The sequence below is a fragment of the Coleofasciculus sp. G2-EDA-02 genome, assembly GCF_040226375.1.
Classification (GTDB): Bacteria; Cyanobacteriota; Cyanobacteriia; order Cyanobacteriales; family Coleofasciculaceae; genus Coleofasciculus.
Map to the genome: position 1 here is coordinate 1 of NZ_JAVKEW010000097.1, position 57,671 is coordinate 57,671.

At 46.7% G+C, this 57,671-nt stretch carries 41 protein-coding genes and 1 pseudogene (1 of these 42 running past the window's edge); 17 read left to right on the plus strand and 25 right to left on the minus strand.

All coding sequences use genetic code 11. The features are described from left to right. Nucleotides 1-135: 135 nt before the first annotated feature. From RLO19_RS10610 to RLO19_RS10630, 5 genes and pseudogenes are all read right to left on the minus strand, one after another. A pseudogene (locus RLO19_RS10610) lies at nucleotides 136-327 on the minus strand (hypothetical protein); the annotation flags it as partial. A 550-nt stretch (nucleotides 328-877) separates the two neighbouring features. After that, the gene (locus RLO19_RS10615) at nucleotides 878-1,348 is read right to left on the minus strand and encodes a hypothetical protein (protein ID WP_446356196.1); all 471 of its coding nucleotides are present in this window, start codon (nucleotides 1,346-1,348) and stop codon (nucleotides 878-880) included. A gap of 432 nt (nucleotides 1,349-1,780) precedes the next feature. Beyond that, entirely contained in the window at nucleotides 1,781-2,665 is an 885-nt protein-coding gene (locus RLO19_RS10620; RefSeq protein WP_446356198.1) for an ABC transporter permease, read from the minus strand. After that, nucleotides 2,662-3,099 (minus strand): NUDIX hydrolase, encoded by a 438-nt coding sequence (locus RLO19_RS10625; RefSeq protein WP_446356199.1) that lies wholly within the window; start codon nucleotides 3,097-3,099, stop codon nucleotides 2,662-2,664. The genes RLO19_RS10620 and RLO19_RS10625 overlap by 4 nt, the downstream gene beginning before the upstream one ends. A gap of 133 nt (nucleotides 3,100-3,232) precedes the next feature. Continuing rightward, complete coding sequence (locus tag RLO19_RS10630; RefSeq protein WP_446356201.1) at nucleotides 3,233-3,628, minus strand: hypothetical protein; 396 nt, start codon at nucleotides 3,626-3,628, stop codon at nucleotides 3,233-3,235. 196 nt (nucleotides 3,629-3,824) lie between these two features. Here RLO19_RS10630 and folD point away from each other — a divergent pair, with 196 nt between their 5' ends. The 3 genes from folD to RLO19_RS10645 all read left to right on the plus strand — a co-directional run bounded on the left by folD (nucleotide 3,825) and on the right by RLO19_RS10645 (nucleotide 6,247). Further along, nucleotides 3,825-4,700 carry a bifunctional methylenetetrahydrofolate dehydrogenase/methenyltetrahydrofolate cyclohydrolase FolD gene (folD, locus tag RLO19_RS10635; RefSeq protein ID WP_446356203.1) on the plus strand — a complete coding sequence of 292 codons (876 nt, stop codon included), beginning with the start codon at nucleotides 3,825-3,827 and terminating at the stop codon, nucleotides 4,698-4,700. Nucleotides 4,701-4,758: 58 nt separating this feature from the next. Continuing rightward, nucleotides 4,759-5,688, plus strand: a complete 930-nt coding sequence (gene crtE / locus RLO19_RS10640) for a geranylgeranyl diphosphate synthase CrtE (protein WP_446356205.1) — start codon at nucleotides 4,759-4,761, stop codon at nucleotides 5,686-5,688. A gap of 97 nt (nucleotides 5,689-5,785) precedes the next feature. Further along, nucleotides 5,786-6,247 (plus strand): divergent PAP2 family protein, encoded by a 462-nt coding sequence (locus RLO19_RS10645; protein ID WP_446356206.1) that lies wholly within the window; start codon nucleotides 5,786-5,788, stop codon nucleotides 6,245-6,247. Nucleotides 6,248-6,273: 26 nt separating this feature from the next. Here the strand turns inward: RLO19_RS10645 and RLO19_RS10650 are convergent, their stop codons facing one another. Continuing rightward, on the minus strand, nucleotides 6,274-6,603 hold the full coding sequence (locus RLO19_RS10650; protein ID WP_446356208.1) for an MgPME-cyclase complex family protein: 330 nt from the start codon (nucleotides 6,601-6,603) through the stop codon (nucleotides 6,274-6,276). A 116-nt stretch (nucleotides 6,604-6,719) separates the two neighbouring features. Between RLO19_RS10650 and RLO19_RS10655 the strand changes: the two genes are divergently transcribed. Next, on the plus strand, nucleotides 6,720-7,019 hold the full coding sequence (locus RLO19_RS10655) for a hypothetical protein (protein ID WP_446356210.1): 300 nt from the start codon (nucleotides 6,720-6,722) through the stop codon (nucleotides 7,017-7,019). A 103-nt stretch (nucleotides 7,020-7,122) separates the two neighbouring features. On the opposite strand, the gene RLO19_RS10660 is transcribed toward RLO19_RS10655, so the two are convergent. After that, the gene (locus RLO19_RS10660; RefSeq protein WP_446356212.1) at nucleotides 7,123-7,845 is read right to left on the minus strand and encodes a pyridoxine 5'-phosphate synthase; all 723 of its coding nucleotides are present in this window, start codon (nucleotides 7,843-7,845) and stop codon (nucleotides 7,123-7,125) included. A 565-nt stretch (nucleotides 7,846-8,410) separates the two neighbouring features. Between RLO19_RS10660 and RLO19_RS10665 the strand changes: the two genes are divergently transcribed. From RLO19_RS10665 to RLO19_RS10680, 4 genes are all read left to right on the plus strand, one after another. Next, a complete protein-coding gene (locus RLO19_RS10665; protein WP_446356214.1) occupies nucleotides 8,411-10,864 on the plus strand; it encodes a terpene synthase family protein in 2,454 nt (817 codons plus the stop codon). 296 nt (nucleotides 10,865-11,160) lie between these two features. Then, complete coding sequence (locus RLO19_RS10670; RefSeq protein ID WP_446356216.1) at nucleotides 11,161-12,339, plus strand: RNA-guided endonuclease InsQ/TnpB family protein; 1,179 nt, start codon at nucleotides 11,161-11,163, stop codon at nucleotides 12,337-12,339. A 110-nt stretch (nucleotides 12,340-12,449) separates the two neighbouring features. Next, nucleotides 12,450-13,859, plus strand: a complete 1,410-nt coding sequence (locus tag RLO19_RS10675; protein WP_446356217.1) for a family 2B encapsulin nanocompartment shell protein — start codon at nucleotides 12,450-12,452, stop codon at nucleotides 13,857-13,859. A 268-nt stretch (nucleotides 13,860-14,127) separates the two neighbouring features. Then, on the plus strand, nucleotides 14,128-15,528 hold the full coding sequence (locus RLO19_RS10680) for a family 2B encapsulin nanocompartment shell protein (protein WP_446356219.1): 1,401 nt from the start codon (nucleotides 14,128-14,130) through the stop codon (nucleotides 15,526-15,528). Between the two features lie 189 nt (nucleotides 15,529-15,717). On the opposite strand, the gene RLO19_RS10685 is transcribed toward RLO19_RS10680, so the two are convergent. The 4 genes from RLO19_RS10685 to RLO19_RS10700 form a co-directional block, all read right to left on the minus strand. Next, on the minus strand, nucleotides 15,718-17,637 hold the full coding sequence (locus tag RLO19_RS10685) for a hypothetical protein (protein ID WP_446356221.1): 1,920 nt from the start codon (nucleotides 17,635-17,637) through the stop codon (nucleotides 15,718-15,720). A gap of 131 nt (nucleotides 17,638-17,768) precedes the next feature. Next, nucleotides 17,769-19,037: a SufS family cysteine desulfurase gene (locus RLO19_RS10690; protein ID WP_446356223.1), complete on the minus strand. Its 1,269-nt coding sequence runs from the start codon at nucleotides 19,035-19,037 to the stop codon at nucleotides 17,769-17,771. Between the two features lie 393 nt (nucleotides 19,038-19,430). Next, entirely contained in the window at nucleotides 19,431-22,208 is a 2,778-nt protein-coding gene (locus RLO19_RS10695) for a TIGR03960 family B12-binding radical SAM protein (protein WP_446356225.1), read from the minus strand. Nucleotides 22,209-22,463: 255 nt separating this feature from the next. Continuing rightward, entirely contained in the window at nucleotides 22,464-22,838 is a 375-nt protein-coding gene (locus RLO19_RS10700; RefSeq protein WP_446356227.1) for an STAS domain-containing protein, read from the minus strand. A 594-nt stretch (nucleotides 22,839-23,432) separates the two neighbouring features. Between RLO19_RS10700 and RLO19_RS10705 the strand changes: the two genes are divergently transcribed. Next, complete coding sequence (locus RLO19_RS10705) at nucleotides 23,433-23,627, plus strand: hypothetical protein (protein ID WP_006098826.1); 195 nt, start codon at nucleotides 23,433-23,435, stop codon at nucleotides 23,625-23,627. Between the two features lie 156 nt (nucleotides 23,628-23,783). Here RLO19_RS10705 and RLO19_RS10710 read toward each other — a convergent pair whose 3' ends face one another. Beyond that, complete coding sequence (locus RLO19_RS10710; protein ID WP_446356229.1) at nucleotides 23,784-24,200, minus strand: hypothetical protein; 417 nt, start codon at nucleotides 24,198-24,200, stop codon at nucleotides 23,784-23,786. Nucleotides 24,201-25,258: 1,058 nt separating this feature from the next. Between RLO19_RS10710 and RLO19_RS10715 the strand changes: the two genes are divergently transcribed. Beyond that, nucleotides 25,259-25,540, plus strand: coding sequence for a hypothetical protein (locus RLO19_RS10715; protein ID WP_446356231.1), 282 nt, complete (start codon nucleotides 25,259-25,261; stop codon nucleotides 25,538-25,540). Between the two features lie 362 nt (nucleotides 25,541-25,902). Further along, nucleotides 25,903-34,173, plus strand: a complete 8,271-nt coding sequence (locus tag RLO19_RS10720; RefSeq protein WP_446356233.1) for an RHS repeat domain-containing protein — start codon at nucleotides 25,903-25,905, stop codon at nucleotides 34,171-34,173. A gap of 256 nt (nucleotides 34,174-34,429) precedes the next feature. Here the strand turns inward: RLO19_RS10720 and RLO19_RS10725 are convergent, their stop codons facing one another. The 3 genes from RLO19_RS10725 to RLO19_RS10735 form a co-directional block, all read right to left on the minus strand. Continuing rightward, nucleotides 34,430-34,714: a hypothetical protein gene (locus RLO19_RS10725; protein ID WP_446356235.1), complete on the minus strand. Its 285-nt coding sequence runs from the start codon at nucleotides 34,712-34,714 to the stop codon at nucleotides 34,430-34,432. Nucleotides 34,715-34,779: 65 nt separating this feature from the next. Further along, the gene (locus tag RLO19_RS10730; protein ID WP_446356237.1) at nucleotides 34,780-35,346 is read right to left on the minus strand and encodes a single-stranded DNA-binding protein; all 567 of its coding nucleotides are present in this window, start codon (nucleotides 35,344-35,346) and stop codon (nucleotides 34,780-34,782) included. A gap of 346 nt (nucleotides 35,347-35,692) precedes the next feature. Then, nucleotides 35,693-38,221: a sugar phosphate nucleotidyltransferase gene (locus RLO19_RS10735; RefSeq protein WP_446356239.1), complete on the minus strand. Its 2,529-nt coding sequence runs from the start codon at nucleotides 38,219-38,221 to the stop codon at nucleotides 35,693-35,695. 396 nt (nucleotides 38,222-38,617) lie between these two features. Between RLO19_RS10735 and RLO19_RS10740 the strand changes: the two genes are divergently transcribed. The 3 genes from RLO19_RS10740 to RLO19_RS10750 all read left to right on the plus strand — a co-directional run bounded on the left by RLO19_RS10740 (nucleotide 38,618) and on the right by RLO19_RS10750 (nucleotide 40,897). Continuing rightward, nucleotides 38,618-38,812 carry a hypothetical protein gene (locus tag RLO19_RS10740; RefSeq protein ID WP_446356241.1) on the plus strand — a complete coding sequence of 65 codons (195 nt, stop codon included), beginning with the start codon at nucleotides 38,618-38,620 and terminating at the stop codon, nucleotides 38,810-38,812. Between the two features lie 3 nt (nucleotides 38,813-38,815). Then, nucleotides 38,816-39,748, plus strand: a complete 933-nt coding sequence (locus RLO19_RS10745; protein WP_446356243.1) for a precorrin-6A/cobalt-precorrin-6A reductase — start codon at nucleotides 38,816-38,818, stop codon at nucleotides 39,746-39,748. A gap of 414 nt (nucleotides 39,749-40,162) precedes the next feature. Further along, the gene (locus tag RLO19_RS10750) at nucleotides 40,163-40,897 is read left to right on the plus strand and encodes a sterol desaturase family protein (protein ID WP_446356245.1); all 735 of its coding nucleotides are present in this window, start codon (nucleotides 40,163-40,165) and stop codon (nucleotides 40,895-40,897) included. An 80-nt stretch (nucleotides 40,898-40,977) separates the two neighbouring features. Here RLO19_RS10750 and RLO19_RS10755 read toward each other — a convergent pair whose 3' ends face one another. The 4 genes from RLO19_RS10755 to RLO19_RS10770 form a co-directional block, all read right to left on the minus strand. Next, entirely contained in the window at nucleotides 40,978-43,032 is a 2,055-nt protein-coding gene (locus tag RLO19_RS10755; RefSeq protein ID WP_446356247.1) for a response regulator, read from the minus strand. Then, nucleotides 43,025-47,014 (minus strand): GAF domain-containing protein, encoded by a 3,990-nt coding sequence (locus RLO19_RS10760; RefSeq protein WP_446356249.1) that lies wholly within the window; start codon nucleotides 47,012-47,014, stop codon nucleotides 43,025-43,027. The genes RLO19_RS10755 and RLO19_RS10760 overlap by 8 nt, the downstream gene beginning before the upstream one ends. A gap of 349 nt (nucleotides 47,015-47,363) precedes the next feature. After that, nucleotides 47,364-48,125: a tetratricopeptide repeat protein gene (locus tag RLO19_RS10765; RefSeq protein WP_446356251.1), complete on the minus strand. Its 762-nt coding sequence runs from the start codon at nucleotides 48,123-48,125 to the stop codon at nucleotides 47,364-47,366. A gap of 213 nt (nucleotides 48,126-48,338) precedes the next feature. Further along, on the minus strand, nucleotides 48,339-49,307 hold the full coding sequence (locus RLO19_RS10770) for a homogentisate phytyltransferase (RefSeq protein WP_446356253.1): 969 nt from the start codon (nucleotides 49,305-49,307) through the stop codon (nucleotides 48,339-48,341). A 155-nt stretch (nucleotides 49,308-49,462) separates the two neighbouring features. Here RLO19_RS10770 and RLO19_RS10775 point away from each other — a divergent pair, with 155 nt between their 5' ends. Continuing rightward, nucleotides 49,463-50,140, plus strand: coding sequence for a lecithin retinol acyltransferase family protein (locus tag RLO19_RS10775; RefSeq protein WP_446356255.1), 678 nt, complete (start codon nucleotides 49,463-49,465; stop codon nucleotides 50,138-50,140). 292 nt (nucleotides 50,141-50,432) lie between these two features. On the opposite strand, the gene RLO19_RS10780 is transcribed toward RLO19_RS10775, so the two are convergent. From RLO19_RS10780 to RLO19_RS10795, 4 genes are all read right to left on the minus strand, one after another. Next, nucleotides 50,433-51,026 carry a hypothetical protein gene (locus RLO19_RS10780; RefSeq protein ID WP_446356257.1) on the minus strand — a complete coding sequence of 198 codons (594 nt, stop codon included), beginning with the start codon at nucleotides 51,024-51,026 and terminating at the stop codon, nucleotides 50,433-50,435. 482 nt (nucleotides 51,027-51,508) lie between these two features. Continuing rightward, nucleotides 51,509-52,216, minus strand: a complete 708-nt coding sequence (locus RLO19_RS10785; protein WP_446356258.1) for an ROK family protein — start codon at nucleotides 52,214-52,216, stop codon at nucleotides 51,509-51,511. Between the two features lie 316 nt (nucleotides 52,217-52,532). Continuing rightward, nucleotides 52,533-53,432: a S1 RNA-binding domain-containing protein gene (locus RLO19_RS10790; protein WP_446356260.1), complete on the minus strand. Its 900-nt coding sequence runs from the start codon at nucleotides 53,430-53,432 to the stop codon at nucleotides 52,533-52,535. A gap of 85 nt (nucleotides 53,433-53,517) precedes the next feature. Next, complete coding sequence (locus RLO19_RS10795) at nucleotides 53,518-54,258, minus strand: dienelactone hydrolase family protein (protein WP_446356261.1); 741 nt, start codon at nucleotides 54,256-54,258, stop codon at nucleotides 53,518-53,520. Between the two features lie 598 nt (nucleotides 54,259-54,856). Here RLO19_RS10795 and RLO19_RS10800 point away from each other — a divergent pair. Continuing rightward, complete coding sequence (locus RLO19_RS10800; RefSeq protein ID WP_446356262.1) at nucleotides 54,857-55,840, plus strand: GntR family transcriptional regulator; 984 nt, start codon at nucleotides 54,857-54,859, stop codon at nucleotides 55,838-55,840. Between the two features lie 307 nt (nucleotides 55,841-56,147). After that, nucleotides 56,148-56,771 carry a hypothetical protein gene (locus RLO19_RS10805; RefSeq protein ID WP_446356264.1) on the plus strand — a complete coding sequence of 208 codons (624 nt, stop codon included), beginning with the start codon at nucleotides 56,148-56,150 and terminating at the stop codon, nucleotides 56,769-56,771. 222 nt (nucleotides 56,772-56,993) lie between these two features. Here the strand turns inward: RLO19_RS10805 and RLO19_RS10810 are convergent, their stop codons facing one another. Continuing rightward, entirely contained in the window at nucleotides 56,994-57,341 is a 348-nt protein-coding gene (locus tag RLO19_RS10810) for a DUF4870 domain-containing protein (protein ID WP_446356266.1), read from the minus strand. A 321-nt stretch (nucleotides 57,342-57,662) separates the two neighbouring features. Beyond that, nucleotides 57,663-57,671: the final stretch of a sensor histidine kinase gene (locus RLO19_RS10815; protein WP_446356268.1), read on the minus strand. The gene runs 1,383 nt beyond the window's last position; 9 of the gene's 1,392 nt are visible here — the last part of the coding sequence; the start codon falls outside the window, past its right edge; its stop codon occupies nucleotides 57,663-57,665.

Genomic DNA, 57,671 nt, shown 5'->3' on the forward strand with positions numbered 1-57,671 from the left:
GACTTGTATTTACATTACCACAATAGTAGAACGTTATCCGAATTATTTGACTGGCGAATTTATTCGCTACCTAGACGGTTCGCTCGGTTTCATCTCCCAGCTAAAGAGCGTGGGAGCCTTCACCCATCGCTTGAACGGTAATTCTAATTCTTGCCAATTTTCCCAGCCGGTTCTTTGCTCAGGGGGTGTGTTCAGGTAGCTGTCTTCAAAGCCGTCTTGTTTGACGCTGTACCAAATTTTCCCCTGGGCATCGGTAGCTAAGATGACCACTTTGCCTTCGTGGGTAATGGTATTAATGTGTTGGAGTTTTTCTTGAGTTATATACATATATTATCTGCGATCGTTATTTGTAGTTATCTCATAAAGCCGTTTCAGTAAACATTCAAAAATTCCAAGTTTTCAATATATAAAAAATATAAATAGATTTAATGTAAACTCATGATGAAACTTATGGTATTTTAGACTGTTTGACCGAGCTACCTGTAGGGGCTCTTTCACTGCCGTGCCCCTACTATATGTGGCGTTTGTGCGTAAGTCCTGTGGATTATTCGACGTGAGTGGGGCGATTCTCGGTTCCTTGGGCTGGGAGGATGTCACCTTTGGTTGAGGAGCAAGCTTTAAAGGTGACGTTCCCAATCTCAGATTTGAGGTTTAAACGGTCACGTTTGACGTTTCAGACCTTGATCTTTGAGGTTTAAACCCTCAATTTTGATGTTCTATACCTCAGATTTGAGGTTTAAACGGTCAAGTTTGAGGTTTCCAACCTTGATCGTTGAGGTTTAAACCCTCACGTTTGAAGTTGCAGACCTCAGATTTGAGGTTTAAACCTCAACCAACACCTCCGAGCACCATTGTAGAGACGCGCCATGGCGCGTCTCTACAGGCCAGAAGGCTCAGAACTTTTGCGGCGAGAGCGACGAAACCGCTTACCCAGATCTTCTAGATAGGGTTCGAGCTCTCCATCCAGATCGCTTGCCTTGGCATAGCTGTAGACTAGACGAGCGGCGGCATAAGCCTCGTTTCCCGCTACGGCTGTCGTATCTGCCACCTGTTTTGTCAACTGCGTCAATGCCATCTGAATCGGATATAAGCTCTCAAACACATTCAAATCGTCTTCCATTTCCTGGCGATCGAACAATCCGGGCAAAATTTCTGGGTGTTGGCTTGCCAAATCCAGGGCTTTGGCGACAAAGGCACGACTTTTATCTCCTAACCGCAATAGGGTTTTACTTTCTTCCGGTGTCAGGGAGAGCAGAAAGGGTAGCTTTTGTTTCAGGGTAGCGATCGCAGCTTGAATAGCCTCCAAATCTTCTGGGGGAATCGTTGTATTCACGCGGTTCTCTGGCATAACCTGTACTCCTCATTTGCTATTGGGTTGACATTTGTTGCTCCTACTATAGTCTGTGTCGGTTGGATTGGCACAGGACACCTAATCCTCTTAAACGAGTTATAGCAGTAGACACATCGATTAGGACTTTCGTCACCATTGTAGAGACGCGCCATGCAACGTCTCTACATAAATGATCTGTCCTAACAGCTATGGCGGTTGCTATAAAGCATTAAATAAGAATCAATCAAGTTTAACGGGGTTAAATTTTATGAAGATTCCCCGTTCTTGTGCTTTCTAGGTGTTAGGTATTAGGTATTAGGTAGAGCCATTCTAAATAGGTTGTGGCAATTTAAAAAAATGAAATTATTGCTATACCTGGGTTTCATCCTTTTCACTTGTTACAACTCATTTAGAGTTTCTCTCTTAGGTTTTGGGTTGTCCTGGGAAGCCTCATCTCCCCTCTCGCCAACGGGGATTAATGATCTCGGTTAATCCTTCTCCCAATAACGATAAACCAATAACCATGGATGTCATCGCTAAACCGGGGAATAAAGCTGTCCACCAAATGCCTGTGGGTAACGCAGCCAGGGCTTGACGCAAATCATGACCCCATTCTGGGGTTTCTTCGGGTAGTCCTAGTCCCAAAAATCCTAGTCCACCTAAGATTAAAATAGCGTCGGCGGCGTTGAGGGTAAATAAAACCGGGACGCTTTGAATTACATTGAGAAAGAGGTAACGGGAGAGAACCCGCCTAGGGGAAGCCCCCATCGCTTGTGCGGCTTCGATAAATAGTTCTGTTTTGACGCTGGCGGTATGGTTACGGACAACGCGATAATATTGGGGAACGTAAGAAATGCTCAGTGCGATCGCGGCATTAAATACACCTCGCCCCACGACAAAGGCTAGGGTAATGGATAGCAGCAATCCGGGCAAGGTATAGATCGTATCCATCAAAAACAGTAACACCCGATCTAATCTGCCGCCGAGATATCCACTCACTAACCCCAAGGGAACACCAATGATTAAACTCAAGCTAGTTGCCAGAATCACCACTTTTAACGCCGCTTGAGTACCAAATACGGTGCGGGAGAAGACATCATAACCTTGGCGTGTCGTACCGAACCAATGTTCGCTACCAGGGGGTTCGTGGATGGGGTTGATCAGAGATGCAGTAGGATCTTGTAGCCATCCCCATCCTTGAAAAACAGGGGCAAAAATAGCGATGAGGATAAAAACAGAGGTAATCACCACTCCCACCGCCATGAGTTTCATTGACAGGCTGGCATATTGGCTAAAACGTAAAAGATGAGTCAATCGCGATCGCGTCAGCGTCATTGGTCAGGTTTCCTCGCCAAAAAATCTAATAAAATGGTCTGGTGAGGTTGCCCCAAAGGACGCACCTGACCCGCTATTTCCGAATAAGCCTGACCTGCCTTAATCTCTTCGGGTGTCAATAAACCCAGATCCCAGCCTTCTTGTAATACCAATTGATTCAATTCCACCGTTAAAGGGGCGTGGAATATATGACGAATAACCTGGGCATCATTATAGCAATCAAACTTTGCCAATTGGGGAGGAGTATAGGAAATTTCTTCGAGTAATTCTCGGCGCATCGCCACCTCTGGAGTTTCTCCTGGCTCCAAATGACCGCCAAAGAACCCCCAGCACCCCGGATAAAGGATGCCAGGGATGTCGTTCCTAAGCTGCATGAGAAACCGTCCCGAACGGTAGAGAATCGCGATCGCGACTTCAATAGATTGATTGTTCATTCTTCCCAACGTCATACGAATGATATCATGTCCGGTTGAATACCCATAATTACGGTGAGGGTGAGTAGGGGCTTGGTTACCAAGCCCGTACATTTTTATTAGGGGTGATGGGTCCGGACATCATATGACAAAATTATTCAGCCTTCCGCTCGAGCTGTTCTGTTTCCTGAAGGTAAACTTCACCCATTTCCTGTCCACCAATGGGAATACTTTTAAATTGTACCTGTCCTCTAATTAAAACCTGGTCACCCACCTTGGGAAGTTCTTGATTGCTCACGATCCAAATTTTGCCCGTGGTATCCTGAAGTTGATAAGCCCCGGAGTTCAAAAAGGGGGCTTGGGCGATGACTTGACCTTGAAGGTAAAGCACCGTATTGGCATTCTTTTCAGATGGGATCTCACCAATCGCGGTGAGATCTACGGAATGAGCGCTACCCATACCATTGGGAGTACCCTGCAGGGGGACATTGCTACAACTCACCAGTCCTCCCCCAAACAGTAAAGCACACATTGGCAGGAGATAAAACATAGTTAACCTTTGGCGGATTGGAATTGACGAGCAAAGACGTGAGCGATGGTCGTTTTGAGCAGACATTGCCGTAACTGTTTCCCACCTAAACGGTGTACATCCTGGTTATAGCTTAGATAGTTGAGAATTGAATACTGAGCAGTGGCACCACTACCCGTAAAATAATCAAAGTCCTTAGATGTCTCTCAACCTGCCCATGAAATCTGTTTACCCTCAGTTACTGGATGGCAAAGCCCTGGCTCAACGCATTCAAGATCAGCTCAAAGCCGAAGTAGAACGGCTCAAATCCACTTATGGACGCCCACCGGGATTAGCAGTGCTAATGGTTGGCGATAACCCAGCTAGCGCCACCTACGTGCGGAATAAGGAACGCGCCTGTGCCAAAGTGGGGATTGCTTCCTTTGGGCAACATTTTCCGGCTGATGTCTCTCAAGCCGAGGTTGAGCAAACCATTCATCGCCTGAATCACGATCCCAACGTCGATGGTATTCTCCTGCAACTTCCTGTCCCCCAACACCTCAATACCGTCTATTTACTCCATCAAATTGATTCTGATAAAGATGTTGATGGACTGCATCCCCTCAATCTAGGGCGTCTGCTGCGAGGTGAAACTGGACTGCGAAGCTGCACCCCAGCGGGAGTGATGCGCCTGTTGCGGGAGTATCAAATTGATGTGAAAGGGAAAAATGCTGTTGTTGTGGGGCGGAGTATTTTGGTCGGTAAACCCATCGCACTGATGTTACTCGAAGCCGATGCTACGGTAACCATTGCCCATTCGCGCACGCCAAATTTGGCTGAACTGACCCGTCAGGCGGATATCTTGATTGCTGCCGCAGGACGCCCTAATCTAATTACGGCGGATCAGGTTAAACCGAATGCCATTGTGATTGATGTGGGTATCAATCGCGTTACCGATGCTCAGGGAAAATCCCGGTTGGTGGGTGATGTGGATTTTGATGCCGTTCGAGACATGACCCAATTTATCACCCCGGTTCCCGGTGGCGTTGGACCGATGACGGTGACGATGTTATTGCAAAATACTGTTTTCAGCTATACCAGGACTAACTCATAACGCCCCTAGGCTCGTAAAATTGTTAAGAAAGTGAAAAGACGATTTAAGGAATAATGGCATGGTAGCAACAGATGGGCGACCTGCCCCCAATGGGGAACCCCCAACCTTTGATTTATCAACCTATCTCAAAGAGCGGCAAGCTCAAGTTGAGGTTGCTTTAGACCGTTCTTTACCCCTAGGTTATCCGGAAAAGATTTATGAGGCAATGCGCTATTCTCTCTTAGCTGGGGGGAAACGATTACGTCCGATTCTTTGTCTGGCAACCTGTGAACTGATGGGTGGCACGATTGATATGGCAATGCCAACCGCTTGCGCGTTGGAAATGCTCCACACGATGTCGTTAATCCATGATGACCTTCCCGCTATGGATAACGATGACTACCGTCGGGGTAAACTCACCAACCATAAGGTTTACGGTGAGGATATGGCGATTCTAGCGGGTGACGGTTTGCTGGCGTATGCGTTTGAATATGTTGCCACCCAAACTCAGGGAGTTCCCGCCGAGCGGGTGTTGCGAGTGATTGCTCGTCTAGGTTGGACGTTGAGCGCGGCTGGATTGGTTGGGGGTCAGGTGGTTGATTTGGAATCCGAGGGAAAATCGGATATTCAAGCGGAAACCCTTAATTACATTCATACCCATAAAACCGGAGCGTTGCTGGAAAGCTGCGTCGTCTGTGGCGGAATTTTGGCGGGTGCAACGGATGCGGATATAGAACGTCTGTCTCGCTATGCTCAAAATATTGGTTTAGCGTTTCAAATTATTGATGATATCCTGGACATCACCGCAACTCAGGAGGAATTAGGCAAAACGGCTGGGAAGGATTTGCAAGCGCAGAAAGCCACCTATCCTAGCCTCTGGGGACTAGAGGCTTCTAAAGCTAAAGCTCAAGAGTTGATTGAAGAGGCTATTGCCCAACTTGAACCGTTTGGTGAGCGCTCTCAACCTTTAATTGCTCTGGCTGATTTTATTACAGCGCGGACGTATTAGTCTTATGTTATTCGTCTTATGTCATTCGTCATTGTCATTCGTCATTGGTAAGTGCTTAAACATCCGTTGATCAACAACCCATTTTAACTGAAACACGATGCAGGATTTTGGCAATATCCTAAACAACCAGGTACTACTGGTTGCGCTGATTGCTTGTTTAGTGGCTCAACTCCTGAAGCTACTGGTCGAGTTAACAAAAGATCGGAAATTTAATCTCCGCACTCTGGTGACGACTGGGGGGATGCCTAGCGCTCATTCAGCTTTGGTTACCGCCTTGGCTGCGGGTGTGGGACAAACGATGGGATGGGCGTCTCCTGATTTTGCGATCGCGACGATTTTTGCAATCATTGTTATGTACGATGCCGCCGGGGTTCGACAAGCTGCAGGTAAGCAAGCTCGTATCCTTAATCAAATTATTGATGAGTTATTTCAGGAAGGCAAACAGTTTAATGAGGATCGCCTCAAGGAATTGCTGGGGCATACCCCGTTTCAAGTGATTGTGGGTTCAATCTTAGGGGTACTGATTTCTTGGTTAGCTGCCCCAGCTTATTGTTTTTAGGGGTGGGGTTTGACTATAAACCTCCTTTATGATACAGAGGCTAAGGACGCGATCGGGTCAGGAATTGTATCCGATGGAGCCGGAAATTCTCCAGTTTTGACGAATTCTAAGCGCAGCTTTAACCAGGTGATAAATTTAGGGTTGGTTGAAATAATAGCGACGGCGGGTTGAGGACATTCTTGTTTGACTTGCGCCATTTCTGGAGCTTCTAAAAAGGCGGGTTGTTTGACTAGCCAAAAGTCAATCTCTTTTCCTTTATCTTGGTAGTCTTTGGTTCGTTCTCTCAGAACTTCTTCAAAGGGTTCTTCTTCAAGTAAGAAGCGTTGACTGGCGACTAGATAGTAATAGGTTTGCATGGTTTTAATTGGGTGATTGGTGAACAGGTGATTGGGAACGTTTTGATTGTGTAGGGGCGGGTTTAACGGCTATCATCTCTTTTTGACCCAGATTTGACTAAACCCGCCCCGATCAATTGAGTTTTGTTGTTAATTTAACGTTAGTCAGGGCGGGTTTTGTTGTTAATTTAACGGTGGGCAGGGCGGGTTTTGTTGTTAATTTAACGTTAGGCAGGGCGGGTTTTGTTGTTAATTTAACGGTGGGCAGGGCGGGTTTTGTTGTTAATTTAACGGTGGGCAGGGCGGGTTTTGTTGTTAATTTAACGGTGGGTAGGGCGGGTTTTGTTGTTAATTTATCGGTGGGTAGGGCGGGTTTTGTTGTTAATTTATCGGTGGGTAGGGCGGGTTTTGTTGTTAATTTAACGGTGACTAGCTGAATTGATTCCCTAAACCCGCCCCTACAATTAGGGCTAAACCCGCCCCGACAATTGACAGACGTGCCAGGGTATGTATGAAACATGATTTTTGAATTAACTCCCCTCATTGTTTTCTCAGCATGGCTTGTTTCATTTCTCGAACGGCTCGTTCTAATCCAACGAGGGAGGCTCGCGCGATAATGCTATGACCAATATTAAGTTCTTCCATCCCCGGTAAACAAGCTACTGGGTAAACATTCCAATAGGTTAAACCATGACCGGCATTCACACGCAACCCAGCCGCGATCGCGTCTTGGCATCCTTTGGCTAACAAATCCAGTTGCGTTTGGCGACTGGCTTCGTCTTTGGCTTCTGCATAGGAACCGGTATGCAGTTCAATAAACTTGGCGTTAATGGCTGCCGAGGCTTCAATTTGGGCAGGATCAGCATCGATAAATAGACTAACGGGAATTCCTGCCTCTTGCAACTGCGCCACGACTTCACCTAGACGGGATTTTTGACCCGCAATATCTAATCCTCCCTCAGTGGTGACTTCCTCCCGCCGTTCTGGAACTAGGGTAATATAGTCTGGTTTAATATCGAGTGCGATCGCGATCATTTCCTCCGTTGGTGCCATTTCCATATTTAAGTGAGTTCGCACCGTCTGACGCAAGAGTCGGATATCCCGATCTTGGATATGGCGTCGATCTTCCCGCAGGTGGGCAGTAATCCCATCCGCACCCGCTAATTCGGCTAACACCGCCGCCGCCACGGGATCGGGTTCCACAGTGCGTCGTGCTTGTCGAATGGTGGCGATGTGATCAATGTTGACGCCAAGGGTTAGCACTTACGTTTTTTCTCCTGATACTGTTTTTTCTACAACCCTTGATTGTATCTGAAAGGGGGTTTGGTGACCAAACCCCTACCGGTTCCCCCTGGGTCTGTTAACTTAAGCACAAAAGGGCAATGGGCTTGGAGAAAATTAACCAAGTCTTAACGTCAAAACCCCACGGCTGAACCACGTTGCCCAAAATGTTAACTTTGATTACAAAAAAAATTAAACTCAATGATTTGAGATACTCTGGCTAATGAGATAAAAAGTAGGTGGTTTTTTATGGTCATTATCAGCCATTAAATGGGCTTTAGTAAGGTTGTACTGAGCGATGCCATAATCATTTATTTAAAGAATCAGTGTTACTTTAAAACTGCCTACTTGAGTCAAGCCAGCCTAACTAGCTGTGAACCAATTGAAACCGTGCGAATCGGCAGTTTCGGCAGGTTTGTTGTGAATTAGTGAAGACAAGGTATAAGACGACTATCTTATATCCGAGTTTATCATGGCTATCCAATTGATCGGACTTCCACCCAGACCTAAGACTAGACAATTTTCTGAAATTAAGTTTAAGCGAACAATGACATCAAGCCAGCCAACCTTTGAATTACCTGATTTTTATATGCCTTGGCCCGCGCGTGTGAACCCCAATGTACAGGGGGCACGCATACACTGCAAGGAATGGGCGTATCGGATGGGCATCCTGGGATCTGATGAGGATGCCGTATGGGATGAAAAAACCTTTGATGCGATGGATTTTGCTGGCTTTGCTGCCGCCACTCACCCGGATGCACCCGCATTGGAGTTGGACTTACTCAGCGATTGGTATGTTTGGGGGTGGTTTGCCGATGACTATTTCGCTAAAACATTTGAGGTGGGAAACCAGGATGTCAGACAGGCTAGGTCTTATATCGATCGAGTCATGTCTTTTATGGCTACGGATTTATCAACGCCCCTTCCAGAACCCAAAAACCCGACAGAACGCGCCCTGATTGATTTGTGGTTTCGGAGTGCACCGACGATGTCTCAGCAGTGGCGACAACGGTTTGTTGAACATTACCGGACACTATCCTATACCGCCCTGCGAGAACTTTTCAACCAGGACAAAAACCAAGAGCGGATCATAGATCCAGTAGAATACGTCATGTTGCGTCGTCAGGTCAGCGGGATGTTTTGGTCGGCGGATTTGGTCGAACACTCTCTAGCGGCTGAGATCCCAGCCGAAATTTACAACAAGCGACCTATCCGGGTGTTAAAAGACATCTTCTGTGACAGCGTAGCTCTACGCAACGACATCATTTCTTACCAGAAGGATATTGATGAAGGCAGGAGCAATAACTGTGTAATGGTGGCGGAACACTTCTTCAACACGGAGATCCAGGACGCTGTTAACTTCGTTAATGACTTAGTGACTTCACGACTATTCCAGTTTGAGCATACCATGACGGTGGAACTCCCCCCACTCTTGGATGAGTATGGGTTGGATAGTGAGGCACGTTACCGGGTATTTCGCTATGTGAAAGCCCTGCAAGACTGGATGGCTGGGGATCTGGAGTGGGAAACTCGCCCCGGAGGCAGATACATTCCCGCCGAATCGAAAAAAGAATCGCCACTCGCAGGACCCAAGGGCTTGGGTACGGCAGCGGCGCGTATAGGCTTATCGCCGGCGGCGATGGGATTAAGGGTGAGAACCTATAATTATATTCCTTTCCAGACGGTGGGAGAAATTCCCCTACCCGAGTTTTATATGCCCTTTTCGACAGGATTGAATCCGCACCTAGAGGAAGGGCGACGGAAGTCTAAGGAATGGGCTTACGAAATGGGACTGATCGGTATTCCTGGCATCAGTTTCTGGGATGAACAGAGATTTGATGCGATCGATGCAGCGTTGACCTGTGCATTAGTGTATCCGAAGGCTGCCAAAACTGTCTATGAGCTGGCGACAAAAGGCATGGTTTGGGGTTTTTACCTTGATTGTGTATTTGATGGACGCTACTTAGCGACCCGCGACATAGTAGGGGGTAGAGTGTTCCTGGCTCGACTATTGGCATTGATCTCTAGCGACTCTGGTCCGATGTTGATGCCAACTAACCCATCGGAACGGGGTTTAGTGTATCTATGGCAGAGAATGACTTCTTGTTTGTCTGCCGAGGACAAGGAGGAGATGAGGGGTTTACTCGTAAAAATATTTGAAAGTTGGGCGTGGCAACTTGACCACCAGGCACAAAATCGTATCCCTGACCCAATCGATTATGTAGAGACACGTATCAAGACATTTGGTTTTGATTTCCTGATGCTCTTGAACCAAAGCGAGAAAATGCCCCCTGAGCTTTATGACAGTCAACCGGTACAAAGCATGCACAAAGCGGGTGCCAATGTTTCCAGTTTAGTCAATGACATCGTATCCTATCAGAAAGAAATGGAATCTGAAGGCATACTTTTCAATAGCGTGTTGATCACTCAGCATTTTCTTGACTGTGATGTGGCAAAAGCGGTTGAGATTGTTAATAACCTGATCACGGCGCGGGTGCGTGAGTTTGAACACATCGTCGCCACCGAACTCCCAGCGCTCTGTGAGGACTTTGACCTAGATACAAGGGCTCGCGAACAGCTATTTGAGTATGTTGAACAACTACAGTTCATGATGTCTGGTATGCTCAAATGGCACTTGGGTGGCAGCTACTACAAAGAACCTGAATTTAAACGCGATCCCAGCCCCAGGAACTTGTTCAATGCGCCTACCGCCTTAGGTTGCTCAGCCGCACGGATAACATCGTTGTTGAGTTCGGTCGGTATTCCCCAGCTAGGAACCGAAGCGGAGCCAGTGGCGGAGACTTTACCCAGTCTGCCCACAGGGTTAGGCACGTCAGCGATGCAAATTGCCGCCAGCTTAGCGGAGACTCCCCAGCCAGAAACCGAAGCGGAGCCAGTGGCGGAGAGTTTACCCAGTCTTCCCACAGGGTTAGGCACGTCAGCGATGCAGATTAGCTCAATGTTAGAAACAGGACTTACGCACAAACGCCATTTATGGTAGGGGCACGGCATTGCCGTGCCCCTACAGGTAGCGCCTGTGCCGTCAAAAAAGCGTAAGTCCTAAGGAACCAAAAGCTAATTTGGCGAAATTACGGGTTTAGATACAGGGGGTAAAAATGAAGGGCTGTAATTAGACAATGGTCTACAAAATTAGACAAGGAAGCAGAAAAACCATCGGTTATGCGCGAGGATCTAGCTCAGACCAATCAGATGTTTTCGAGATAATTACTGTATTTTCTGCCAGATTCTATGAGTCTTGGTCACAGAAAAACAAGCAAACAGTAGAGCCGTTGAAAGATGCCGCAAGTCAGCTTTAAAACCAAACTCAAGCCCAATAACAAGCAGGCAACCTTGTTAGCTAAACACGCAGGCACGGCACGTCATGCTTGGAACTGGGGACTTTCCTTATGTCTTACAGCGTTAGACAATAAAGAAAAACTGCCAACGGCGATTGACCTCCATCAGCGTTTACTCGCAGAGGTGAAATCTGTAAACCCTTGGTACGATGAGGTTTCCCCCTGTAGCCCTCAACAAGCGCTGCGACATCTAGCCACGGCATTACAGCGATGGTTGGTGTCAAAGGTGTCCCAGAAACCCACATTCAAAAAGAAGGGAAACAAGGACAGCTTCTACTTAGAAGGCGGCATCAAAATTAGTGGAAATCGGATAAACTTACCTCGAATTGGCTGGATAACTTGTCATGAAATACCGCCAAGTGTTACTGTAAAAAATGTCACTATAAGTAAACTGGCTCAGGATTGGTACATCAGTTTCAGCTACGAAAAAGATATCCAAACCACAGCGAAAATTCGTGATAGAATCGGCGTAGATGTAGGAATTAATCGACTCTCCACCTGTTCCGATGGAACCGAGGTAGAGAACGTCAAAGCCTATCAAAAAGCCAAGGGTCGGTTAGTTCGCCTGCAACGTACCCTGAGCCGAAAGGTAAAAGGCTCATCCAACCGTCAAAAAGCGAGCAACCGACTGGCTAAACAAGATCGGCGAGTCGCTAACGTTCGCGCCGATGCCTTGCATAAACTCACGACATGGTTAGCTAAGAACCACAGCACCATTGTGATTGAGGATTTGCATGGTTCTGGGAGGCACAAAAACCATCGGTTAGCCTCAGCCATAGCCGATTGTGGATGCTACGAATTCAAACGCCAATTGCTGTACAAAGCCTCCTGGTACGGAGCCGAAGTAATTGTAGCTTCTCGATTCTATCCATTCAGTCAGTTGTGTTCTGAATACTCCCACCAACAGCAGATGCCATTGCACATTCGCACATTTTCTGGTTCGTGCTGTGGCATGAAAAAAGATCAAGATTTCAACGCCTCGGTCAATCTGGAAAACTATACTCCTGCCGTCAGCTCGACGGTGGTAGCCTGTGGAGACTCTAAAGTTACAGCCTCTGGGCAGTGCGAGTCAATGAAGCAGGAAGCAGACCTCAATCTAGGTATATCCAAGATTGTCTAAGTTCTGTAGAGCGGAAGGTGTCGTCACCGAAACCGTAGGGGCTTGGTTACCAAGCCCTTGGTTACCAACTGCCCAGGATATCCACTAACATTAACCAAAGGAGAGTCATCATGACAGATGCAGCAAATACGCCCCTAGAAAATCAAAATGATCAACCGCAGCTAACCTTAAACACAGCCGCTGCCCGGAATTTGGCAACCACCACCAAAACCAAGCCCCAGATGCAGGGCATTTCGTCCCGGTGGTTGTTGAAAATGCTGCCCTGGATACAAGTCGTCGGTGGTGGCTATCGGGTGAACCGTCGGTTAACCTATACCGTTGGCGATGGGCGCGTTACCTTCACCAACGTTGGGGCTGATATCCGCGTGATTCCCCAAGAACTGTGTGAACTGCCGTTGCTGCGGGGGTTTGAGGATGAAGAGGTACTCGCTGTTTTAGCTGACCGATTTGTGCAGCAAGAATTTGCCCCTGGTGATGTGATCATTCAGGCGGGTCAATCGGCAGACCAGGTCATCCTGATTGCCCATGGTAAAGTGAACGTGATTGGATCTGGAAAATATGGTGATGAAGTCGTCTTAGGGGTGCTGGCTGACGGCGATCATTTTGGTGACCAAGCCGTTGTGCAGTCGGAAGATACTTGGGACGTTAGCCTACAAGCCGTGACTCGCTGCATTGTTTTGTCACTACCGGAAGAGGCGTTTCGGCAGTTGGTTAGCCAATCTGAAACCTTGCAGGCTCAGGTTGATCAATACCGCGCTAGCCTGAGCAAACCCCAGAGCGCCGAAGGGGAAGCCTTGATCGATTTATCTGCAGGACATCAGAGTGAAACCCCCTTGCCCGGAACCTTCGTGGATTATGAAGCCGCTCCCCGTGAGTATGAGTTGAGCTTGGCTCAAACGGTGTTGCGGGTCAACTCGCGAGTGTCTGACTTGTACAACGAACCGATGAATCAGACTGAGCAGCAATTGCGGCTGACGATTGAGACATTGCGGGAACAGCAGGAACATGAACTGATTAATAACCGCGACTTTGGGTTGCTGCACAATGCAGACCTGAAACAGCGCATCTTTACCCGTAGCGGTCCACCCACCCCAGATGACCTGGATGAACTAATCTCCATTGTCTGGAAAGAGCCGAGCTTTTTCCTCGCCCACCCCCGCGCGATCGCAGCCTTTGGTCGGGAGTGTAGCCGGATGGGACTCTATCCCCACACTGTCCCCATGGGCAACAGCTCAATACCCGCTTGGCGTGGTATTCCCATCTTTCCCTGCAACAAGATTCCCATTACCAATACCCGGACTAGCTCCTTCATGTTGATGCGTGTGGGAGAAGCTAACCAAGGCGTCATCGGTCTTCACAAAACGGGTATCCCCGACGAATACCAACCCAGTCTATCTGTCCGGTTCATGGGCATCGACGAAAAGGCGATCATCTCCTACCTCGTCAGCGCCTACTACTCTGCTGCTGTCCTCGTCCCCGACGCACTAGGCATCCTTGAAGATGTTGAAATCGGTCGTTAGGAAGAAGGTGAGAACGCTGTCTACCGAGGACTAATTAAGGGGCAAGTCGGGGCGGGTTTTACAGATAACTTATGGCAACAACTGATAACTTGACTAAACCCGCCCAACTCCTGTGGCGATCGCTATCAGTCGAGGGAGCAGGAACCCCGTAGCTGAAAATTAGAATGGGCAAGGGTTGTGGCTTCAGTTGACACCCATGGTGGGCAGTACCCACCCTACGGGTTTCAGGTTGTTTTAAGGGTCACTAGTAATTACAGAGAGTTAAGTTATGACAGATGCCGCCAATTTGCCGGTTGAGAGTGAACAGCCGCAGATGAGTTTGAATACAGCCGCCGCCCGGAATTTGGCAACCACGACCAAAACCGTGCCGCAGATGCAGGGCATCACCCCACGGTGGCTGTTGAAGATGTTGCCTTGGGTGCAGATCAAGGGGGGTACTTATCGGGTGAACCGTCGGTTACGCTATACCGTCGGGGATGGACGAGTCAGTTTTACCAATACGGGAACCGAAGTGCGGGTGATTCCCCAATCCCTATGTGAGCTATCCTTACTGCGCGGGTTTGACGATGTTGAGGTGTTAAATGCCTTAGCTGACGGATTTGTGCAACAAGAGTTTGCCGCAGGTGACGTGATTGTCCAGGCGGGTCAACCAGCCGATCGCGTGTTACTCATTGCTCACGGTAAAGTCAACAAGATGATACCGGGAAAATATGAGGAAGAGGCTTTACGAGATATACTCGCCGACGGTGACTATTTTGGGGGTCAAGCTCTGGTTGAGTCCCAGGACAGTTGGCATGTCACCCTACGGGCAGTAACGAGCTGTACAGTATTATCCCTGCCGATTCAGGCATTTCGGCAGTTACTCAACCAGTCCGAGGCGCTCCAAGCTCAGGTCGATCAATTTAGAGCCCGGTTGAGACAGCCCCAGGACAAACACGGTCAAGCCGCGATCGCGATGTCAGCGGGACATCCGGTGGAAACCGAGCTGCCTGGGACGTTTGTGGATTACGACTTAACACCGCGCGAGTATGAGTTGAGTGTGGCTCAAACCATTTTGCGGGTCAACACGCGAGTGGCTGACCTGTACAATGAACCCATAAATCAGGTTGAGCAACAGTTACGGCTGACGATTGAGGCGTTGCGGGAACGGCAGGAATACGAACTGATTAATAACCGCGACTTCGGGTTGCTGCACAATGCGGAGCTCAAACAGCGCATTTTTACCCGCACCGGTCCACCCACCCCAGATGACCTGGATGAACTCCTCTCTCTGCGGAAGAAGTCGAAGTTCCTGCTGGCTCACCCCCGCACCATTGCTGCCTTTGGTCGGGAGTGCAACCGCCGTGGCATTTATCCCCAGACTGTTGAAATAAACGGGCAGATGATCTTCGGTTGGCGGGGCTTTCCCATGTTTCCCTGCAACAAAATTCCGATCACAAAAGCTAATACTAGCTCTATCCTTGCACTCCGCACCGGTGAGGAGAATGACGGGGTGGTTGGGTTACACCAAACGGGTATCCCCGATGAATACCAACCCAGCCTGTCTGTCCGGTTCATGGGTATCAACGAAAAGGCGATTATGTCTTATCTAATCAGCGCCTACTATTCCGCAGCCGTTCTCGTCCCTGACGCGCTGGGCATCCTTGAAGAGGTGGAAATCGGGCGCTGAGGGAAGGCATTCATTATCATAAAACTATGCCTGCCTTAGTCTAGGGTCTGCTGCAGGGAGCAATGTAGAGACGTGCCATGGCACAATGTAGAGACGTGCCATGGCACGTCTGGGAGTCGCCCTTTCCTGAGCAAGGGCGGGTTTAGTCGCATTTGGGTGCAACCGAAAAGATAGTAGTAAAACCCGCCCCTACAATTGACTTATACAAGTGGTTTTTAACACGACAAATCTCTCCATCTGAAATACTGAACAATCCTCAACTACCCCAGCTAATGCTGGAGTGATTCCCTGGTTTAGCCTCTTTTGCGCCTCTAAGGTGACAGGTTGATAATCTCGCAGCCAATCATGATTGGCTAGATATTCTGGTGTGAAGGCAGTATTCTCTAATAGCCAAAAGTCTACTCCATAAAGTTGGATAAACTGTTTCACTTCCTCTAAATCAGGACTGTACTGGGCTTGAATCAGATCGATTGTGCGTTGGCGAAATTGACGATAATAACCCCAATGATAAGGAATCGCATATTCCCGCCCGACTAAAATAGAGCGTTGGGCAAAGGTGGGCAAGTTATTCGCCTCTTCTGATACTGAGGCAATTAAACTATCTTTCGGTTGCTGTTGGAAGAATTGATATAAAGCCGGAAAATGACCGTCTTTATATTTGGTTAACGGAAAGGGTTCAACCAAGTAGGGATAGAAAAGTAATACTGCTGTGAGGAAGCTAATTGTTAGGTAGTGGTAAATTCTGAGTTTTGAGTAGGGGCTGGTTTCTCTATTATTGCTTCTATTCGCCCTGCTGTCACTGAACTTGCCCTGGCTAAGGATGAGAGTTTTAATTTTTGCGGGATGGCAATCTGTTCTCAAAATCGCATCGAATACGATTGTTAAAACTATCCCGGCTGATACGGATAAAAGAATACGAAAGCTATGTTCTGTATAACGACTGGGAAGATGCAGGTTGAATAGTAGCAGATGGGCAATGATGAATATGAATAGAGATGCCCAGAAAATTTGAGCTAATATTCGGATCTGAGGGGAAATAGATTTAACCAGGGGGAATGAGTTGGGATGTCGGTAGAGAATGGGTAATAGTATGCCTAAGGCTAAAGTGGCGGGTCTAACGAAGCCTACGTCTAATATACCACTTCTGGGACTGAGCAAAAAGAAATGCCAGGGGTTATTACTGAAAAAGTAACTGCGCCCGGTTGCCGAAAATTCGGGTAATTGTTTGGCTTGAGTGGCGGTGATGACTGGATCGAATTGGCTAGGAATTAGGGCGTAGCCGGAAATGGCGATTACTGTTACGATTAGACCGATTGTTGATAGGGCATGGGGGGGGAGTTGGAATTTTTTTGGGAAACGCAGAGGGGCGCAGAGGTAAGCGCAGAGGGGCGCAGAGGTTCGTATAAGTGAGTTTTTGGGGGGAAAGGGTTGCAGGATGAATAGGGCGGCACAAATTAGTAGGTATTGGGGATAGAATAGGGATAATAGGATTATTGTGGTTAGGCAAGGTAGTAGAGATTGGCGTAGTAAGTGGTATAAGAAGGCGAGGAATAGGGGGTAAATAAAGGCTCTGGGTGTGGCTGAGATTAGGTCATCTTTCATCCAAAGACTTTGATTGAGTAGTACCGAGGTGATGAAACCTGCCGCTGGTACGGGTAGGAGTTGGAGGGATATACTAAAACAGTAGCCTGTCGCGATCGCGCTGAGAATGGGTGGTAGGAGTTTGTTGAAGAGAAAGGGATTTATGCCTAAAGCGGCGGCTATTCGGTAAAGGGTTGTATATCCCACAGGGGCGACGGATTGGAAGTAATCGGCGATTAAGTCATCGGGAAATAATTCGCTATCAATGAACTTTTGCATCCAAAAGACGTGTTGGCGGGCGTCGTCTTGAACGATATAGGCATGACTAAAGGCTTCCCTGAGGGCTAACCTACTGTAAATTGCGGTGATGGTTATGCTTAAACTGAACCAAAATAAAACGTGAGCTGTTAATTTTGTTGATCTAGGTTGAGTTAAAAATTTTTGCAGAGGTTTACGTTGCATAAAATGGTGAAGGTTTTGTTCGTAGGGCGCGATCGCAAATGTGATAAATTTGTTTATAGGTGACATCCTATTTGCCAGAAAACTGACGCGATCGCCTTTAAATCAAGGACGGGTTTTGTTGTTCAGTTATCGTTAAGCCACCCCATTGAGCCCCTAAACCCGCCCCGACAATGGATTTGTATTTTTTGCCTTCTGATTTAAAGTTTACATTGAAGTGCTATCACCAAGGGAATCGCCTCTTTCAACGCACTGATAAATGTATCAATTTCCTCGCGGGTATTATAGAAATAGGGACTTACACGAGCTGTGCAAGGAACCCCTAAAATCCGGTGCAAGGGTTGGGTACAATATTGTCCCGCCCGAATCGCAATTCCACTTTTATCCAACACTTGAGCTAACTGATAAGGGTTGATCGTTCCGCAGGTAAATGAGGCTAAAGCGGCTCTACCACTCCCGTCAGCGTTGGGTTTAGGACCATAAATTTCAAGGCTGGGAATCGTGTTTAATTGCTCAAATAAATAGGCAGTCAGTTCATGTTCATACGCCTCTATTTTGTCCATCCCAATAGCGGTGAGGTAATCCACGGCTGCACCGAGCGCGATCGCTTCGCCAGTGGCGGGAGTTCCGGCTTCAAAACGGTAGGGTATATCGGCATAGGTGGCATGATCTAAAAAAACCTCAGCTATCATCTTACCTCCCCCTAAAAATGGTGGCATTTCTCTGAGTACGTCTAATTTCCCATACAGGAAACCAATCCCTGTAGGAGCGCACATTTTGTGTCCCGATGCCGCTAGCCAGTCGCAATCAATCCCTTGTACGTCAAGTTTTAGGTGCGGTGTACTTTGACAAGCATCAATTAATACTTTGGTGCCATAGTGATGCGCCAGTGCGGTAATGTCTTGGATTGGATTAATACATCCCAAGGTGTTAGAAACATGAACAATTGATACCAGTTTCGTTCGATTGGAGAGCAGGGTTTTAAACTGCTCTACGTTAAATTCTTGGCTGTCGGTTAATTCGACAAACTTTAACACAGCACCTGTGCGTTGGGCAATCTGTTGCCACGGGATCAGATTGCTGTGGTGTTCCATCACCGAGAGAATGATTTCATCCCCAGGCTGTAAGTTTTTCCCTCCCCAAGTGGATGCGACTAAATTAATTCCTTCTGTGGCGTTGCGCGTATAGATGATTTCTTGGGCAGATGTGGCATTAATAAATGTGGCAATTTTTTGCCGCGCGTTTTCGTAGGCTTCGGTGGCTTTGGAACTTAGGGTATGAATGCCTCGGTGAGCATTGGCGTTAGTATGCTCATAGTAGTTCTGCCAAGTCTTAAGAACTTGTAAAGGTTTTTGGGAGGTTGAGGCATTATCTAGGTATACTAGAGGTTTACCGTTAACGTTATCTTGCAAAATCGGGAAGTCAGCACGAACTTTGGCAGCAAGCTGTTGTTCTGTTGTAAGTATCATAGTCATCCAGATTGAAAATTGTCTGTATATTGTTCTAGATCAATTTTCATATTGATTGCTATGAAATCCAAGGATAAAAATGATAAATTAAGTATCATTTTCTCAGAATTGCCATTGGTCATTGAACAGAGAACGATTTTCCCATGACTTCAACCCATCAATGCTACTGTCTCAGTTCCACAAGTGCATTCGTTTTTATCGTATCCCAGCTTATTTCTGACACTTGATCAACCTTTGAGTGTCCTCAGAACTTTTACTTTTCAAGGTTTCTGAGTTTTTCAGCAAGCCCTATTTAGCTTTTCATTCCATATGTTTGTAGTCAGCGCTTTAGCGCTTCTGGCACGCTTCGTGCCTACTACGAAACCAGGTTAAGTCAGTGCTATTCATCCTAAGTTAAATCGCTTCACCTAAAATGAGCTGTTGTCGATGACTGTGCAATAACTGGAATTCCTGTTGCACTACCTGCTCTAACATATAAATTATATCTTCAGGTCGCAGCAGGGTGCCATCATTCCGACAACTGCCAACATACCGTAACACGGCAGGTTGAGACGGGGCGTCTGTTTTAACTTCTATCACTTCTAACTCAAATGTGCGATCGCGTAAATTAACCGACTTCTTCTTCCCCGACTTGGTTCGCTTCTGTTGCCAAATCGCCTCAGCCCGGTTTACCGCCTCAACCCAATCTTGCCACTGTTGCAGCGATGCTGATCCCGCTTCGCTTACCACGTCAAGCCGATACTCCGCTTTCTCTAATAGTCGGGTTGTCGCCGGCACCTTTAAATCCACTTCTTCAACCTGATAAACCGGGATATCCGGCGGAAGCTGATCCCCTAACCGTTGCTGAAACTCCGCCACATCCATCGACTCGGTTAACTCAAAGTCGGCAATCTCACCACTACTAGACATCCCTAATGACAACGCATTAGCGATCATAATCCTCGGTCCTGGATGATATCCCCCACTAAAGGTAATCGGTAAGGATGCCCGTCTCACAGCACGGTCAAATAACCTGACTAAATCCAAATGACTGACTAATGTCATTTCGCCTACCTTACCGTACCACACCCGCAACCGCTGTGCTTTGTGTTGATTTGGCTTAAAGTGACCTGTAAATTCGGGAATTTGCGGCGGTTCAAAGACAATATTATGACCAAAATCGGTGCCACAGATCCCACAGTGAGAACAGCCCTCAAAGGCACAATCGGGTACAGTCGCCGCGTCTAGGGCGCGTTTTAAGTCTTCGATTAGCCAGTTTTTGTCAATCCCGGTATCAATATGATCCCAGGGTAAGGGAGAAAGGGTGTAGGGGCTCTTTTCATTACTATCCTTTGCTTTATACCCAGATGCAACTAAACCCGCCCTGTCTAAGTGCGAGAGTTTTGATCCTTCGCTTCCCGAATATGACACCGGGTTTGTAGGGGCTCTTTTCACGTCTATCGTGTCTTGCTTCACCCCGATGTGACTAAACCCGCCCTGACTGATTGTTGAATCGTCAAACACATTCCATTCGCCGTTTTCGATTTGGCGATATTTCCAGGTAAGATCAGATTCTGCGATCGCGCCTTCCCAAGCGGCAAATGCTTTATCTAAACTTTCCCACCACGCATCCATTCCCGCACCCAATTCCCACGCCCGACGCACCACCGCCGCCAAACGTCTGTCACCCCGCCCGACAAAGTCTTCCATTGCCGAAATTCGCACGTCGGTGTAGTTGACTTTCACACCCTTAATCCGGCGAAAAGCATCGCGTAATAACTCTTGCTTGCGGATAAACTCAGACGTAGACACCGAATGCCACTGGAATGGCGTATGCGGCTTGGGTGTAAAGTTAGAAATAGTAATATTAAAGCTGAAACGCTTACGCCCCGATGCCCGACATTCTTGCTGCAACCACCTCACCGTTTCAGCGATCCCGATCACATCGGCATCGGTTTCACCGGGCAAGCCAATCATAAAGTAGAGTTTAACTTTATCCCACCCTTGCTCAAACGCTGTCTTTACACCCCGCAGCAATTCTTCGTTCGTCAATCCCTTATTCACAATATCCCGCATCCGCTGGGTTCCGGCTTCTGGGGCAAAGGTTAAGCCGCTTTTGCGCGTACCGCCGATCATATTGGCAATATTTTCATCAAAACGATCAACCCGTTGGCTGGGAAGAGACAGGGAGATATTCTCATCTTTGAGACGATTTTTTACTTCCAATCCCACGGCGGGTAGGGACAGGTAATCGGAACAGGAGAGGGAAAGCAGGGAAAACTCATTATATCCCGTCGCCCGCATTCCCTTTGCGATCGCATCGACTACCTGTTCCGGTTCCACATCCCTGGCGGGGCGGGTTAACATTCCCGGTTGACAGAAACGACATCCTCTGGTACAGCCGCGCCGAACTTCAATCGTCAGTCGATCATGAACAGTTTCTATATAGGGTACCAATCCAATGGAATACTCTGGCATTGGCGTGGCGACTCGCCGCAGAATCCGCGCTGGTACATCAGCACGATTGGGATGAACTGAACCATCCTCTGCCATGGCGTAGAATTGAGGTACATAAACGCCGGGGATCTGCGCTAAGTCTAAGAGTAATTCTTTGCGAGTTAATCCGGCTGCTTTGCCTTGTTCGATAACTAAACCAATTTCGGGGAGTAATTCTTCTCCATCACCTAGCGCCACGAAGTCTAAAAAGTCGGCGTAGGGTTCTGGGTTGGATGTCGCGGTTTGTCCCCCAGCAAAAATCAGGGGGATCTCTGTGATTGGGTGATTTGCCCGTTCTTGCCAAGTGAGGGGAATTTGGGCTAAAAAGAGCATTTCTAGGATATTTGTCGCCCCAAGTTCATAGCTGAGGCTAAATCCCAGGATATCAAAGTCTGTGAGCGATCGCCGATTTTCCACAGCAAACAGGGGTGTCTGACTTTCCCGCAATTTCGCGGCTAAATCCGGGGCGGGTAAGTACGCGCGATCGCAAAGTTGTCGAGGTTGAGTGTTTAGGATGTTGTAGAGAATAATATGCCCTAAATTAGATGCACCCACTTCATAGATTTCTGGGTATGTTAACACCCAGCGCACCTTAGCGGCGTCCCAGGGTTTATGAACAGCGCCTAACTCGTTTCCCAGGTAGCGGGCTGGTTTGATGATGTCTTTGGTCAGTAGTTTCTCAGGTGCGATCGTCATGACAACCTTGCCCCTCTGATCAGGTACGGTTAACCCTTACAACTCATCCATCTTACAGAAGACTGGCAATAATGCCTAATGGTCGTCAGACTATTATTCTGTGACTGTCTCCAGGAAGCAAAAAAGAATGAATCAGGGGAGTGTACAATTCACCTACTTTATGATATTATTCCTGTTTTTACAGATCAGGGGCATCTGTTTTACAGAATTATCAGGGTACACTACTAACTTTTGGGTTAGCTGACACCCAAAGGATCAAGCGAATGCCATTGTCCTGCTGGGGTTTTCTGCTTTATTTGTCAAGGTTGCCAAAAAAGCCTCATAGCTGTCAAAGATTTCCATAGCTTGATCCAGTTGAGTCAGCTCAAAAATTATCCGAACCGAATCCCCCACACGGCAAATGCTAAAGCGCTGGTTTCGCTGTTGCGCTAAACGTAACGCTGATACTAATATACCCAAGCCAGCACTGTCCAGGGACTCTACCTGCTCCATGTCAACCAGCACCGTCGAATAGCGATCCGACAAAATAGCCGATTTCAGTTGCCGATCCAATTCTACCGCATTGGAGGCATTTACCTGACCCGTTGGTCTAACGATTGATAATTTGGGGTTTAAAGTTGCGATTGCCATAGCTCACTCCTCTGTATGTAAGACATTCGATTAGAGAATCCACCTAAAGATAGCGCGTCAATTCTCAAAGTTGCTACAATTCTGCATTAATAACGGGTTAAGGTTTTCCATTGTATGGTTTTACTTTCTTCGGGTTTTTAGTGTTCCGCCAAAATAATATAAAATTTGTATCTAAATATACTAAACCTATGAACACTTAACCAAGGCAGTAATAGTCCACTATTTATGCTTTACTCAATGTTTATCCTTAGCACCAGTTCTCCTTACACTTATAACTTCTAGCTTATCTGGGGCATCTTCCTTTAGATATATAATAAAACGGATTCTTTTTATATTACAACTTTTTAACAATTGTCAAGAAATTAAATACGTTATTTTCTTAGCCGGAGAGGGCTTACCTGCGATAGACTGTCGGCAGGGAGGGTTTTTCGTCTTTTGGGGCAAGGTGTCTACCGAGCTATCAAGGAAATTACTAAAACTATTTTCGCAAAAAAAACAGTGATATAGATCACTAAAGAAATTGATTATAATCACGTTCTAGGCTAGTAATTCCCCAGAGAATTGATCTAGTATGGAATTCTGTGCAATAAGAGAGTGAAAACCACCTACGTTATCCGCCATTTGGTTGAAAGAGCGCTTTATATCAGGCAACTAACTCCTGATATAGAGAATGAAATTAACTACGAATTAACTCGCTTAGGATATATTTCCGATGCCGATTACGAAGCCCTTGAATTATTAATGGCTGAGATGGATGCGGGTAGAATCCGCTTAGTTCCCAGTGTTTAGAGAGTCACCTTAATCATCACCAGCGAGACGGGAAATGAAAAAAGGGTCACTTCAACGACTAAGGATTTTTTCATTACCTTATGCCTTATCCTATACTGAGTCCTGACTAATGCTCTAGGCAAAATATAAGCCAGAATTAAGGAAATCTTATGACCCTTATAGAGTGGATTTCAGGGATGATTCAAACTCCTGGGAATAGGTTTGCCAAACTTCAGCAATAAAATCAGCAAGTTGATGGCGAGTATCAGAATTATCTTTCGGGTGGTGATGCAAGTCTTCAAGTTGCGCTAATAGAGGAATTACCTCCGTATCCCAAACAAGTCGTAAAAACTTTGTGGGCCAAAGTATATCAGGTCCTTGACGCAAATCATACAATCTGAGAGATTGGGGTGTAACTTGGGTTATGTCTTCATTCTCGATTGGGGTGACGGCTAGCATCAAAGGGCGCAACCAACCAATCTGCCGCCATTCAACGACTTCTATCACTTCAGCATATAAATGGCGCGTTGCGTGTTCTAAACAAACAATTTGGTGAGGCTGAAAATTAATCGGCTTGAGAGAGAAAGTGGACATAATAATCATTTTGTCAGCATCAGCGACAGTTTGCTAGTACAGCGTTTTCAATCTTGATGTGATACAGCCCTTCCAAGAGTAGAACAGCGCTGCCTGATCGTTACCGTACTACACCGTGTTAGAAAGTGCTGTACAAGAAGGCACAAGGAAAGAATGCTCCAAGGCAGAAGGCTATAACTTTCCTTTAACAAAATTTCACAGAGCTGACGACTAAAAACTTAAAAACTCAGCTCCTTTATAATACTAGGGGTACAAGTCTACATTCACACCAATCGAGTCAACCTACATACCCACAACAAGATCAGCCATCTCGGACTCTTCATTACAAAACTTCATGAGCGTGCCGTTTTCTTTTGTCCGACTACTTATACTTCGCATACTACACATTCAAGTGCGGAATTTGGGCTGAAAGGGAATCAAGCAGCTTACCCGCCCCGTCAGGGTGCGATCGCTTTCCCTTCCAGAAAATAAATATTATTACTGTTGACGTTCCTTAATGCTAGATATACAATAGCTATATCTGTCCAATCACACCCCACCAGTGTTCAGTGTTTCCTAATTGCGAGGGGTTCACTCTCCTCGTGGCTGGTGTGCGGAATGGCGAGATCATCGACGAATTTAAGAAACAATATTAAATCAAGAGTGGGGGCGCATCCCCTAAACAATAGATTCCTATTGTTGGACAGGTAATTGTGTCCAATTACTTCTTCTGTCAAGTCAATGTAGCTCAGGCAATATTTTCTGCGATGGGCAGGATTTATCCTGGCTTTATTCCTCTTTTCCTACCCATAAAGGGGGGGGGAACCCAGATTTGGGATGAGATAGCACAGCCTAATAATTGAGTTCAATAAAGTATAAAATTCAGATGAAAGCAGCTTTCTGGAACAGCAAATTTCAGGAAGTCCATCTGTAAGCCCAGGATTTTTTTACAATAAATATAAGATAATATTATGCAAAAAAAAAATAAATAATATTTTTTGTTATCGGAGTGAATTATTGAAGTTTATGTAGTAAATTAATAAGGTAGTTTACTGTTTCGTATAGAAAGAGGAATAGCAATGGCAAGCACAAAGTTTATTAGTGTAGACATTGATTCGGGACAACAAAAAACCATTAATTTTGAGAATACGATCCTCAACGCCGGGGTTGCCGTTCAAGGTTACTATGTGGACTATGGTGGCCGTGACCATCACGTATTGAGTCTTGACGTAAGCGCCGCTATTGCTAGTCAGAGCGGAAGTCAGCTAACTGTTAAGGCTACCTGTGAGATGCGAGACGGTTCCAATAACGTAGCAAGAGGATCGGTCACTGTATTGGCTATTGCCTACTGTGATGGATAATCAAACATTGCTGACAATATTGCAGGTGGCATTAACCATCTGCATTAAGAATTAGGAACTCGCCCCCTAAATCCGCCAACAGGTCGATGGGATAGGGTGAGGTCATCTCGCCATCCCTCGACGTCCAATCTGGGTAAAAAAATAGGATCGAATGCTGGAAACCTAGGCATACGGTCGTTTTAATCAGAATTTGTTATCGATTTCATCCAACCTTTTATCCAACCGAGGAATAGCTCTCTCAGTTGTGTAATCCAGCTTACACGAGTTGGATTGGATTGGTTAAATATAGTCGAATGTATGGACGATCCTCGCTAGGTGGCGTTAATATCTGAATTTTTCAACAGACCAAGGAGATAAAATAAATGAGTGAAAGCACGAATACTCAAATTCCACAAATACGTCCGACACAATTCGAGAGTGATGTTAGCAGTATTTTTAAGGATAGCGTGAACCTGTTCAGGGGAGATGTTAACCTTTCACTGGACTTGGTATCCCTAAAAGGTCGAAACGGATTGGATGTAAAAGTCACCGCATCTTATGGGAGTAATGTCAAAAGCGAAATTCGCAATTCAAACGTTAACAAGCCCACCAGTATATTGGGTTTGGGTTGGCAACTTCCCTTTGATCGCATCGAAGTAGAGAGCCGCGATAACGCCTCAGTAAATGACAACCTATATTACCTTTATACAAATAACACCTCGACTGAACTGGTAAGCACTACAAGTATTTGGGTTCGCGCCACCCTGCCCGAAAGTGCGGCAGAAACCTTAAATCAAGGCCAAGTGGATGATGCGATCCAATCCCAATTTATCGATTCAGGATTAGCACTGGACATTAACGCCGAAGTCGAAGTCGTCACCAATAACCAGCAATGGATCATTAGCGATCGCGTTAACCAAAGAGTATTCAAGATTGAAAACCAAGCATCAAACCTGAAAGTACTCGCCGGTGGAGAGGCGTTTGAATGTTTCCAATACGATTTCAGTCAGATTCTTTACTACCCACAGTTTGAGCGTTGGGAATTGGTCAAAGATGATGGCACCAGCTACTTTTATGGTGGCAACGCACAGAACCAAAACCCAATCCAGTACAAAGTCAAATGGGGGAACTGGTCAGGGGAATCAGCGTTATCCCATGACTCTGAGAATACATTACTGCAATCCCCTTATCCATTCGCCTGGAACCTAGTCTCTGTTGAAGACATCTGGGGCGATACCATCTCATTCAGTTACGATATCGTAGAACAACAGGTCGGTGATCAAGGATTATCCTTTACCAAGGCGTGTTATCTCTCCCAGATAACCGATATGTTTAATCGCACCATCGACTTTAACTATGGTGAGAAGCAATATAACATTGACTCCCCTGCCAGTCCCCGGGAGTATATGTCACCCCACTGGAATGACCCATATACACAAGTTCCCACCAATGAGCCTAGCCCTTACCAGGATAGATATGAAACCCGCTACCTTGATCACATCGTAGTCAATAATCCCCAGGGCGTGATGCTCTACATGATCCAACTGAGCTACGACATCGGCTCCAACTTCAGCGACTACAGCCAGGAGGATTATCTTTATGGTGATACCGTCAAACGTACCCTAACCCGGATACAACGAGTATTTGCCCATAACTGCTCAATGCCCAGCCTGGATTTCAGCTACTGGAGCGCCGGATCAGTAAATGCTGGCGCACTAAGGGGCGCTGTTACACCGGATGGAGCAACGATCAACTATCAATACAAACAACAATCCCTACCCCTGTGCGACAGACAAAAACAGATCACCAACCCTTGGCCCGGCTCTGCCAAGCCCCGTGTCTGGTTCGGCTCTGATTATGTCGTCAACCTGTGGCTGAATGAGTCCACCAACCAGATCCATGTCACCCTCTATACCTGGCTGGGACGTTGGCAGCAGTGGGCACCCAGCCAGCAGATCATCCAGGTCGATGGCTTATTCGATATCAACCGGCTCAACGTCTTAACCACCGAGGATTTTGCCTGCCTCAGCTACCCGGTAACGCAACAGCAAAAGTCCTACGTACACATCTACCATAAAGATAACCGCAAATGGGGAGAGTGGTTAGAGACCGACCCAATAACCGTTAACACCACCAACCTACAAGTAGCCGCTGGGGATAACTTCTTGATCGCCTGCGACCAAGAGAATCGCATCCTGCTGCGCTACACCTGGGATTGTTTCTCAAAAGTGTGGATTATCGAAGATGTATCTACTGAACTTGAACTAGAGAGCGGTACGCCCTATATCACTGCCGCCAATAAACACTACGCCATACTCGACTATGCCAAGCTGAACGGTGGAGAGCGTCATAATCGGCTCACCCTCTACTATCAGGATAGCAACTACCAGTGGCATACCGGAGCCTCAGAAACACTGACATTTACCATAGGCGGCTATGACCCGGATAACTCCTTTGGCTTTAATACCAGCGCCTCCTTTATCGCCATAACCTATATCACCAACGAGGTATCAGCCAGCTTTAACTACACCGTCAAGGTATTGGCATGGGATGAGTCATTCGGCGCAATCACCAGCCATGACTTCTCCTACCGCCTGCCCAAGAGCACCCCTTCCTATCAGATTACCACCCGGTTTATTGCCCAGTTTGTCAACAACAGCATGATTGCCTCCGGTCCTCATCTGCTTCGTTACAATGGCTCATCATGGTTGCAAAACAGCAGTCTCGATTTCCGCGATACCTACAGCGATAAAGATATTAACTGGTACGCCTATGGAGCGGATTACGCCATCTATACAAGTAATCGGGAATATGCGGTTCAATCCAAGCTTGTGGGCTATGATCCTACCACCAACATTACCAGTTGGGACAACCAAGCCGTTGAACTCTACACCAAGGATAGCTCCACTTCAGGCAGAAAAAGGCGTTATTTCCCCACCGCCGGCGCCGATATCGCCACCATGGACAATCGCATCTACCACCGTGGCTCACAACAAAACTGGCAGGATGCAGTCGGTGAATACCAAGAGGTATCTGAGGGGATCGACAGCACCACAATGATTAACCAGGGACCTCGCTTCATCTCATATTTGAACATTGATGACGATACTGCCCAAGACACCAGTCTATGGCCTTTGCTGAATCAGTCCTTAAATACCGAGGAAACCATTGCTCAGCGTTACTTTACCCAGATCAGTACAGTGGATGGCTCGGTGAAACAAAATATCAACGGCAAATACCCTTCTGGGCTCTCTACATTTGTCACCTATCTGCCCCTGAACAAAGATTTTGATGACGCTGAGACGATTACACTCAACCGTTACCTGGACAATACCCTGCAAGGGACTCTGGTGGACTTTTGTGTGGACTCCATGAGCATCAACGACGGCTACACCACCAATACCACCAAATATGTTTTTGATATTGATACAGCCACCTGTGACCCAACCGGTGCCGTCTTGAAATACTACAAAAGCCGCTATTATCCCGGCACGGATGCCATCGAAGCCCCAGCATACGGCTATACCGAGAATAGCTATTTCAATGGTTTAACCCAGCAAAACACCGAGGGCTACCAACAGGTACTGGCCCAAGATACGGCAGCCTCCGGATTGCTGGATGGACAGCTAATCGAGCAAAAAGTCTTTGATGCCAACGGCAAGCTTCTCGTTCACGAACAGAAACAGATTCAAGCCTTCACCGCGATCGCAGCCGATGGAACAATCTACAACCTATTTGGCGGATATATCCGTTGCATCACCAATACCACGACAAATGATGGCTTGATTGTTACAACCGACTATGAATATGACAGCCGCTTTGGCAAATTAACCCAGGAGAAATTCGATAACATCACCCGGGATGGTACGGTAGAGACGGTCTATAAAAACTACAGCTACGCTTTTGCCGCCTACCCGTGGTTCCTGGAGAAGAATGTCATTGATGTTCCTTTCACCCAGTATGAATCAGTCTCCTACCCCGCACAGGGAGAGGACAAGACACTGATTTCAGGCAGCCTACAGCAATACACCCCACAACAGCGGCAGATCCCTGATGCCAACATCGCCGCACCAACGGTTTGGGCGACGGGAAATTCATACGTACTCCAGCAAGAAACCGAGGCTTCAGAGCTACAATTATCAGAGTTAATTAAAAGCGATCCTGGCCCCCAGTGGTTGTTGGTGAACAGGGTATTGGAGAGAACCTTCCATGGTGCGATCGCCAGCCAAAAAGATGTCACTGATCAGGTAGAGACCACCCTATGGGATACAAACGAGATCTTGCCCATTGCCATCTTTAATAATCAAGGCGAAAACCAGTGTGATTTTGTGGGATTTGAGCCTTATGAAGGTTATCAATCCAATTGGCGTCTCACCAACTCAGGTGCCAACCTTGCCGACTACATTGTCCCTGGGGATGCTTATACTGGCAGCAGTAGCTTTAAACTTACCACCAATAACACCCTTGAGAGGATCACACCACTCCAGCAATCACAAACCGCTATAGTCTCAGCCTGGGTCAAGTCAGAAACAGGGTTCCTTGCCGACTCTGGCTCAGTCTATCTAGAAACCACCGCTGGTGCCAACTCCACCAACCGAGTCGCCATAGAACTCGACAGCGAAGAAGAGTGGTTATATTGGCAGGCAGTGGTGGACTACAGTGGTGATTCAACCCAATCCCTCTCACTGGCATTTCGCAATGATAAAGGATCAACCTATCTGCTATTTAACAATATCAGCGTCACCCCCCTAGCCAGTGAAATGGAGGTCAAGTTTTACGACCTAGTCTATTACGATGAGATCGCCTCCATGGGCAACAACGCCAACATCCGCCGTTACGCCTACAACCCACTACGCCAAAAATTTGCCGAAGTAGGCCCTGGGGAAAACCCCAAACAAGGCTCCCTCAGCTATGGGACACGGGCATGGAACAATCCCACACCGTTTGAGTATCCCAAAAATGATCCCTCTAGCCGTTGTCATGTACTAGCCGCCGAGGGCGGCATCTACGAGACTTTCACCAATGGCGAACAGGTCTGGAATAATTGGCAACGGGATAACACCGATGCATGGCAGGTAAACAATGGCCAGCTTTACCACATCGGGACAGCACTCAATACCGTTCAGTGGCGTCCTACGGCAAGTACCGGCACCTATGCAGTGGGTTTAACCTTAACCTCGCCCAATACCGAGCACCTGTTGTTGGAAATCGCCATCGGAGATGCAGTGAGGGCTAAGTGGCAATCAGAGAGTGGCTGGAGCCTAGAGCTTGATGGCACCACCCATACCAACAGCGCCATCAACGGAAAAGTGCCGACCACTATCATGGTAGTACCGGTTACCGGAGCTGTACTATTGTTCGCCGACGGTAGACAGGTGTTTGCCGTAGAGAGCACGACACCAATTGTCGGCGAGTTGACTCTCTCGGCCCAGGGAGAGTGGCAGTTTGCCAACCCAGTCACCTATCTCTCACCTCAAATCTCGATGGTGTATAAAAACGCCAACCGCAACGAGATCCAATCACAGGTATTAAATGGGACCCGGTGTCTGGTAAAAGAGACCCGCTACAACCCCCTCGGCAATACCATCGCCGAAACCAAGATCGCCTCATTCAACAACACTCTGTTTGGCTATCGCAGCGGTTTTGTCACCAACTTGGATACCACAACGGGTGTGATGATGGGTGAAGTGAGTGACTATTACCCAGAGGACGAAGGCTACCCCTATAACGGTACCCTCTATGAAGCTTCCGCTCTGGGACGACCCCTGAAAAAGGGACTACCGGGTAAAGCCTTTGCGATTACAGACAACAATAGTCACACCACCCAATTCAATTATGAAGTAACTGACCAAGAGAGCGTCGCGGGAATCTCCTATCGCGCCGGCGAGTTTTTGGTGACAGCGACTATCGATGCCAATGGCTCAACGGTACTAGAGATAAAAGATCGTAGAGGACAGACACTGGGTAAACAGACAAACGTTGGTGAAACGATGCTGGATGGGGTGCAACAGGTTTTTGACTCAGCCGGTAACATCACCCAAATTCTCCATCCCAACTACTTCTCGGCTGAAAGTGATGCCAGCGCTTTTGTCACCCAGAACCGCTATAATTTCCTGGGTCAACTCACCTCCAGAATCACACAGGACTCAGGGGAAATCAAGTACATCTACGACCCAGCGGGGCGAGTACGCTTTAGCTCAACCCCGTTAACTGTAGAGAAAGGAACTGTGCTTTATCGGAAGTATGATTCACTGGGTCGCATCTATGAAGAGGGTGAAATCACCCAAGAGTGGGGAGATGGTTCTGAGTTACAGGCGATTGCCGATAGCAATCCCCAATATCCAGACAATAACCCTTGGCAAACCCAAAACATCTATGATGGCAGCGGCGAAGACATCACTCTCAGGAACCGTTTATGGAAAACCCAAAAACGCACCCAGGATGATGCCATCGTTGAAAACCTCTACGGCTATGACCTCTACGGCAACGTCACCCAATCCAGCTTAAACCTACCTGGACAATCTCCCCAAAGTACTGCCTACGCCTATAACAACCTCGGCAACATCCTTGGCGTTGAATACCCGGATAGCGCCCCGATTCCAAAAGTCGTCTACACCTATAACCAAATCGGTCAAAACACGGCCATCGGCACCCCAGATGAACCGGTAAAATTTGCCCAATACGACTACAACGCAGATGGTAGCCTTGCCCAAGAACAGCTCAACTCAGCCGGAAGCCCAGCACTTCGGCGAGTGATCGCCTACAACTCGCCAGGTTGGATTACCGAGATCGACAACCAGTATGGGGATGGTGGCCAGATCCTCAAACACAGCTTTAGCTATACATCAGGCGGTTACGATGGCGCAGCCTACTACAATGGTAATATCGCCAGCATCTCCAATCAGAACGCGATCGCACCGGATAACTCCTTTGACTACCTGTACAAATACGATGCCCGGGGTCAACTAGAAGTTGCCCAACACAGCACCAACCCCGCTTATAGCCTAGGCGTAAGCAACCCAATCGCCTTTGACCCTAACGGCAATATCCGGATCATTCAGCAGGGTGACACCGTGCAAACCTACGATTATCAGGAGAACAGCAATAAGGTTACTACAGTTGAAATTGACGGCGCGATCGCCCAGAGCTACGATTACGATGCAGTCGGAAATGTCACCACCTCCTCATACCGCAGCATATCTGCAATTGAGTATAACGCCCTCAATAATCTGCCACTCTCTGTCACCAAAGAGGATAGTAGTTCACTGGAGTTTACCTATAACGGTATCAACCAACGGGTGATTAAACAGCTTAGCGATGGTAGCCAAACCATTTATGTACACGGCTTGAGCGACTACCCACTGATGGAGATAGGAGAGCAGATTAGCCAATATATCTACGGAGTGGGTGGGCTGCTGGTGATCGTAGAAGAGAACGAATCCAACTATGTACTCAAAGATCAACAAGGCTCGGTTCGCGCTGTGGTGGCGGCAGACGGAACGGTGAAAACCATGCTGGACTATATGCCATTTGGCCAGCTTCTGCCCAACAGCTACAACGATGCAAATGCCATCCGCTATCGCTACACGGGCCAGGAGTTTGATCGTGAGCTGGGACTCTATAACTACCGGGCACGCTTCTACGATCCGCAACTGAGACGCTTCTACTCCTGTGACCCGAAATTCCAATATGGCAGCCCCTTCGCCTATTGCCATAACAACCCCATAAACCGTACCGATCCCTCTGGTGAGATCGCGGACATACTGGTGATTCTCATAATTGGAGCCGTGATCGGGGCTGCGGTAGGTGCCGGAGTTGCCGCTTATACCGGGGTTAAATCGGGTCTTAAAGGTGGCGACTTGGTGGGCTACATCTTTGCCGGTGCCGCTATCGGTGCGGCAGCCGGTGCCTTATCTGCCGCCGGTGGTGTGGGTGCCTTTGCCGCTGGCTCAGCCGCAGCAGCAGCAGCAACTACCACTGCTGGTGGTATTGCAGCCGGGGTAGCAGCCGGAGCAGGAGTTGGTGCAGGAGTTGGCGCAGTCGTGGGTGCAGCACAGGGAGTAAGCCAGCACTTTGTCAACGATGCCTTTGGCGTGGAAAATGCCGGAACCTGGCAACAGTCGCTGTTTTCTGGGGCAATTACTGGTGCCATTGGTGGCGCGATCGCAGGGGGTGTGGCCGGATATGGGGGTGCACTGGCCGTCCAGCAATCAGCCCGCTACCTACAGATTACCGGCAATAATGGCTGGGCGTACAGCCCCCGTTCTCTCACCCAAGTCAGTAAAGCTTACAACTCTTTCGGAGACATGGCCCGGATACCATTACCTTCGTTTGTCAGCCGTATACCCAATCTCAACCTACCAGTGGTTGGTGGCGCTCAAAGCTTTGTATTAGGCAAATTCAGCTTACCTACAATCGCCAGCGCCGCAGGTGCCATAGCCAAAAAGGCGGTGGAGCCATTATTACCGACTGCCAACGATAGTAGTAGCAATACCCAAAAGCAGCAAGCAACCCCCCAAAGCCAAATGTCTGACTACTATGGGCAACAGGCTTATAACCCGGCAATGAGTGGCAGTGTGGGCATGGTGTCGGCACTGGTTATCAACCCATCATACTGGAACAACAACAGTGAGCAGTCACCCTCTTTGAGCTGATTGCCCATCACTACGGACATAACAGTTCTTTTGTCTATTACCCAAATAGCCTGTTGGCGAAGCCTGTTCCTTCAGAACGTATCGCTTTGCGATCGCCAGAGCTACATGGGTACGCTTTTTGAGGGATGTGAGCGATCAAACCACTACGGGATAAGGCTTGACGCTGGGTATAGTACATATGGACTGGGGGACTTCAGTTTAAACCTCCTCTAACTCTTGATAGATAAGGGTTCCCGACTTGTGCTGCAAGCCCTAATTATTTTAGGCTCTGATTGGTCGCACAATAGTCTCGACAATTAATCGCTTGTTCCGAATTGGCAATAGATGGATGAATTGTGCATTTGAGACGATAATCGTTAGTAAAAAATTGACAGTGGCTACAAGGGATTTGATGCAGGCGCTTGGCATGTGCCACACCGTCGGTAATTGCTGACCAGACTGTCATCAGGCTCAGGATTACTATTGCCCACGCCAGACAAAAGCACAGGGGGATCACAAAAGGCTGAATCGCCTGAATTAGGGGGTAGAGAACTTGAAACACAATCTATCCTGTCTGACCAACCAACCAATATTATTAACGCTAATCTGAATGATTAGTTTTGGCAATTAAAAAGGAATATCATCTAAATCCTTCTGAGTGTCCGGTACTGGGGGAACGTTGGGTACGGGAGTGGGTTCATCAGTCGGCTGGTCAATGGGCGAGGAATAATCATAGTCCTGATTTCTCGGTGCCGAGACAGGTGCCGGGCTTGGAGGGGTTGGGCGCGATCGCATGGGAACAACATTCTCTGATTTCTTGGGTAATGATGGGATTGTCGTCGCCTGCATCCTTGGGGAAGCGGTAGCCGTTTGTAGCCCCATTTCTGTATCGGCACCCACTTTATGAAGTCGATAGGTGGTTAATTCAGCCCGTTTTTCTTTAAATCCTTCGGGGCGCTCAATTGTATTCATACTCAGACGCCCTTCAAGGACTACGATATCACCAACCCCATAGTTTTCCTTGATTTCTTGAGCCAAATTGCCCCAACCAACCACTTTGAGGGTTGCGGGTGGATCTTCGGAGCGCATACTGGGAAACTGCACCAGCATTTGGGCAATAGGGGTTTGATTATCCGACGTGTAACGCAGTTCTGGATCTTGAATGATTTGTGCCATCAAGACGCAGCTATTCATCGTTAATATCTCCTAGGGCTTTGAGTAATCGGTTTAGTCAATGATTGACCATGAGTGCTAGTTGAGTAGGGCTTATCTTTGGGACAATGGGTCTTGAAAAAACCATATTTGCCCATTTTATCATTCCCTCTGTTATCGGAGCTATTGACTCCTTAGCTAGCAGACTTATGTTGACCATGGAAAAGAGCCCGTTGTTATAACCCAACGTCCTCCTTCTTTAATTTAGAACAAAAGTACTATCTTGTCAGCAGCGAGGAGCAAGCCCTGACTGTAGAGACGTAGCATGCTACGTCTGGAACACCTCATCTTATGGCGCGTCTGGAACACCTCATCTTAGACAGCCGATTCAGCTTTGGGCAGTTAGTACCCCTTGCTCTTGTTCAATGAACTCTTGCACATAAGTGCGATATCTTCTCAGATTTGCATCAACCCAATCTCGGTCATCGCTGTTGGCAAAGACATGGACTAGGGGTTCTCCAGCATCCGGCAAAATCAACACCCAACTGTCTGTGTACCGATCTATTATTTTAACCCCATCGATAAGTTCTAATTCCTCATTGGCATGGGTTTCGACTAAGTGGCGCATTAATGCCCCTTTCACCGTCCAAGGACAGCGCATGGTATAAGTTTTATGACAAACCCGAGGCAAATCACTGCGAACCTGACCCAGCGATCGCTCTTGAATCGTCAACATCTCAATTAACTTGGCGATGCAGAACATCGCATCAAAACCAGGATGGAGTTGAGGAAAAATAAAGCCCATTTCCTCAGAACCGCCCAATACCACATTAGGATTGGTTTGAGACGCTTCCATCAACGCCGCCGGATTTGCCTTGGTGCGAATCACTCGACCATCATGACGACGGGCGATTTGTTCCACAGCACCGGAGGTATGAACCGGAACTACCACAGCAGAGCGAGGATGAGCCGTCAGCATCAAACTAACCATCAGCGCAGTCAAAGTTTCCCCCCGCACGGGCATTCCGGATTCATCCACCAAGATAAGTTGTTCACCATTAGCGGACACCTGAACGCCAAAATTGGCTTTTAGGGCTTCCACCACTTGACCGAGTTGGGTGAGCAATCCTTCTCGTTCATCGGCGGACATAGACATTTGATTTAAGCTGGCATTCAAGACAACCGCATCACAGCCAAATTTCGCCAACAAGACAGGAAGAACCGCCCCAGAAACCGCATAAGCATAATCAATTACTAATTTCGCGCCACTATTGTGAATGGCTTGCACATTTAAATGTCGCTCAAAGCCAACGCTATAGAGATCGAGTAACTGGCTGGGGTAGTTGACATTGCCAATTTCCGGAATCGGGGATCGGCGCAAGTCCTCTTTGAAGTAAGCCCCTTCAATTTTCTTCTCTTTGGCTTTGGATATATTGATTCCGTGGGAATCAAAAATCTCAATCAGAATATAGTCGGGGCGTTCAGGGTGTACCCGGACGTGAATCCCACCGATAACGGCTAGGGTAGGTACTACCAGACGAGCAATGGGGATGGCTGTGGCTTCCAAGTTCTGGACGTGAACCCCCACCGACATCAAGCCAGCAATTAGCGATCGCGATACCATGCGAGAGATACTCCGCTGGTCACGAGAGACGGTGACTTGAGAGCCGGGTTTTAAGCTCGATCCATAAGCCGCACCCAATTTGACGGCAAACTCTGGCGTAATATCAACATTAGCTAAGCCTTGAACGCCGCGCTGACCAAAAAGATTCCGCTGCGCTGTATTTCCCCAAATCAGGTTCATGTTTAAAGTGGCACCTGATTCAATTTTCTTACTGGGCCAAACCCGCACGCTGGGGCTAATTTGTGCTTCTTCTCCCACCGTGGAGAGAGAACCGACAACCGCACCTTCTAAGACATGGGCGCGACGATCCACCCTTGTTCCTCGGGCAATGACACAAGCCCGCAGATGGACTTCATCGCCAATAATCGAACCATTCCATAGAATTGGACGCTTCAGGTCAGCGTAAGCCCCAACGGTAACATTATCTCCAATTATTGTTCCTGCCTCAATATTTACCCCTGGACCAATGCGACAATTACTGCCAATCAGGGCTGGGGTTTCTATTTTAGCCGTCGCGTCAATGGAGGTATTTTGTCCCACCCATAGTCCGGGTTTTTGTTGTTCGTAGGCAAAGTCAATCTCTACTTTTTGATGCAAGGCGTCGTACTGGGATTCGCGGTAAGCATCGAGGTGTCCCACATCACACCAGTATCCATCCGCGACAAAGCCATACATCGGTTCCCCTTTTTCTAGGAGTAGGGGAAACAGGTCTTTAGAAAAGTCAGATTCTGTGTTTTCAGGCAGGTAATCTAAGACAGAGGGTTCTAAGATGTAAGTGCCGGTGTTTACTGTATCTGAGAAAATCTCACTGGTTGAGGGTTTTTCTAAGAAGCGGCGAATCCGCATATTCTCATCGGTAATCACCACACCAAATTCCACGGGATTGGGGACGCGGTACAGGACAATCGTGGCTTTAGAGTGACGGCTTTTGTGGAATTCAATGGCAGCTTTTAAATCAAAGTCCGTGATACTGTCACCACTGATGACAATGAAGGTATCATCAAGTAATTCGGCAATGTTTTTCACGCAACCGGCAGTACCGAGGGGCTGGTCTTCTTCCACCGCATAAGTCATTTGCACGCCAAAGTCACTGCCATCTTGGAAATAATCCCGCATCACATCGGGGAGGTAGTACAGTGTAGCAATGACTTCCGTGATGTTATGTCGTTTGAGTAGGTTGATAATGTGTTCGGCGATCGGTCGATTGAGTATCGGCACCATGGGTTTGGGAAGATCACAGGTTAGCGGTCTCAGACGTGTTCCCGAACCGCCTGCCATCAGCACTGCTCGCATAAGTCCTCCTAAAAATTTTTGTGATTTACGGTGTTTGAACCGTAGATGTCCCTACCTATTGTCTCTTTTTACAGTTTCTGATCAGAAAAAGTGAGCTAGCAAGATTCTCCCAGGGGTAATGCTACAACTGAACTACATAGATAGACTAGAACTGAGTTTATGCTACTTTGACTTTGATCCGGGATCAATTCTACCTACGACTGAAACCTTGCCGCCCAAAGGCTGAAAGTTTGATACTTCAATTGATTCAATGATTTGTATTCCTCCAAAGGGAACCTGAGACGTTTTGGGGGAGTTGGTCTAAAATGGGTGAATGAGCAGGCTCGCTTTTGTTCGGCTGAGGCTTTAGGGTCAGTGTGAAAAAGTCCCTGATTCGGTTTATAGGGGGTTAATTGAATGGGAAAAGTATTAGTTCTTCTCGTGTTAGGGGTTTATGGCTACGGCGTTTGGAAGTTATGGACGGGGTTCAATCGGACGAACTTCTCCCGTAGCTTGCCTAACCGGATTTATTTGTCTCTGTTGTGGCCCGTTTTGATTGTGGCAAATAAGTCTTATCGGAAAAACTTTACCAAAGCGCTGAAAGGTCGGTAGGTTTTGCCAGAGAGTCAAAGGCGTCTGTGGCTGATTGGTGGGACAAGTGAGAGTGTACAGTTAGCGGAGGCGATCGCGTCTGTAGGTTTTCCTTGTCTGGTTACGGTGACAACAGTTGACGCCAAGTCACTTTATCCTCAAACGCCCAGCTTACAGGTACAAGTGGGGCGTTTGGATGGGAAGCAAATTGAGCAGCTTTGGCAACAGCAGCAGATTAAAGCTATAGTCGATGCATCTCATCCTTATGCGGTGGAAATTTCCCGAAACGCGATCGCGACAGCACAATGTTTGCAAATTCCCTACCTGCGCTTTGAACGTCCTACTGTTAAGGGAGATGGGGGAGATCAGGGCGGGTTTAGTCACATCAGGGTGACAACAAACGATAATCGTGAAACCCGCCCCTACAAATCGGTCAAGGCGGGTTTTGAGAAAAGGTTATCATCAACAGCGAGACAAAATTCTCTAAACCCACCCCTACAGACGAATAATGAACCGTCTGTGATTACCTTAGACAGCTTTGAAACGTTGGTGGCGGGTGACTATTTAAATCAACAACGGGTACTGTTGACAGTGGGTTGTAAAGTTTTATCCTTATTTCAAGACTGGCAAGAGCGATCAACTCTATTTGCCCGGATTCTTCCAGCGGTTACGTCTTTAGAGGCGGCTATGGCAGCAGGATTTAGCCGCGATCGCATTATAGCGCTACGCCCCCCCATACCCTTTGAATTAGAAATAGCACTCTGGCGTCACTGGGATATTTCACTGGTAGTCACTAAGGCGTCTGGGGTAGCTGGAGGAGAGGTGACGAAGCGACAAGTGGCGGCGCAGTTAGGAATTCCATTAATTGTCATTGATCGTCCGGTGGTAGAGTATCCACAGCAAACCAGTGATATCACTGTAGCGTTAGAGTTTTGCCAGAGATATTTAACAACCTGATGATTATGTCTGATTCCCTCCATATCTATCCGTAGGGGCGCACGCTCCATCATTGGTGTCAAATTAAGCGCTAAAAGCAGGGGAAGCAGAGGGAGCCTGCACCATCGCTTATGACGTAAGCTTCACGCGCCAGTTTGTGTCGAACTGCTCGAAACAATAATTGGCAAGGGTTGTGGCTTAAGTTGACACGGATGATAGACGTGCGCCCTCTTCACCAACGTGCGATAAAGACTGCCCAAAATCTACCTTTGGGCATTTTTTATAAATTAATTATATGTGAGAGCATAAGTAAGTTGTTGATGATAGCATCAATGACAATACTTTTATTATCCATGAAGCCTATACCTCTTTGAAAAAGTCTCTGAAGGAGATTTGATTAGCAAAAGCCGAATTTAAAAGTAAAAAGGAGGAAACTTGAACTTTGCAAAAGAGTTGACAAACCACTCATTTGGGTATTATTACTTGGTATTTTTTGGCGTCACTCTTGCCCGATACTTTCTTATCGCTGGGGGAGCCTACTGGCTCTTTTATGTCGTTCTGGAGAAGTTCCTCGCTACACAGAGTTTGCGTCTGAAGCCTCTGATGAGCGCTTCGATTAGAAATGATATCAAATTATCAGTTCTCTCGTCAGTGATTTTTGCCTTTTGTGCAGCGCTAATCCTATCAGAGTACGGTTTGGGAGTAACGCTCCTTTACACTAACCCCTATGAATATGGACTGTGGTATATAGGAGTTAGCTTTGTTGCGGTGCTTATCCTTCAAGATACGTACTTTTACTTTATCCATCGCCTCTTTCACCACCCTTTGCTTTTTAAATGGGTGCATTCTGGACACCACCGTTCGGGAGAGCCAACACCATGGAGTTCCTTCGCATTTGACCTACCAGAGGCAATTATACAATCACTCTTCTTTGTCGCGATAATCTTTATCGTCCCGCTCCATTTTATCACCTTGGCTACTGCACTGATAACGATGACCGTCTGGGCAGTGGTATCTCATCTGGGATTCGAGCTATTTCCCTCATCATTTCCTCACCACTGGCTGGGGAAATGGTTTATCGGAGCAACTTATCATTCGATACATCATCGCCAGTACACTGTACACTACGGATTGTACTTTACGTTCTGGGACAAACTGCTTGGTACTTAACTGCCTTGGATGTCTAGAGGATATATCAAGGATTTAGGCAATCTAAAAATGCAAATTTTCAGTGCCATTCGTATTTCGGATTAAGGTGTTGGTGCTTGGCGCGAAGGAATCGTTTTAAAGACGCGAATCAAGTCGGCTTGGCGAATCGGTTTACTAATATAATCATCCATCCCCGCCTTTAAACACGTTTCTCGGTCTTCCTGCATCGCATTAGCTGTCAGCGCAACAATCCAAGGACGCTGGGAGTAGTTTTGGCAGATGTAACGAGTTGCGGTTAAGCCATCCATTTCTGGCATTTGTACATCCATCAATATTACATCGTAAGATTGGTGAGAGATGGCGTCAAGAACTTGCTGACCATTAGTGACCAAATCGGCTTGATAACCTAAACGTTTTAACAGTAACAATTCTACTTTTTGATTGACTATATTATCTTCAGCCAAAAGAATTCGTAACGGTAACTGTTTGGCAAGAGGCAAATCTTGAGATTGTGGTGAAGCCGATTGAGACTCAATAGAAGCCGCCTGTTTTACCAAAATTTGAGTCATAACGTTATAAAATTGTCCAACTTTAATCGGTTTAGGGAGACAGGCAGCAAAATGCCGCTCAATCAAAGAGGTTTTTGTTGTCAAGTTTCCTACAGCGGTTAGTAACACCAAAGGCAATTCTTTACAAAGGGATTGGTTATGGATTTGCAGCCCCAAAGTTAGTCCATTCATCTCTGGCATTTGCCGATCAATAATTGCCACATCAAAGGCTTCTCCTTGATTGAGCCAAGCTAGGGCTTCATCACCGGATTGAGTGCTCCGGGCAATCATACCCCAACATTCGGTTTGCTGGGTTAAAATTCGGCAATTTGTCTGATTATCATCAACAATTAAAACTCGTTTACCTCTAAGCTGTGGTTGAGTAGTATTTAAATTCTCTTCCAACGCATTTTGGGCTACCCTTAAGACGACACAGAAGGAAAAAGTAGACCCCTCACCGAAGCTGCTGTCTACCCAAATTCCCCCCCCCATCATTTCAGTTAATTGTTTAGAAATAATTAAACCCAGTCCCGTACCACCATACTGACGAGTGGTTGAAGAATCGAGTTGACTGAAGCGTTGAAACAAGCGGTAAAAGCCGTCTTGAGGAATACCAATGCCCGTGTCTTTTACCGAAAACAAAAGACAAACAGTCGGCGAGGTATTGCTATCCTGGTTTTGAGTCGAATCAGTGACGTATTCATGTTTAACCTTCACCAAAACGCTAACTTCCCCCACATCTGTAAATTTAATTGCATTACTCAGTAAATTGATGAGTATTTGGCGCAGTCGGGTGACATCTCCGATCAGAGTAATGGGAACTTCTGGGTCAATAAAGTAAGTTAATTCCAATCCCTTTTGCACTGCTTTTGGCGAAAACAGATCAACAGAGGTTTCCAGACATTCACGCAGATTAAAGGGTTTGAATTCAAGCTCTAGTTTACCCGACTCAATCTTAGCAAAATCAAGCACATCATTAATCGTAGTCAGCAGCGTTTCACCACTTTGACGAATCGTTTCGACTAAGTCCCGTTGGTGGTTATCCAGCTTCGTATTCTCCAAAATTCCGGTTAACCCAATCACCGCATTCAAAGGGGTGCGGATTTCATGGCTCATGGTTGCCAGGAATTCACTTTTAGCCCGGTTAGCGGCTTCTGCGGCTTCTTTTGCCTCTGCTAGTGTGGCGTTTTGAACTTGCAGTTGCTGTTGGATATGGCGTAAACTCAGTTGAGTTTTAACCCGTGCGATCACTTCTTCTAGTTGAAAGGGTTTAGTAATATAGTCTACGCCACCCACTTCAAAGGCTTTCACTTTATCCCAGACTTCATCAAGAGCGCTTAAGAAAATTACCGGAATTTCGGCGGTTTGTTCGTCGGCTTTCAATCGTTGACAAACTTCATACCCATCCATTTCCGGCATTTTAATATCCAGCAAAATCAAATCCGGCGGATCAGTATTAACCGCATTAAGTGCCTGTTTCCCATTAATCACCCGACGAACTTCATAGCCCTGGTTCGTCAGCATGGTAAACAAAATGCGTAAATTATCAGGGATATCATCGACAATTAATATGTCTCCCTTGATGGCTTGAGATTGACGTTCACTCATGAATTAGGGCGTGTGTTAAATCCACTATGCGATCAAAAGAAAGGGTGTTCACCCATTGATTCAAGGTTTGAGCCAGAGATATTTGCTCCTCAGGAATTTGGGCAATAAGCTGAATCATCACTTTCTCTCTAGCGCTGAGTGCGGCTTTGTGCAGTTGTGCCAGCCATTCAGTTGGCATTCGTGCCAATGCCTCTTGTAAGGCAGTTCCCTGCAAGGTTGCTAGCGACGTATCCGGCGATATGACAGAGGCAGGTTCAGCTTGAGCATACAAATAACGCACCCCTAAATGTTGCGCCATTTTTTCAAAGATAACCTCTTCCCGAAAGGGCTTGCTCACAAAATCGTCGCAGCCGGCTGACAAGACAACCGAGCGCTGCTTATCGAAAACACTGGCAGTCAAGGCTATAATTACCGTTGCTTGACCCTGCAACGATTGTCGAATTCGACGAGTGGCTTCATAACCATCCATGACAGGCATCCGCATATCCATCCAAATCAGGTGAGGTTCCCAACTCTGCCAACGTTCAACGGCTTGCCATCCATTTTCTGCTTCCTGCACCTCAAAACCCATCGGTGCGATTAAATTAACCAGCAGAACCCGACTTTCCCATTTATCATCAGCAATCAGAATCCGATAGCTGGGTTGATTTGGGGCTAAACTAATCACCCGTTTAGACTGTTGAATCTCAATGTCAGCCGCTTGGGCAGGACTAATCTTAATCGTAAACTGAAACCTTGTTCCCTGACTTAAAATACTGCTGACGGCGATGGTTCCTCCCATCAGTTGGACAAATTTCTGGCTAATGGGTAAACCTAATCCTGTACCTTCTTGAGATTTGCGACCGGTTTCTGTCTGGATAAAGGCTTCAAACAAGGTATCAAGTTCTGCTGAGGCAATTCCTGGACCGGTGTCTTCTACTTCAAAGGTGATTAGGGATTGGGGATTGGGGATTAGGGATTGGGGATTGGGGATTGGGGATTGGGGAATTATACCCCGTTCCCCAAGCAGGGCGGGTTTAGTCAAGTTATCGGTTTCTTGGGTAACGTTATCGGTAAAACCCGCCCCTACACATTGGTTTACAGACGTGCCATGGCGAGACGTGCCATGTAGAGACGTTGCATGCAACGTCTCTACATGCAAGGTGACATTCCCTTCCCCTGTAAATTTAATCGCATTTCCCAATAAATTAATTAAAACCTGACGTAACTTGCTCTCATCAGTCCGCACGTATTGAGGAACATCTGGATCACAATTAAAGATTAGCTCTAAGCCCTTTGATGCGGCTTTTAGCTGGAGCATTTCTTCTAAACTTTTGAGTAAACGATAGAGATCAAAACTTGTTTCATTCAGCGTAATCCGACCTGCTTCTATTTTAGACATTTCTAATACATCATTGAGCAGCGTGAGTAAATGTTCACCACTGCGAGCAATAATTCCTAGATATTCCTGTTGAGTTGGAGTTAAAGTAGAGTCGCGGGTCATAACTTGGGCAAAACCAAGAATCGCATTCAGGGGAGTCCGTAGTTCATGACTCATATTCGCCAGAAACTCGCTTTTGGCACGGTTAGCCGCATCAGCTGCTTCCTTAGCATCTTTGAGTTGAGCCATGAGGGCGGCTTGTTGCAGCGCCACACCTAACTGATTACTCACTTGTGTCAGTAAACTAATTTCTGCGGCGTCCCAGTGACGGGGACTGGAGTTTTGATATGCACCCAGTAATCCCCACAGTTTATCCCCGACAAAAACGGGGATTAAACAGTAGGCTTTGATATGAAACACTTCCAACAATTTGACATGACAGGTCGAGTAAATGATTGGGTAAATATCATTAACGACAACGTTTTCATGATTCCGAAATCGACCGCCCTGAGTTTTTTGTAAACAGGTATCTGACCATACCGTTTTCAGATCAGAACTGACTAAGGGAGACCAACCTAATGCCACCGATTCGGAGACAAAATCCCCACTCCAGTCGGGATTAAATCGATACACCACGACGCGATCGCAGTTAAGAATTTGCCGTACTTCTTGGGTAGTCGTACTAAAAATCTGATCAATATCTAAGGTTTGACGAATGCTTTCAATCACCCGTGCTAATGCCCGCGCCTGTTCCGCCGCTTTAGCTTGCTGGACGGCTTGAGCTTGCAACAATTCTAAATATTCTGACTGTTGCAGTGCTACCCCTAATTGGGCTGCCACCTGCATGAGTAACTTAACTTCTCGTTCCTGCCAATGGCGGGATTGACTATGTTGAAAAGCACTCAGTAGTCCCCAAAGTTTTTCCCCTTTAAACAAAGCCACGACAGCAAAGGATTTAATCCCAAAAGATACCAAAGCTTCGATATGGCAATCACTAAAATTAGCTCTATAGATATCATCAGCAATACAAGGTTCGTTATCCCGTAACCGACCCCCTTTTTGTTCGCTTAAATAGGGGTCTTCCCACGCACTACCCACCAGTTTTGGTAAGTTTCCTGCTTCCGATTCAAAAATAAAATCACCGAAATAATCCTCGCGGAATTTATAAATAGCAATTCGTTCAACATCCAACAATTGACGGACTTCTGTTGCCGCCGTTTGGAAAATCGTATCTAAATCTAAAGTTTGGCGAATTTTATCAATAACCTGAGCTAACGCCCGTTCCCGTTCTGCTTCCTGGGCTAATTCATCTGCCCGTTGTTGTAATTGCGCCTCCAGTGTGGTTTGCAGTTCTGCCGATCGCCGTTGAGCTTTTCCGAGGAGTTCAGCTTGTTGAATAGCTACCCCTAATTGAGCGCCAATTTGCACCAAAAAATTAATATCTGTCTCCTGCCACGATCGCGGTGCTGAATTTTGAAAAGCGGCTAAAAGTCCCCAGAGGGTTTTGCCTTTGTAAATCGCAATAATTGTGTATGCTCTTGCCTGATAGCGTTCTAAACTTTGAATATAGCAATCTGAAAACCCGGCTGTGTAAATATCACGACAAACTCGGAAAACTTCACCTTTGATAAAGTCACCGCCTTCAGTTTGCTGTAAATAGGTATCAATAATTTGAGGATTGGCAAAGGACTTAATACTACAATTACTAATATTTTGGCATAAATGTGGGTCTTGACATTGCTCTTGGACTAAGGATTTCCAGCCCCCAGCCACGGATTCAACCACAAATTCACCACTCCAATCGGGATTAAACCGATAGATTGCCACCCGATCAACATTGAGTAAGTGTCGCGCTTCCTGGGTTGTGGTCTGGAATATAGTATTAATATCGAGCGATCGCCGAATCTTATCGATAATAGCCGCAACTGCTTTTTCCCTTTCTACAGCTTGAGCCACAGCTTTCGTCAATAATTCCGACTGCATCCGCAATTGAGCCACAAACTCCGCTTGCTGCAACGCCACGCCTAAATGAATGGCAATTTGATGGACAAACTCTATTTCGTCACTGCGCCATTGGCGTGGGCGCGAACATTGGTGAATACACAGCAACCCCCAAAGCTGATTCCCCTTGAGTAACGGCACAACTAGGTTGGCTCGAACTTGAAAACGTGAGAGAATAGCAATGTGACAATCGAGTAAATTCAGTGCATAAATATCTTCAGCCGCCCAAATCCGCCCTTGCTGATAATGGGTAGCATGTCTTTCTCCAAAACAGTTATCCTCTACTTTGGTGGCGATGGCTGATGGATAGGGTGATACAACATCTTCGGAGACAATCTCCCCACGGCGACAGTCAGACTCTGGATCAAAGCGAAACATCCCCACCCGATCCGCATTCAGCAGTTGACGCACTTCTGTGGCGGTTGATTTAAAGATACTCTCCAAATCCAAAGATTCCCGAATTTTAGTCACCACCGCCAACAGCGCCTTCTGTTGGGCAACTTGAGTCGGTTCTGGTATTCTCATCGCTTCCAATTGCGCCACACGCGATCGCAGATAGGTTAATTCGGCTTGGAGTGACTTGTATGTTTTGGCATTGAGAACGATATCTTGATCAAACATGATAGAGTTCCGGGTGCGGGGGTGTAGGGGTGTAGGGGCGGGTTTTACCGATAACGTTTTGCCACAAACCGATAACGTGACTAAACCCGCCCTTCTATTAGTCAGATTAGGGCTTCAAAAACGGTAATAGTAAAACCATTGGTGTCAACTTAAGCTACAGCCCTCACCCCCAACCCCTCTCCATCCCCCCTAGCCCCCCTTTGAAAGGGGGGGAGAAACCTTTGAAAGGGGGGGAGAAACCTTTGAAAGGGGGGGAGAAACCTTTGAAAGGGGGGGAGAAACCTTTGAAAGGGGGGGAGAAACCTTTGAAAGGGGGGAGAAAGAGGATAACTTGTTGAAAAACACCTTTTTATCCAAATTTACCTTGTTCTTTGAGTGCTTGTCGAATTCTTAACTGAGCATCCCGATCATTAGGATAACGGCTAATTGCCTCTCGCCAGACGCTGAGTGCTTCATCCAATTGACCCTGTTGCCTCAATGCATCCCCTAAATACCAATACGCTTGAGGCTTTTTAATATTAAGGCGAATAGCTTCGCGATATTCACCTATAGCAGCTTGCCAGTTTTCTTGAATCATCCAGCTATTGGCTAGGTTCAAATGTAATATAGGCTTTTCAGGATGCTGCTGGCTCAACGTCTGATACGACTCAATTAGAATTTCCAGTCGATTAACTTTTGCTAGCATTAAACCGACGCTAAAAGGAATGTCTGTATTCTGAGGATGGCGCTGGAGCAACTCCTGAATAACAGGTATGGCTTGATCAGGTTTTCCTTGTTCAATAAACGCTTGGGCTAACTTAATATACCCATCCACAGTTTTCGGCGATCGCGCGATGAGATCCCGGAATACAGCTACCGCTTCATCCCATTTATTTTGTGCCAGGAGTGTATTACCGAGCAGTAAGCGCACCATGTCATTACTGCGTTGTTTCTGGATAACTTGACGAAATAGTGCTTCCGCTTCTGGGTAATCCTTTTGCTGATAAAAGGCGATACCCTTTTGAAACAGCGACGCGATCGCAATTGTCTTACCAATCAAAAAAATAACAGTGAATAAACCGACAATGACGACTATAGCCGCTATCCAACTTGAATTCTGAACAATTCCCATCGGGTACATTTCTTAAACACAGATTACACAGATTGTAATCACACAGACAGAAAACTAAATAGTGAATGACACAGATTGACACAGAGAACTGGATAATCCCCCGACAATCGAATCATCGTTTGTTGATTGAGAACTAACCTTTCAGTGTAATCAGTGTGACTAACCTCTCACCTCCCACCCCAATCTCCCCCAAAAATCTGTGCAATCAGTGTTTTAAGCTAACAAACAAGCGGCGGGAAACATCAGATATTCTAAAAAGAAGAGTTTCCAGATGAATTGATAAAAACTCGCGATCGCGACTTTATCCTGCAAATCTACATCCTGACTGCGCCACCAGACGAGAAGTAACGCCGCCAGGTGTGTTATCCCCAAGACAACTGGGTTAACCACGTCAAACAGTAGCACTCCACCGATAATCATGCCCAAATAGCAGAGGGTGATAATCCATCGGGTGATATTAAACACCGCTGCCTTACCCAGTCGAATCGTGAACGTGGTGATATTATATAGCTTGTCTCCATCAATATCCGGGACATCTTTGAAAATCGCGATCGCAACGGTAAACACCAAAACAAATAACGTCAGTCCCCACACCGCAGGCGTTGGCGTCATCGCTTCACCTTGTTGCCACACCCAGCTAAAATGCAAGAATAGTCCTAAATTGACCACAGCACCCCGCACCGAAAAGATACAAAGTGCAGCCCAAAAGGGAAACCGCTTCAACCGGATGGGTGGTAAGGAATACGCCGTACCAATGGCTAAACTGACGCTAACCATGAGAAATAACCACCCGTCAAGTAACCAGGCTAACAGCAGCGCCAAGAGTCCAGTTACAGCAATAATCAGCTTAGCTTGTCCTCTGGAAAACTCCCCCGCTGCGATGGGAAGATGAGGTTTATTAATTTGGTCAATCTCCACATCTTCGAGTTGATTGAGTCCCACAATGTAGATATTACCGCAGCAGCAGGATATCCAGGTACCCAAGAGTTGAGCTAAATTGGAGGGTGCGATCGCACTGTCGGTAATCGCTAAGGCAATGACATATAGTGCCAATACACTTAGAGTAGTACCGATGATCGTGTGAGGACGCGAAAACTTCCACAAGGCATAAAACCAGTCTATGGGTTGCTTAAGCGGGTTGAGAGGGGAAGAGGTCAAGGTTGATGGAGAAATTTGGCTCATTCTGGAGTGTAATAGGCTTTCCCGTTCGATTTTACTCTCTTCGCTGGCTTCGTTCTATATTTTTTGTGCGATCGCGTCTTTTATCCAGCTTGTTTATATTTATTAGTATTATTGGCAACTAAGCTGGCACTTCTACCCTTCTACCCAAGGCAAGTATGGCACGAGGCGATCTAATTTACGCTTATCGAGAATTTCTCAACCTGCAAGGCGTCTACAAACATTATGGGATTGACTGCGGCGACGGTACGGTTATCCATTATCGCAAACCCAGTGAAACCATTGAACGCACTTCTTTACCTACATTTGCTAGAGGTGGAAAAATCTATGTAAAACAGTATCCCACTCATTTTATTCCTGATGTAGTTGTTCGCCGCGCTGAAAGTCGTTTAGGTGAACGGAAGTATAATCTGCTATACAACAACTGCGAACACTTTGCCATCTGGTGTAAAACTGGCGTGAGTCAAAGTCCGCAAATTCAAAATTTTATTCCGATTATTACTCAGATGAATACTGAGAACTTATACGAACCGATTAAACGAGCGCTGGAAGAGAAAGATCCTGACAAAGCTAATCAGTTATTGACTCAAGCGTTAGCTGAAATTAAAGGAGTTTGGAATACTCTGCAACCGCAGTACAACCACGATGTTCGTGAGATAAGTGCTTGGCAGAAAGTCGCCATTCAAGCACTGAAACAAAACCGGGAAGACTTAGCGCGGGCGGCAATTATCCGGAAGAAAGACTATGAGAAACGGGCGCAGGAGAATAAAGAGAAGTTAGATCAGCTTGCTCAGATGACGGAAACACTGATCCGCAATCGGCTAAATGTGAAGTAGATTTTGTCTTTATTTTACCAACATCGATTAATTTATAAAATTAGTGTTAATTAATGGTAAGAATCGGGTTTGTTCAGCTAACACCAAGGTGCGTTACGCTACCCTACCCTTCGGGAACGCTGCGCGAACGCTAACACACTCTACTGGCGTGAACCAGCTAAAATGGTGCAAGAGATTTTACCATTGAATCGGGCGCACGCCATGCGCCCCTACGGTTTCCGGGCTCCCATTCTAATTCACCAAATAAGCTGTGCCACGCCACTACAAATAGAGGCTTTGCGGAAGTCCTAAGTTACGCGATCGCACTCGATAGTTCTTGCCAGCGCTGATGCCACAATTGCTGCATCTTTTGTATTATCTCAGGTAAATCCTGAAAGTCCTGACTTTGTTGATTTATTTCTGAGGCTAATCCTTGGAGTCGGTTAAAATCTCGGCAACAATAGAGTACCCGTTCCCAAGCCCCATACCAATCCCTTCCGGCTTCCTGATGGGCGCGAATGGGTTTCAGGCGTTCTTCCTCGTTTCTCAGGTATTCAGCTTGTTTTGCCCAAGCCTGACGCCACGGTTGCACGGCTTCGGGTTGCTCATGCTGATCATACCAATCACGTTCCCTACGGAAGATTTCGCCTAATTCATCAAGCTGGGAACGAGAGGTACAGCGCCCAATCGCCGCCAATCCTGCGTCAATCCAAAGGGGCAAGTTGCGATAACTGACAAAGATAGCACGGGATTCCAGCAGCTTAACCCAGATTTGGTGGTGCCAGCATTCGACGCGATCGATTTGCTGGAGGGGAATGTTAAGAAATGTAGCGACTTGTTGGCGTACTTCGTCGAGAGAAAATTGGTGAGGATCAATTATTCCAGCCGTGATCAAGTTCCGATACATGATAAATCACTCCTGATTTGGGTATGAGCGGTAGCGTGTGCTTGATTTAGGACTGTTGATGCTGGATTTGTGGCGATATCGGCTGTTTTGCCGGAAAAATGCCTAAATCCTCAATCCTAAATCGATTGACCCAAAGTCTTAGCCACCCCGCATAAGTTGCTTTATGAAGTCGGAGTGGCTAGAGGAGTGTTAGTATTTCTTCTAGCTTCCAGACTGGCTCCTGCAGTTTGGGGGTTAGCTGCTCAGAGCTGCGCGAACAGCTTTGAGTGGCGCTAAGATTTTTAGGTTTAATTTGGATTATCTTAGCAGATTGAAGGATTTATGTGGCAGAGTCAAGGCTTTGTTACAAAAATTTATGTATCGGGAGTATTGGGGAATCCTTACGACAATTGAAAAAGGGCGGGTTTTGAAGCAACGTTATTATCAATAGCGTAATGAAAGTCCATAAACCCGCCCCTACAGGGGTAAACAATTAGGAAAAATTAATCCCGCCACAAGGCAATTCCGCCTAATAATCCGTTGATATTGGGAACAATTTTGACATTCGGCGGTAAGTCGAAGGTAATTTTTTTTGCTTCTCCGCCACCAATATAAAGATAGTCGTAGTTAAATAAATGTTCTAGGGTTGCGATCGCGCGTTGCAAACGAGAGTTCCATTTCTTCTCTCCCTTCTTCTCTAACGCCGCCCGCCCTAACTGTTGTTCGTAGGTGTCTCCCTGGCGAAAGGGGTGGTGTGCCATTTCTAAATTGGGGACGAGTTTACCATCCACAAATAAGGCTGAACCAAATCCTGTCCCTAGGGTAATCATTAGTTCTACCCCTTTACCCTGAACCGTGGCTAATCCCTGCATATCTGCATCGTTAGCCACACGCACCGGCTGTTTCAAGGTTTGAGAAAGGGTAGTCGCCAGATCAAACCCTTGCCAAGCTGGATCTAAATTCACCGCCGTTTTCACGACTCCAGCCATAACCACGCCAGGAAAGCCCACAGATACGCGATCGCATTCCCCTTGGGCGGCGGCTAATTGTGCGATCGCATCAATAACAGCATCCGGCGTTGCGGGTTGCGGTGTGGTGACTCGATGGCGTTCAGTGATCGGATTTCCCGCCGGATCTAAAACGATCACCTTAATCCCACTTCCACCAATATCCACGCTAAGAGTGCGGCTGGATTCCTCTGCTTTCGCCATCGGATTTTGATCCTCCTGTTTCAGATAAAAAAATAGGAAACGGCTACAACATTTTGATTGTGTAGGGGCGGGTTTAGAGACTAACTTTGATTCTTTTCCCTAGCTTAGCTACAAAACCCGCCCTTTGTTTGAGTTTTAAATGTGTAGGGGCGGGTTTAGGGACTAATTTTGATTCTTTTCCCTAGCTTAGCTACAAAACCCGCCCTCACCTCCGTTCATTCAAAACTTGGGCTGGGGCGGGTTTAGTTACATCTGGATGAGGTAAGAAACGCTAATCGTGAAACCCGCCCCTACACACAATTTAGAACGGTTCTGATTAGATCATTTTTGCCCTCGCCCGTTCTGAACGTGCCTCAGCACTTTCCATCACATCTGCCATTTTATGCACCATTTCTCCGGGGTAGTTTTCTAACACTTTTGTCGATAGAGAAACACGATTAGTGCCTTCATCCAAGCCAATCACGATTGCTTTAATTGATTGACCCACCTGAAACATATTCGTCAACGATTCCACCATATTTTGGCTAACTTGCTTAATATGCAATAAGCCGGTAATCCCGTCCAATTCTACAAACACACCAAAGGGTTTGATATTGGAAACCGTACCCTCCACTAACTGTCCTACCTCTAACATAGAGAAACTTTCAGCGCGAGTGGCTTCTCGTTGAGAAAAGACTAACTTGCTGCGATCGCGATCGGCTTCCAGGATGCTGGCGGTTAAGCTTTGACCAATTAGCGACTCTAAGTTCCCCCGTTGATTCAGGTGCGATCGCGGAATAAATCCTCGCAATCCCTGCCAATCCACAGTCACACCGCCTTTATTCACACCGGATACCTGCACCTGTAGCGACTTGCCACTGTCTTGGATTTGCGCCAGTTGATCCCAAATCTTATTGATTTCCAACTGACGCCGTGATAGAGTTATCTGACCTTCTGCATTCTGTTCCCGAATAATCAGAAACTCCAACTCTTCCTGCAACGGTAGCACCTCTGACCAATCTTCTACTCGTGCCACTGACACTTCCTGCCCTGGAACATAAGCCAAAGATTTGCCGCCAATATCGACATAAACACCATCCATCTCGTAGCTATGCACTTTACCTCGCACCACCTTCCCTTGACTAAATTCGTAGTCATACTCTTCTAGGGCTTTGGCAAAATCTTCCATGGAAAAAGCAGTTTTGCGGGTTTGAGAACGGGTTGATTCTGAAGTCATGAGTATTAGTTGTTTAAGAAAATAGATTTGTCATTTTTTACTTGTCATTTGGGGTTATTGATGACAAATAATCGATGACGAATAACTACAGTTCCTGCTGAAATAGCATCTTCACTTTTTCCCAAGCATCTTTTGCCGCTTGTGGGTTATAGCTGGCACGTTGATCACAGAAAAATCCATGATCAGCACCTTCATAGCGAAAGATCTGGTGGGAAATTTGGTGCTTTTTGAGTTCAGCTTCAATCTGGTTGACTTGTTCAGCCGGGATGCTAGCATCGTCCATGCCAAAGAATAGATGGATGGTTCCCGTAATATCCTGGGTACGGGTAATCGTTGGTTCATTCCCTCCGGGCGTCATCGTGGCAATCCCTGCACCATAGAAGGAGGCTGTCGCTTTGATGTCTGGCAAGGTTGCTGCTAGATAGGCGACATGACCCCCAAAACAGAAGCCAATACAGCCCATCGCATTGGATTTAACAGGTGTTTGCCCCCTTAAATAGTCGATCGCGCTTTGGATATCACTCAGCAGTTCCTCTGCCTGGGTTTGCGCCTTATAATCCTTGCCGATTTTCAGGTCAGCTTCTGTGTATCCTGTTTCAAAACCGGGGGCAACTCGTTGATAGAGGGCGGGTGCGATCGCGACGTATCCCTCTTGGGCAATCCGCTGAGTCACATTTCGGATATGGTCATTCACCCCAAAAATTTCCTGCAACACGACCACGCCCCCAACAGACTCCTCTCCCACGGGCATCGCTAAGTAAGCGTCAATTTGTAGAGAGCCGTTTGTAATCTTAACCCAATCGCTTTTGATTTCTCTAGCCGTCATAATTCAGGTTTATGCTGTGTTCGTCGATCTATCGCAGTCCTCGCTGCTATGGCTTTTGACCTTTTGGTCAACGGTCAAACTTCTGCTTAATTTTAACCCTCACGTCCCCCTCATTCAGCAAATTATTTACGGATTGTTATAATTATATTAGTTTGCTTGTTATTTTTCAAGGATTTATTATCTATCTCTTTTAATTATTCTGATACTCGAATGATTCGCGAAAACCTGAATCGGGTTTAAATTGTCAAGGGGGTGATTGGTTGAATATTTTTTAAAATATCCAACTTCATTGTTAAGCGGCTTCGACTTGAATATTAAATGAACGAACAAAAGTAAAAATACTGCATATTGGTTGATTTTTGGGGATTAGGATAGGTAATTCAAATGCACAATAGCATAGTGAAGAGAGTATTTTAGTAGGGAAAGCCGAATGATACATCAGATTAAGAAAACCGCAGTTGTTGTAAAGTTTAGCTATGATAAATGCTTAGAGAAATGCCTAAGTCAGGACTAGAGGGTCAGCCACCCACCATCTGATCTTAAACTGTACGTTATACTCTGGTGTCTATTGAAAAGCAAGTGCTTGGGAGACTTTATAATGGTTCAGTACCATATTCAGCCTGATAGCGAAATCCCTGCCTCAAAGCAGCTATTCGACCAAATTCAGTTTGCGATCGCCTCTCGTCAATATCCACCGGGACATAAATTGCCCAGTACCCGTCAATTAGCCATGGAGACGGGGTTGCATCGTAATACCATCAGTAAAGTGTACCGCCAACTAGAAGAAACGGGACTCGTCGAATCCATAGCCGGCTCAGGGATTTATGTGAAAGCCCAGGGTCATGAAGGCGGAACTCAGCGTCAATCTCCGATTCTCCAGCAATATCCCCAAGCATCAAGAGTTGTCCAGCAGAGTTTGGACGAATTACTCTCTCAAGGGTGTTCCCTTAATGAAGCCCGCGAACTCTTTTTAGCCGAAATTGACTGGCGGTTGCGCTGTAGTGCTAGAGTGCTTGTTACCGTAGAGTCACGAGATATGGGCGCTGGGGAGTTAATGGTGCAGGAATTGGAATCTGCCCTGGGAATTCCGGTACAGTTAGTCCCCTTAGAAGAATTAGAACAAACCCTAGAACGCACCAATTCCGGTACAGTCGTCACCAGCCGCTATTTTATCCAAAAAGCCGAAGCGATCGCAGCGCCGAAATCCGTGCGGGTTATTCCTGTCGATATCCACGACTATGGACAAGAAATCGAGATTGTCAAAAGTCTCCCCAAAGATAGTTGTCTGGGCTGTGTAAGTCTCAGTGGGGGTATTCTCAGGATTGTAGACGTGATTATCCACAGTCTGCGCGGGGATGATTTACTCCTGATTACCGCTCAGGTTAGTGATAAATATAAACTTAACGCTTTAGTCCGCAGTGCGCGAACGATTATTAGCGATCAAGCCAGTTATGATACAGTCAAACGGGCAATTTTAGACGCCAGAGATGATCTGATCCGTCCGCCCAAGCTGGTTTGCAGTGAAAATTATATTGGTACAAAATCGATTAATTTACTCAAACGTGAGTTGGGTTTAGGGTAGTTAGGGGTTGCGGAATAAGTATTGTGGTGGGGGTAGGGAACAGGGAACGGTTGTAGTGCGAGCGTCTCGCTCGCTATTTTGTATGTTTTTATCTATCGAGTTATCTATCGAGGCAAATTTGCTTGCACTCGTTCTAAGGTTTCAAATTGGCTATAGGACATAAGACGGCTTAGAACCTGGGAGATGCACGATATGATCAAGGTAATCATGCGTGACTTCATTGCCGTGCCTAAGTTTACCTTTGCCGCTATCTCTCTAGACGATCTAAAATCCTTCATTCACCTCCATGAAGGATTCATCGGTAACTATGAATGGAACCTACACCTTTAGCAAGTATTTTGATTTGCCTTACTCACCTGAAGATATTTTGGCAGATTTAGGCTGTACCCTTGAGCGTACCGATCGCAAAGATCTTCCCTATACGCAATGTGAATTAGATTGGCTACCTGAATTCGCACAGAGTATGCGGCGCAGACTGAAACGGGTGAATACCACGACTGAACAGGCACGCCGGGAGGCATTGATTTTTCCGTTGATCGATCAGATATGCGATCGCTTAGACTATTCAATCAATATTGAGTATACCGTTAGTGTTAGCAATTGGTTAAAAGGTTCACTCGATTACTATATTCCCAGTCCCAGCAATTTTCTAATTATTGAAGCCAAGCAATCGGATTTAACTAAAGGCTTTACTCAGCTTGCTGTTGAATTGATTGCCCTCGATCACTGGGTAGAAAGTAAGAGTCCGATTTTGTACGGTGCGGTTTCGACCGGGGAAATTTGGCGATTTGGTCTGTATGATCGAGCCAAACATCATCTGGTACAATATTTACCTTTACATCCTATACCGCAGAATTTAGAGTTTGTAACGCGGACGATTATTGGAATTTTGCAGGGAGAGGCGATCGGGGAAAATCCAGTCTTGATCTGACACGGGGAATCGCTCTGAGGAAAATGGGGGAGATGGGGGAGATGGGGGAACAAAACATTTGCTTGAGCAAAGTGAAGGGTTAAGTCGGGGCGGGTTTAGTTCCATTTAGGTGAAGGAAGAAACGATAGTAGTGAAAAGATCCCCTACACACTCAAAACTTAAAAGACTCCACCTTTTAACTTAAATGGAGTCCGAATGCGTGTAAACTAAATGAAGCGGAAATTATAGAATACGGAAGATAAAGGGATAGCGGAAAGATTGATCGGGATTTTTCAACACTTGCCAAATCGCCATAATTGGCATGACGACATTCACGATACCCAAAAGACCCAGCAGGGGCCAACCGATCAGCACAACCGTTAAGACACCAAAGATTAAGCCGTAGATCCAAAGGTTCAGGTGAAAGTTCAGCGATTCTGTCGCGTTTTCCTTCACCACTGGGTCATCAGACACTAACAAGACGGCAATCGGAATACCGATAGATACCAACGCCGCACTAATAAAAATTGATCCATGACAGAGGGCAGATAAAAGCTTGCGTTTGTCGCTATCATAAACATCATACGTCATGGGACAGTCCTCCTTCCCCTCAAGGGAAACTAACTCTTCATTCTGACTGTAACAGGTTCGCTGAACAATACAGGTCGTGAATTCCGTCCTACACAGGGGGGATATTCCTCTCGGTAAGCTGTCACGAATTTAATTGGCAATACCCCACACCCATCCGTGTCAACTGAAGCCACAACCCTTACCAATTCTCGTTTCCAGCTTTAGGGTGGAAATGCTATTCAGCGGCTCTGCCACTAGCAGGGGAGGCTCTGCCTCTCCTGTAGCGTTCCCAGGCTGAGCCTGGGAACGAGAGTTAGCCTGCTCACTAACTGGTTTTTCCGCTTAAGTTGA

Excerpts from the sequence above, each read along its gene's own strand:
- RLO19_RS10675 (WP_446356217.1), top strand. The coding sequence starts at position 12,450 with ATGACAGATGCAGCAAATACGCCCCTAGAAAATCAAAATGATCAACCG.
- folD (WP_446356203.1), top strand. The coding sequence starts at position 3,825 with ATGAAATCTGTTTACCCTCAGTTACTGGATGGCAAAGCCCTGGCTCAA.
- RLO19_RS10615 (WP_446356196.1), bottom strand. The coding sequence starts at position 1,348 with ATGCCAGAGAACCGCGTGAATACAACGATTCCCCCAGAAGATTTGGAG.
- RLO19_RS10720 (WP_446356233.1), top strand. The coding sequence starts at position 25,903 with ATGAGTGAAAGCACGAATACTCAAATTCCACAAATACGTCCGACACAA.
- RLO19_RS10645 (WP_446356206.1), top strand. The coding sequence starts at position 5,786 with ATGCAGGATTTTGGCAATATCCTAAACAACCAGGTACTACTGGTTGCG.
- RLO19_RS10795 (WP_446356261.1), bottom strand. The coding sequence starts at position 54,258 with ATGACGGCTAGAGAAATCAAAAGCGATTGGGTTAAGATTACAAACGGC.
- RLO19_RS10620 (WP_446356198.1), bottom strand. The coding sequence starts at position 2,665 with ATGACGCTGACGCGATCGCGATTGACTCATCTTTTACGTTTTAGCCAA.
- RLO19_RS10785 (WP_446356258.1), bottom strand. The coding sequence starts at position 52,216 with ATGGCGAAAGCAGAGGAATCCAGCCGCACTCTTAGCGTGGATATTGGT.
- RLO19_RS10625 (WP_446356199.1), bottom strand. The coding sequence starts at position 3,099 with ATGAACAATCAATCTATTGAAGTCGCGATCGCGATTCTCTACCGTTCG.
- RLO19_RS10765 (WP_446356251.1), bottom strand. The coding sequence starts at position 48,125 with ATGGGAATTGTTCAGAATTCAAGTTGGATAGCGGCTATAGTCGTCATT.
- RLO19_RS10700 (WP_446356227.1), bottom strand. The coding sequence starts at position 22,838 with ATGGCAATCGCAACTTTAAACCCCAAATTATCAATCGTTAGACCAACG.
- RLO19_RS10695 (WP_446356225.1), bottom strand. The coding sequence starts at position 22,208 with ATGACGATCGCACCTGAGAAACTACTGACCAAAGACATCATCAAACCA.
- RLO19_RS10665 (WP_446356214.1), top strand. The coding sequence starts at position 8,411 with ATGACATCAAGCCAGCCAACCTTTGAATTACCTGATTTTTATATGCCT.
- RLO19_RS10780 (WP_446356257.1), bottom strand. The coding sequence starts at position 51,026 with ATGTATCGGAACTTGATCACGGCTGGAATAATTGATCCTCACCAATTT.
- RLO19_RS10790 (WP_446356260.1), bottom strand. The coding sequence starts at position 53,432 with ATGACTTCAGAATCAACCCGTTCTCAAACCCGCAAAACTGCTTTTTCC.
- RLO19_RS10670 (WP_446356216.1), top strand. The coding sequence starts at position 11,161 with ATGCCGCAAGTCAGCTTTAAAACCAAACTCAAGCCCAATAACAAGCAG.
- RLO19_RS10755 (WP_446356247.1), bottom strand. The coding sequence starts at position 43,032 with ATGAGTGAACGTCAATCTCAAGCCATCAAGGGAGACATATTAATTGTC.
- RLO19_RS10810 (WP_446356266.1), bottom strand. The coding sequence starts at position 57,341 with ATGACGTATGATGTTTATGATAGCGACAAACGCAAGCTTTTATCTGCC.
- crtE (WP_446356205.1), top strand. The coding sequence starts at position 4,759 with ATGGTAGCAACAGATGGGCGACCTGCCCCCAATGGGGAACCCCCAACC.
- RLO19_RS10775 (WP_446356255.1), top strand. The coding sequence starts at position 49,463 with ATGGCACGAGGCGATCTAATTTACGCTTATCGAGAATTTCTCAACCTG.
- RLO19_RS10770 (WP_446356253.1), bottom strand. The coding sequence starts at position 49,307 with ATGAGCCAAATTTCTCCATCAACCTTGACCTCTTCCCCTCTCAACCCG.
- RLO19_RS10650 (WP_446356208.1), bottom strand. The coding sequence starts at position 6,603 with ATGCAAACCTATTACTATCTAGTCGCCAGTCAACGCTTCTTACTTGAA.
- RLO19_RS10715 (WP_446356231.1), top strand. The coding sequence starts at position 25,259 with ATGGCAAGCACAAAGTTTATTAGTGTAGACATTGATTCGGGACAACAA.
- RLO19_RS10800 (WP_446356262.1), top strand. The coding sequence starts at position 54,857 with ATGGTTCAGTACCATATTCAGCCTGATAGCGAAATCCCTGCCTCAAAG.
- RLO19_RS10805 (WP_446356264.1), top strand. The coding sequence starts at position 56,148 with ATGAATGGAACCTACACCTTTAGCAAGTATTTTGATTTGCCTTACTCA.
- RLO19_RS10690 (WP_446356223.1), bottom strand. The coding sequence starts at position 19,037 with ATGATACTTACAACAGAACAACAGCTTGCTGCCAAAGTTCGTGCTGAC.
- RLO19_RS10630 (WP_446356201.1), bottom strand. The coding sequence starts at position 3,628 with ATGTTTTATCTCCTGCCAATGTGTGCTTTACTGTTTGGGGGAGGACTG.
- RLO19_RS10680 (WP_446356219.1), top strand. The coding sequence starts at position 14,128 with ATGACAGATGCCGCCAATTTGCCGGTTGAGAGTGAACAGCCGCAGATG.
- RLO19_RS10735 (WP_446356239.1), bottom strand. The coding sequence starts at position 38,221 with ATGCGAGCAGTGCTGATGGCAGGCGGTTCGGGAACACGTCTGAGACCG.
- RLO19_RS10740 (WP_446356241.1), top strand. The coding sequence starts at position 38,618 with ATGGGAAAAGTATTAGTTCTTCTCGTGTTAGGGGTTTATGGCTACGGC.
- RLO19_RS10730 (WP_446356237.1), bottom strand. The coding sequence starts at position 35,346 with ATGAATAGCTGCGTCTTGATGGCACAAATCATTCAAGATCCAGAACTG.
- RLO19_RS10760 (WP_446356249.1), bottom strand. The coding sequence starts at position 47,014 with ATGTTTGATCAAGATATCGTTCTCAATGCCAAAACATACAAGTCACTC.
- RLO19_RS10710 (WP_446356229.1), bottom strand. The coding sequence starts at position 24,200 with ATGTCCACTTTCTCTCTCAAGCCGATTAATTTTCAGCCTCACCAAATT.
- RLO19_RS10685 (WP_446356221.1), bottom strand. The coding sequence starts at position 17,637 with ATGTCACCTATAAACAAATTTATCACATTTGCGATCGCGCCCTACGAA.